Origin of the sequence: Campylobacter volucris (assembly GCF_008011665.1) — a bacterium.
GTDB classification, from domain to species: Bacteria; Campylobacterota; Campylobacteria; order Campylobacterales; family Campylobacteraceae; genus Campylobacter_D; species Campylobacter_D volucris_A.
The window spans coordinates 1-57,671 of the sequence record NZ_VOWJ01000014.1; the positions used below are offsets into that span (position 1 = coordinate 1).

Sequence of the window (57,671 nt, forward strand, 5' to 3'; positions counted from 1 at the left end):
TAGCACCAAATGCTAATAATAATTTTATTTTGATTGATAAGGATAAAGATTGTATAAATGATGTGTTAATACCTGAAGGGAAGGATTATTATGATTTCTTTAAAAAAGAAGATGGCAAAGTCAAGCTAAAACAAAATATATATTACAAACTATTTAAAGATTTATTTCATCTTCCAAGCGATATAAAGCATTATATAAAGGAAAAATATGCAAATAAAAATAGATAATCTAATCATCTCACAAGAAAATCCTTTAATAATACCCGAAATTGGTATAAATCATAATGGAAGTTTAGAATTAGCAAAACTAATGGTAGATGCTGCAAAAAGAGCTGGAGCAAAGTTAATAAAACATCAAACCCATATAGTAGAAGATGAAATGTGCGAAGCTGCCAAAAAAGTCATACCAGGTAATGCAAAAATAAGCATATATGAAATAATGAAAAATTGTGCTTTAAGCTATAAAGATGAACTAGCCTTAAAAGAATACACTCAAAAGCTAGGACTTGTTTATCTTAGTACTCCTTTTAGTAGAGCTGCAGCCAATCGTTTAGAAGATATGGGAGCAAGTGCTTATAAGATAGGCTCAGGTGAATGCAACAATTATCCTTTAATCAAGCATATAGCACAATTTAAAAAACCTATGATAATAAGCACTGGAATGAATAGCATAGAAAGCATAAAACCAACTATTAAAATTTTAAAAGAATATGAAATTCCTTTTGTATTGCTTCATACTACAAATTTATATCCTACCCCTTCTCATTTAGTAAGACTTAATGCTATGTTGGAACTATATAAAGAATTTAATTGTCTTTATGGTTTAAGCGATCATACCACAAATAATCTTGCGTGCTTAGGAGCCATAGCACTTGGAGCAAGTGTAATAGAAAGACATTTTACAGATACTATGGATAGAAATGGTCCTGATATAGTTTGTTCTATGGATGAAGATGCTTTAAAAGAACTTATAATAAATACAAAAGAAATGGTTCTTTTAAGAGGAAATAATAATAAAAACGCATTAAAAGAAGAGCAAATAACGATTGATTTTGCTTTTGCTAGTGTAGTAAGCATAAAAGATATAAAAAAGGGTGAAATTTTATCTATGGATAATATATGGGTTAAAAGACCAAGCAAAGGTGGCATTAGCGCAAAAGAATTTGAAAATATCTTAGGCAAAAAAGCTAAAAAAGATATAAAAAATGATACTCAACTTAGCTGGGAAGACTTTGAATGAAAAAAATTGTTTTTGTAAGTGGAACAAGAGCTGATTTTTCTAAAATTAAATCTTTAATGTTAAAAATTGAAAAATCTTGCGAATTTGAATTATTTATCTTTGCAACAGGTATGCATATGAATAAAAATTTTGGATATACTTACAAAGAAATAGAAAAATGCGGTTTTAAAAATATATATAAATTCATAAATCATGATAAATATTATCAAATGGATAAGGCCTTATCGGCAACTATAGATGGTTTTTCTAAATTTATACATGAAATAGAACCTGATTTAATAGTGGTTCATGGTGATAGGATAGAGCCATTAGCTGCAGCTATAGTTGGGGCTTTAAATAATATTTTGGTAGCTCATATAGAAGGTGGGGAGCTTTCAGGAACTATAGATGATAGTTTAAGACATAGCATAAGCAAACTTGCTCATATACATTTAGTAAATGATGAAATAGCTAAAAAAAGATTAATGCAAATGGGAGAAAATGAAAAATCAATCTTTATTATAGGCTCTCCTGATCTAGAAATTTTAAACAATAATAAAATTTCTCTACAAGAAGCTAAAAGATACTATGATATAGATTATGAAAATTATGCTATGGCTATCTTCCATCCAGTCACTACCGAATTTGATACTATGGCTAAACAAAGCGAAGAGTTTGTAAATGCTCTTATAAAAAGTGATAAAAATTATATTATCATTTATCCAAATAATGACTTAGGATTTGAGTTTATAATGCACTCATATGAAAAATTAAAAACAAATAAGAAATTTAAACTATTTCCATCTTTAAGATTTGAATACTTTATAAGCTTACTCAACAATGCTGATTTTATAATAGGAAATTCAAGCTGTATTTTAAAAGAAGCTTTATATCTTGGTATAAATGGAATTTTAGTAGGCTCAAGGCAAAATCAAAGAGCTGACATAGATAAGGTAGTAAATACTAAAGCAAAAGAAGATGAAATTTTAAAAGCTATAAATAATTTGATAAAAACCAATAAAACAATAGCTAACATAGATATGCTAAACAGCTCTGATGAGTTTTTTAAATTGTTAAAAAATGGAATATTATTTAAGGCAAAAAAACAAAAAAATTTTGTGGATAGAATATGACTTTAGCCATAATACCAGCTCGTGCAGGATCAAAAAGTATTAAAAATAAAAATTTAATTCCTTTAAAGGATAAGCCACTTTTATACTACACTATAAATGCTGCAAAAAATTCAAATTGTATAGATAAAATTGTTTTAAGTAGTGATGGAGATGAGATATTAGAATATGGAAAAAGTCAAAATATTGATATTTTAAAAAGACCTAAAGAATTAGCACTAGATGATACAACTAGTGATAAGGTAATCTTGCATACTTTAAATTTTTATAAAGATTATGAAAATATTATTTTATTGCAGCCTACTTCACCGCTTAGAACAAATATGCATATAAATGAAGCTTTTTTAAAATTCAAAAACGAAAAAGCAAATGCACTAATAAGCGTTATAGAGTATAATAATAAAATTTTAAAAGCTTTTATAGAAGAAAATGGAAATTTAAAAGGAATTTGTAATGACATTTATCCATTTACACCTAGACAAAAATTACCTAAAACTTATATGAGTAATGGTGCTATTTATATAATAAAAACTGATTTATTTTTGAAAAATCCTACTTTTTTGCAAGATAAAACAAGTTATTATATAATGGATGAAAAATCGAGTATAGATATAGATAGTTTGGGTGATTTGGAAAAAGTATATAGATTTATATAAATAATCAATATTTATAAACATGGTTCTTAAGAATATTGATTATTTATTCAATGCTATCATTACACAAAAAATTAAAGAAAAATCATGAAAAAGATATTAATCACAGGTGCAGATGGTTTTATAGGTTCGCATTTGGTTGAAATGCTTTATGAGCAAAGCAAAATGCAAGAGTCGTCATTTTATGGATATGAGATTAGAGCTTTAAGCCAGTATAATTCTTTTAATCATTGGGGATGGCTTGAAGATATCAAGTGTTTAAAAGATATTGAAGTAGTTTGTGGGGATATTCGAGATCCATTTTTTTGTAAAAATATCACTAAAGATGTAGAAATCATTTTTCATTTGGCTGCTTTGATTGCTATACCATTTTCTTACATCGCTCCTTCATCTTATGTGGAAGTTAATGTCAATGGGACTTTAAATATATGTCAAGGTGCGCTTGAAAATAATGTAAAACGCATCATCCATACAAGCACGAGTGAAGTTTATGGCACTGCTTTGTATATGCCTATTGATGAAAAACATCCTTTGCAAGCACAAAGTCCTTATTCAGCTAGTAAAATAGGTGCTGATGCAATGGCGATGAGTTTTTATAATGCTTTTAATCTTCCACTAACTATAGCAAGGCCTTTTAACACTTATGGTCCAAGACAAAGTGCAAGAGCGGTTATACCTACTATCATCACACAAATTGCAAATGGGGCTAAACAGATCAAGCTTGGAGATGTAACGCCTACTAGAGATTTTAACTATGTAAAAGATACTTGTGCAGGATTTTTAGAGTTAGCTCAATGTAAAAATTCCATAGGCGAGGTGGTAAATATAGGTTCAAATTATGAAATTAGTATTAAAGATACTTTAGAGCTTATTAAAAAACTTATGAATTCAAATGTGGAATTTATCATAGAAAATGAGCGTATAAGACCTAAAAATAGTGAAGTTTTTAGACTTAGATGTGATAATAGTAAAATCAAAAATCTTACTAATTTTATACCTCAATATGACATAGAAAAAGGTTTAAGCCAAACTATAGAATGGTTTAGCAATCCTTTAAATTTAAAAAAATATAAAAGCAATATTTATAATGTTTGAATTCTTAAAAAGGTGCAAAAATGAATAAATATATAATTGGTGCTAGCGGTTTTTCTAATGAATTAACTCAATATATACTCCAAGATGGGGGGGGGATATGTGGATATTTTGATATAAATGATAATGGGTATAAAAAATATAATTTTAAAGCACCTTTTTTAGGAAGTGAAGATTTATATGATTTTAAAAACAATGATGCTGTAATCATTTGTATTTCAAATCCTAATATCCGTAAAATTATTTATCATAAACTTCAAATTAAAAATGTTAATATTTTTAGTTTTATTAGCTCTTTAGCTTTTGTATCTTGTGAAGCTAAAATATCACAAGGTGCTATTATTTGTCCTTTTGTAAGTATCACTTCTAATTGCTCTATTGGTGTGAATTTTCAAGCAAATATTTATAGTTATGTTGCTCATGATTGTATTATTGGAGATAATGTGACTTTTTCACCTGCTGTTAAATGCAATGGGAATGTTATCATTGGAAATAATGTTTTTATAGGAACTGGAGCTATTATACATCAAGGAAAACCTTCAAAACCTTTGGTGATAGAAGACAATAGTGTTATAGCGGCTGGCTCTGTGGTAACAAAAAGTATAAAATCTGGCGAGGTTGTTTTTGGAAATCCTGCTATTAAATTAACAAAAGAAAATTTTAAAAAAAGAGTAAATTGATGAAATCTAAAAAAACATTCGGAGTAAATTTAGATAAAATACAAATTGGAATGCAAGAAAGCTATAGTTGTATAATCACTGAAGAACAAGTTGTAAAATTTGCTGAACTTTCAGGAGATAAAAATCCTATTCATTTAGATGAACAATACGCATCTAAAAGTAGATATAAAAAAAGATTAGCACATGGACTTTTTTGCGCATCTTTTTTCTCTGCAATGTTTGGCACAAAATTACCTGGAGAAGGATGTGTATATGCAAATCAAAAACTTTATTTTAAAAGGCCGATATATATAGGAGATATGGTAGAAGCTAGTATAGAGGTTTTAAAAATAGATTATGCAAAAAAGAAAGTGATTTTTAAAACTATATGTAGGGTTAAAAATAAGATTGCTATAGATGGAGAAGCAGAAATTTTTATCCCTTAATTTATATAATAAGGAATAAAATGCAAAAAACCATAATCATAGCTGAAGCTGGAGTTAATCATAATGGTGATATAAATATCGCAAAAAAACTTATAGAAGTAGCTAGTGAAGCTGGAGCTGATTATGTAAAATTTCAAAGTTTTATAGCTAGTGATTGTGTCAGTAAAATAGCAAAAAAAGCTTCTTATCAGCTTGCAAATACAGATGAAAACCAAAGCCAATTAGATATGATTAAAAAGCTAGAGCTTGATGAAAAGGCACATGAAGAATTAATCAAGCATTGCAATAAGTGTGGCATTAAATTTCTTTCAACTCCTTTTGACTTAAAAAGTATAGAGCTTTTGGCTAGATTAAATGTGGAATTATTTAAGATTCCAAGTGGTGAGCTTACAAACTATCCTTATCTTAAAAAAATTGCTTCATATGATAAAAATATCATTCTTTCAACAGGTATGGCTACACTTTTAGAGATTCAAAATGCTTTAAATGTTTTAACAAGTAATGGCACTCAAAGAGAAAAAATTACTATCTTACATTGTAATAGTGAGTATCCAACACCATTTGAAGATGCGAATTTAAAGGCTATGCAAACTTTAAAAGAAACTTTTAATTTACCTGTGGGGTATTCTGATCATACTTTGGGTATAAGCATACCTATAGCAGCTGTGGCTATGGGAGCTTGTGTGATAGAAAAGCATTTTACTTTAGATAAAACTATGCAAGGACCCGATCACAAAGCTTCACTAGATGTAAATGAGTTAAAAGCTATGGTAAAAAGCATTAAAGATATAGAGAAAGCTTTAGGGGATGGGGTTAAAAAGCCAAGCAAAAGTGAAATGAAAAATATCGATATAGTTAGAAAATCTTTAGTGGCTAAAAAAGCTATTAAAAAAGGTGAGCGTTTTGGTGAAGAAAATCTTACTACAAAGCGTCCAGGAAATGGAATTTGTGCGATGAATTATGAAAAATATATAGGAAAAATAGCACAAAAAAATTATCAAGAAGACGAGCTTATTAATGAATAGAAAAATTTGTGTAGTAAGTGGGACTAGAGCTGAGTGGTATTTGTTAAAAAATTTATGTAAAGAAATAAAAAATGATAAAGATTTAACACTTCAGCTTATAGTAAGTGCTTCTCATTTAAGTCATGATTTTGGCTTAACTTATAAAGATATAGAAAAAGAATTTAAAATAGATAAAAAAATCAATATTTTATTAAGTTCAAATGATAGTATAGGTATTTGTAAAAGCATGGGGCTTTTACAAATTTCATTATGCGAGGCTTTTGAAGAATTAAAGCCAGATATTGTAGTAATTTTAGGTGATAGATATGAAATGTTAGCAGTTGCAAGTACTTGTTTGATGATGCAAATTCCATCAGCCCATTTGTGTGGAGGAGAATTAACCTTAGGTGCTATGGATGATAGTATAAGACATGCTATTACTAAAATGTCGCATTTGCATTTTGTAAGCACAGGGCTTTATGCTAAAAGAGTTATTCAACTTGGAGAAAATTCTAAAAGAGTTTTTAATGTGGGCTCAATAGGCGGAGAAATCATACAAAATATGCAATTTTTGAATAAAGAAGAATTACAAAATCAATTAAATTTAAAATTTAATGAAAATATATATTTAATTACCTATCATCCACAAACTTTAAATTTAAAATCAACCCAAAAAGAAATTGAAATTTTATTAAATTTTTTAGACCAATTAGAAAATGCTACTTTGATTTTTACTAAGGCAAATGCTGATGAAAATGGCTTAATGATTAATGAAATTTTAAAAAAATATTGTGATGAAAATAAAAATAAGGCCAGTTTGTTTGATAATTTAGGTTCTTTAAAATATTTAAGTCTTATGAAATTTGCTAAAGCAGTGATTGGAAATAGTTCAAGTGGAATTTGTGAAAGTCCTTTTTTTAAAACTCCTTGTATTAATATAGGAGATAGACAAAAGGGTAGAATTTTTGCTAAAAATATTATTAGTGTTAGCATTAATGACTTAGATAAAGCTTGGAAAATATTTAATTCAAAATCATATAAAGATGAATTAAAAACTATGGTAAATCCTTTTGCAAGTAAAAATTCTAGTTATAAAATTAAAACAATTTTAAAAGAGCAAAATTTAAAATCATTATTATTTAAAGAGTTTGTGGATTTATGAATATAGAAAAATTAAAACTTAAAGAAAAATCTAGCATCAAAGAAGCTTTAGCTACCATAGGGAATTTAAGAGTTAGACTTGGTGTGGTAGTCGATGAAAAGGATAAATTTTTAGGCATTATTAGTGATTCTAATATTAGAAAAGCATTGATTAATGGTTATAAGCTAAATGATAGCATAGAAAAAATTTATACAAAAAATCCTATTGTGGTTGATGAGCAAACTAGTGAAAAATCTTTATTAAATTTAAGTGCGAAATATGATATTTATGATTTCCCGGTTGTTAATAAGCATGGTAAGATCATTCAAATTAAATCCATTGCTTCTTTGCTAAACAAAAACAAAAACAAAAATCAAGTTATTTTAATGGCAGGAGGCTTAGGTACTAGATTAAAAGAGCTAACTAAAAATACTCCAAAGCCTATGCTAAAAATTGGTAATAGACCTATACTTGAAACTATTATCACAAGATTAAATGAACAAAATTTTGAAAATTTTACACTTTGTTTAAACTATAAAAAACACATCATCCAAAAATATTTTCAAGATGGGGCTAAATTTGGTGTAAATATTGATTATATAATTGAAGAAAAGAAATTAGGTACAGCAGGGGCCTTAAGCTTGATAAAAAAAGATATAAATGAAAGTTTTATTGTAATGAATGCTGATATTTTAACCGAACTTGATTTTAATCAATTATTAAAAGCACACAAAAAGAGCAAAGCTTTAATGAGTGTAGCTCTTAGAGAATTTAGCTATCAAGTTCCTTATGGTGTTATAGAGCTTGAAAATAAATTTATTACTAAAATTACTGAAAAACCAACTTATAAATTTTTAGTTAGTGCGGGAATTTATGTATGTGAGCCTTGTGTGCTTTCATTTTTAGAAAAAAATCAATACCTTGATATGCCTGATTTGATTAAAATAATTATGCAAAAGGGTAAGGTAAATTCATTTGTGATTGATGATTATTGGATTGATATAGGAAGAATGGATGAGTTTTTAAAAGCTAGTGAGGACTTTAAGTGAAAGCTTTGATTATAGGTTTTGGAAGTATAGGTAAAAAGCATTTTTTAGCCTTAAAAGAGCTTGGATATGAAGTTCATATAGTTTCTAAAACTTATAAGCAAAGAAATTTTTTTCATATAAGTGAAGTAAATTTAAAAGAATATGATTTATTTATCATAGCAAATATAACAACAGAACATTTTAAAATTTTAAAATTCATAGATGAAAATGTAAAAGATAAAATCATCTTAGTCGAAAAACCTTTATTTGAAAAATATAAAAAATTTATACCTAGTTTAAATAATCAAATTTATATCGCTTATCTTTTAAGGTTTAATCCCTTGGTGAAAGATTTAAAAAATATATTGTGTGAAGATAAGGGTGTTTATTTTGCCAAATTTGTTTGTTCATCATATTTACCAAATTGGCGTGATGTTGATTATACTAAAAATTATAGTGCTAAAAAAGAATTAGGCGGGGGAGTTTTGTTAGATTTATCTCACGAATTAGATTTAGCCTTTTATTTTTTTGATAATTTAAAACTTTTATATAGTCAAAATTTAAAAATTTCAGAGCTTAAAATAAATAGCGATGATTTTGCTTTTTTAGCTTTAAAAGCCAAGAAAAAATTAATTCATATAAGACTTGATTATTTTTCTAAATTTGTTAAACGAGAAATTGTATTTTGCTCTAAAGAAAAATCTTACAAAGTTGATTTGATTTCAAATCAATTATTTGTTTTTGATAAAAATGGTTTAATAGAAGAAAAAAAATACGAAAATGATACAATCAATACTTTAAAAAATATGCACAAAGCAATTTTAAAAAAAGATGAAAATTTATGCACTTTAAATGAAGCTTTTAAAATTTTAAAACTATGTGATAAGGTTAAAAATGGATAATATTTTATGCACTATTTGTGCAAGAGGCGCAAGTAAGGGAGTAAAAAATAAAAATATTAAAAAAATTAATGATTTAGAATTAATTGCTTATAGCATAATCCAAGCTAAAAATTCCAAACTTTTTAAGCATATAGTAATTAGCACAGATAGTGATGAAATAGCACAAGTTGCTTTAAAATATGGCGGAGAAGTTTTTTTCAAAAGAGATGAAAATTTGGCAAAAGATGATAGTGCTAAATTGCCTGTTATAAAAGATGCTTTGTTAAAAAGCGAAGAATATTTTAATACCAAATTTGACACTATAATAGATCTTGATGCTTCTGCACCTTTGCGAAATAGTAAAGATATTTGCAAAGCATATGAGCTTTTTAAACAAGAAAAAAAATCAAATTTAATTACAGCTACTCTAGCAAGACGCAACCCATATTTTAATCTAATAGAAGTAGATAACGATGAGGTAAAAAAATCTAAAGAAGGGAATTTCACTACGCGTCAAAGTGCTCCAAAATGCTATGATATGAATGCTAGTATTTATATTTTTACTAGGGAAAAATTGTTAAAAAATGATACTTTATTTGGAAAAAATACGAGTTTGTATATAATGGATGAAAAAACAGCTTTTGATATAGATAGTGAGTTTGATTTTGAAATAGTTGAATTTTTAATCAAAAAGGCTAATTTAAAACAGGAAGATTTTTAATGATTAAAGATAAAGTAGTATTTATAATAGGAGCATGTGGCCGTATAGGAAGTGCTTTGAGCAAGGCGTGTTTAGAGCATAATGGAAAAATTATCATTGCAGATATTAACGAAGAAAGATTATCTCACTTAGCATTAAAATTAAATAATAAAGAACGCATTTTAAGCAAAAAAATTGATATAAATGATCAAAAAGCAATCGAAGATTGTTTAAAAGAAGCTGTTTTAAAATTTGGAAAAATTGATGCTTTTGTTAATTGTGCTTATCCTGTGAGTAAAGATTGGGGGAAAATTGCTTATTATGAGGCAAATTATGAACAAATTTGTGAGAGTTTAAATTTGCATTTGGCTAGTTTTATTTTTATAGCTAATATAATGGTAAAATTTTTTAAAAAGCAAGGATTTGGAAATATTATTAATTTAAGTTCAATTATGGGTGTTTATGCACCTAAATTTGAAAATTATAAAGGAACTTCCATGCAAAGTTCTTTAGAATATAGTGTGATTAAAGCAGGCATTAATCATCTTGGTATTTGGCTTGCTAAGGAGCTTTTTAATACAAATATAAGAGTAAATAGCGTAGCCTTTGGTGGTATAAAGGATAATCAACCTCAAGTGTTTTTAGATGCTTATAGAAAGTGTTGTGCTTCTAAAGGTATGCTAGATGCTAATGATGTGTGTGGGACTTTGATATTTTTAATGTCAGATTATTCTAAATTTATAACAGGGCAAATTATAATAGTAGATGATGGATGGGGACTTTGATGAATATTTTAGAAAATAATATTAATGCGGTATTTGATCATAATTTAAAAGAGCAATTAAAAAAAAGTGAATCAAACTTATCAAATAGTGCAAGGTGATGATAATTTAGATATAAATATCATAGACGGGGGGGGGTATAGCCTTTATGATAAGCCGCTAGAAGAATTAAATAAAACATTAAATTTATATAACGATAAATATCTTTTATATCCTGTATTATTTTTTTATGGTTTTGGAAGTGGAATTTTATACAAAGCTCTTTTGCAAAATCCAAATCATAAGATTATTTTAATATTTGAACCTGATGTAAATATAATCTATACCATGTTTAAAGCGATAGATTTTTCTCAAGAATTGAAAGAAAATAGATTATTATTACTGGATCCAAAAAATTTAAGCATACATGATTTAAAAGCTATATGTTTAAACAAAAATATATTTAATTTTTTAAGGACTTATTTTTTAGAGATACATTGTGATTATTATGATGGCAAGTACCAAGAAGAAATTTTAAAATTAAATTCTTTAATACAAGATGCCATACGAGAAAGTATTTTTTCACATGGTAATTCTCCAGTTGATTATTTACAGGGTATAAAGCATTTTATACAAAATATTCCTAAAATGATAGCTCATCCAAGCTATAAAGAATTATTAAATAAAAGAAAAAATTTAAGTGATACAGCTATCATAGTCTCAACAGGTCCTAGCTTAACTAAACAACTTCCACTTTTAAAACAATATCAAAACAAAGCCAGTATATTTTGTGCTGATAGTGCTTACCCTATACTTGCAAAAGCAAATATTAAACCTGATTATGTTTTTTCACTTGAAAGAACTGATTTCACTAGTGAATTTTTTAATCATGATTTTGGTGAATTTGATAAAGATATTTTATTTATTGTAAAATCTGTAGTCCATCCAAATACTATTAAATATTTAGAAAAAAAGAAATCCTATGGAGGAAATTACACAATAATTTCTAATCCTTCAAATTTTATAGCTAATGTTAAACTTGATCATTTTGGATATTTTGGTATGGGTCATAGTGTAGCTCATATGGCATATACTTTAGCAAGCTATTTAAATCATAAAAATATAGTTTTAATAGGACAAGATTTAGCCTATAATGATATAGGAGAATCTCATCCAAAAGATTATCAAAATTCATCTACCTTTGAAACTGATACTTATGAGCATATGGATGTGCTTGGGTATGGCGGAAAAGATATGGTTAAGACCCATTGTATATGGCTTTGGTTTAAAAGTACTTTAGAGAATCTTATAGCTACAAATAAATTTTTGATAACTTATAATTGCACCGAAGGTGGAGCAAGAATAAATGGAACCATTGAAGAGCCTTTTAAGCAAGTATGTGAAAAATTATTAAAAAAAGATTTGAATAAGCCTTTTACAAAACTTGAAAATTTAAATTTAAATAAACAAAATGAATTATTGTTAAAAGCATATTATAGAATAAATAAAGATATACAAATTTGTGAAAAATTAAGTAAAAATTTTAATGATGAGTTAGAATTAATATTAAATGATATTGATTTAATAGGTTATCAAAATGATAAAGAGTTATTAGAAAACATTATGCAGAAAATAAACACGATTAAAACAAAAGTAGAAAGTTTGTTAATGCATAGTTTATGTGAAGTGCTTAATCCTTTAATTAGACAATTTGAATTAAATTTAGCAAGAATTTATGTGTTAAATCCAAAAACACAAGAAGATAGCTACAATAAATCAATGCTTTGGATAAAAGAACACCTAGATTGGATAAAATTAATCATAGCTCATATAGACTCTCAAAAGGAAGTTTTACAAAGAAGTATAGTTACAACTAAAGATGAGCTTATAGAAAAAGGTTTTCTAAATTTAGTAGAAAAAATCGAGCAAAGAGCTTTAAAAAATGTTAATTTTTGATATTTTATAATCTATTTTTTAAATTTATTAAATCCATTTTAAAAATTCCAAATAATTTTTCATTAAAATTTTTATAATTAAAATTATATGAGAGCTTTTTTATAAGCTCAAAGCTTCTTTTTTTGTCTTTATAATTTTGATATAAAATTTCCTTATTTTTATTTTCATATCTTCCAAATTCATTAAATTCATAATGATAAAAACATTCTTTAGATATAAAAAAACTCTCACTAATTATAAAATTTATATAGTTAAAAAACACATCTTCACCATAACACAATCTTTCATATATATCAAAATATTCAAAACTTTTAAGTAAATTTACCTTTTTATAAAGTTTAGCCCAAACACTCCAACAAAAATGCTTTTGATTGAGTAAAAAAATTAAAAAATCATCCTTATTAAAATACTCATTATTTTTAAATCTATAAAATTTTTTAAATTTAACTCTATGAACAAAAGCATCAAAAATGATCATATCAATATCATTTTTTATATTTTCCAAAGCTATCTCACAAGCATTAAGCTCTAGATAATCATCAGGATCTAAAAACATTATATAGGGTGAGTTTGAGTTTAATACGCCTATATTTCTACTTGCAAAAGTGCCTAAATTTTTATCATTATGTATGATTTTAACTCTTTTGTCTTTACTAGCATATTCTTTTGCTATATCTATGCTTTTATCACTTCCAAAATCATCTACTACTATGATTTCTATATCTTTAAAAGTTTGATTTATACAACTATCTAATGCTCTAGCTATATATTTTTCTACATTATAAGTTGGAAGTATTATGGAAATTTGACTCATTTAAAACCCTTGATTATGTTAAAATTATATCTTTTTTAAGGATGAAAATGAAAATTTTTATAAATCTACCTACTTGGCTTGGCGATGCTGTTATGGCAAGTGCGGCAATTTATGCAATAAAAGAAAAATATCCAGATGCTAATTTTTTATTTTATGGTTCTTTTGTTAGCACGGAGCTTTTTAAAAATTTACAAAATTCAAAAATATTAGTAGAGAATAAAAAACGAAGATTTTTTTCAATTTTTAAACTTAGAAAAGAACTTGGAGAATTTGATCTTGCTATTAGTTTTAGATCAGCTTTTTCAAGTAAGATAATCTTAAATTTAATAAAAGTAAAAAAAAGATTTTATTTTGATAAAAATTACAATAAAAATGAACATCAAGTTTTAAAATATCTAAAATTCATAGAAAATTCTTTAAATTTTAAGGCTAATTCAAATTCTTTAAAACTACCTATAAAAGCAAAAACTACAAAAAAAATTCTAGGGATAAATGCCGGTGCTCATTATGGAAGTGCTAAAAGATGGAATAGTGAGTATTTTGCACAAGTAGCAAAAGAATTTGCATCTACTCATAAAATAATAATCTTTGGTGTAAAAACCGAACAAAAAATATGTGATGAAATACAAAATTTACTTTTAAAAGATGGGGTGCAAGCTAAAAATTTATGTGGAAAAACTAGTATTTTTACTTTGTGTAAAAATATATCCATGCTAGATATTTTAATCACCAATGATAGCGGACCTATGCACATAGGTGCAGCTTATGGAGTAAAAACCATAGCCATTTTTGGATCAACTAATTTTCATCAAACATCACCTTGGCAAAAAAATTCAAGATTAGCATATTTAAATTTAGCTTGCATGCCTTGTATGAAAAGAATTTGTCCTTTAAAACACCATGCATGTATGAATGATTTAAAGCCGCAAATTGTTATAGATAAGGCAAGAAAATTGCTAGATAATATTTAATCTTGTAAAAATTAAATAATATTTAATTAAAATTGCTCAAAACCCTTGCAAAAGCTATTTAAATGTGTTAAACTTAACAACTATTTTAAAAAAAGGAGCTTTTTATGACTAAAGCAGATTTTATTTCTCAAGTTGCTCAAACTGCGGGGCTAACTAAAAAAGACGCAACTGCTGCTACAGATGCGGTTATTGCTACTATTAGTGATGTGTTAGCAAAAGGTGATAGCATTAGCTTTATAGGTTTTGGTACTTTTTCAGTAGCTGAAAGAGCTGCTAGAACAGCTAGAGTTCCAAGCACAGGAAAAACTATCGAAGTTCCTGCTACTAAAGTTGCTAAATTTAAAGTGGGTAAAAATCTTAAAGATGCAGTTGCTGCTGCTAAGGCTACTAAAAAAGCTAAAAAATAATTTTTAAAGCAAGAGTTTAAACTCTTGCATTTTTCTATTAATATTCTTTTGATATTGTTTTTTAAAATATTAAGAGGAAACAATGCGAATTTATAATAATATCTTAGAATGTATAGGAAATACTCCAATAATTTCTCTAAAAGAATTTTCATCTAATCTTTACGCAAAGTGTGAGTATCTTAATCCAAGTCACTCTATAAAAGATCGAGCTTCTTTTGGAATGATAACTCAAGCTTTCAAAGATGGAAAAATAAATCAAGATTCAACTATTATTGAAGCTAGTAGTGGAAACACAGGTATTGCTCTAGCAATGATTTGTGCAAGTTTAAAACTAAAACTTATTATTGCTATGCCAGAATCTATGAGTATTGAGCGTAGAAAGATGATGAGCTTTTTTGGAGCAAAGCTTGAATTAACTCCTGCTGATAAAGGCATGCAAGGAGCATTAGATAGAGCAAAAGAACTTTCAAGGGAAATACCTAATTCATTTATAATTAGCCAATTTGAAAATATTAATAGTAAAAATGCTCATAAAAATGAAACAGCTTTAGAAATTTTAAATATTATGCCCGATGTCGATATTTTTGTTGCAGGTTTTGGAACAGGTGGGACGATTAGTGGTGTAGGAGAAATTTTAAAAGAGAAAAATCCTAATGTTAAAGTTATTGCTATAGAGCCAAAATCTTCTCCTCTTTTGAGTCAAAATATAGCTTCAAGTCATAAAATTCAAGGCATAGGGGCGAATTTTATCCCTAAAATTTTAAATCAAGATATTATAGATGAAATTTGGTGTGTAAGCAATGAAGATGCGATAAATACTACTTTAAAACTTGGAAAAATTGGCATTATGGCAGGAATATCAAGTGGTGCTAATGTTTTTATAGCTTCGCAAATTGCAAAGCAAAATAAAGATAAAAAGGTTTTAACCGTGTTAAATGATACAGCCGAGAGATATTTATCAACGGATTTGTTTTTAAATTTATAGGAGTGGTTGATGAGTCAAAATAATGAACATTTTGATTTAGATTTAGAAAGAGCTATACTTAGTTCTTGTATTTATAGTGAGGATTCTTTTTTTAGTATTTCTTCAGATATTGAAATCAATGATTTTTCACTCAAAGCTCATCAAGATATTTATAAAGCAATTTTAGCTTGTGTGAATGCTGGCGAACCAATTAGTATTAGTTTTATCAAAAAACATAAAAAGGTTGATGAGGAAATTTTAGCTGAAATTTTAGCTACCACTTCTATAGCTGATGTTAGTAAATATGCTCATGAATTAAAAGAAAAATCAATTAGAAGACAACTTTTAAATTTTGCTTATACTATTCCAACTAGAGTCAATGAAGATAAAAGTATTTCTCAAATTTCAGATGAAATTGGTAAGGAAATTTTTAATCTAACCAATAGAGTAAATTCTAGTAGTATCAAAGATGTAACCATGGTTATGTCTGAATTGATGGAAGAATTTAAAAAATTAAAGGAATCAGAAACTAAAGATATTTTAGGACTTGATACAGGTTTTAGTGAGCTTAATAAAATGACAAAAGGCTTTAAAGCAGGAGATCTCATCATCATTGCTGCACGGCCTGGTATGGGTAAGACTACAATTTGTTTAAATTTTATAGAAAAAACTTTAAGACAAAACAAAGGCGTAGTGATGTTTTCACTAGAAATGCCTGCAACCCAAATCATGCAAAGATTAATTAGTGCTAAAACATCTATTCCATTACAAAAAATTTTAGTTGCTGATTTAAATGACGATGAGTGGAGTAGAGTGGGTGATGCTTGTAATGAGTATTCTCAAAAAAATCTTTATATTTATGATAATGGTTATGCTAGTATAGCCGATATACGCTCGATTTTAAGAAAAATCAAAGCTCAAGATGAAAGCATAGAGCTTTGTGTGGTTGATTATATAGGTCTTATGATGAGTAATTCTGTATTTAATGATAGACATTTGCAAGTGAGTGAAATTTCAAGAGGTTTAAAACTTTTAGCAAGAGAATTAAATATGCCAGTAATTGCATTATCTCAGCTCAATCGTTCATTAGAAAGTAGAGCAAATAAGCGTCCTATGCTTAGTGATTTAAGAGAAAGTGGAGCTATAGAGCAAGATGCTGATACTATTTTGTTTGTATATAGAGATGAAGTGTATAGAGAACAAGAAGAAAAAGAACGAGAGAATAAAGCAAAAATGGAAGGAAAGAATTATGAAAGAAAATTTCTACCAAATCCTGTCCAAGAAAAAGCTGAACTAATCATAGGTAAAAACAGAAATGGTCCAGTAGGTCATGTAGATTTGTTATTTTTAAAAGAAAAATCTTGTTTCATAGAAGCTCCTAAAGAAGAATTTGTTGTGACTAATTTTGAAGAATGAGGTAAGCTATAGCCATAATTTTCATACATAAATATTTCTAAATCTTTAAAGTCAAGTTTTTCCATAATATCTTTACTAAATTGCTTATAAACAATTTTGCCATTTTTTACTACAAAAATAGCTCGAGTTAAAAGCCCAGCAAAGATGCTACTGCCTATTAAAGTGCCATTTTAAACCAAATTCTTTAAATGCAAAATCACTAGCAAACATTATATTAGCAGTGCCTTCTGTGGCGCAAAACCTATCTATTGCAAAAGGAAGATCCATATGTTGATTAAAATTACTTCTATATTTTTCATAGAGGCAAGTTTTTTGTTTGTTTCTTTGGCTTGTTTAGAGCAAACTGGAGTATCTAAACTTGGAACACTTAATAAAATTTGAGTTTTTTTAGCAGGAGCTGTTTCTATAGAAGCTAAATTTTTAGTTTTTAGTGTGAGTTTTGGGGCGTTATCTCTATATTTAATTCATTTCCTAATAATTTAATTTCTTGATTTTTAAATTTTACAATCGCCATATTTACCTACCTATAATAACATCATTTTTGCTAAAAGTAAAAAACTAAAAAATCCTAATGCATCAGTAATTGCTGTTATAACCACACTTGAACCAACTGCTGGATCGATTTTGAATTTTTTTAATGTTAGTGGCACAAAAGAGCCTACAAAACCTGCTAAAGCTAAATTTATAAGCATAGATAAAGCTATAACAAGTCCTAGCATAGCAGTTTTAAACCATATAAAAGTTATAATACCCATAATAACTGCAAAAATAAATCCATTGAGTAAAGACATGCCACTTTCTCTTAATATAACTTTTTTAGCATCTTTAAATTCAACTTCATTTAGTGATAATTTTCTAACGGTGACAGCTAAAGCTTGAGAGCCTGTATTCCCTCCCATAGAAGCTACTATAGGCATCAACACAGCTAAAGCCACTAGTTTTTCTATTTCTCCTGAAAAAAGACTGATAATATTGGCTGAAATTAAAGAAGTAGTAAGATTGATCATAAGCCAAAAAGCCCTTGCTTTAGCTGCTTTTAAAGCGCTTTCTTCTTCCACTTCTTTATCTACACCTGCTAGATTATAAATTTGCTCGGTCGCGTTATCTTGGATTAAATCATGAATATCATCATAAGTAATCCTTCCTAAAAGCACACCCTCTTCATTTACCACAGCCAATACACTCAAATCATAATCTTCAACCATATCAATAGCCATTTGTATATCATCGTAATCTTTTACACTGTAGCTTTTATATTTATTGGTATTATTTTTGATAATATCAGCAAAGCTTAATTTAAAATCCCAAAGCAAAAGATCGCTTAAATTTATAGAATTGCAAAGCTTTCCATCTTTATCGGTAATATAAATTTGAAAAATTTGATCTATTTTTTCACTTTTTTTTAAAATTCTATAGCGTTTTATTGCTTTTTCTATGTTTTCATCTAAAGAAGCTGTGAAAATCTCAGTTTGCATATAAGCACCAGCTGTATTTTCATTATAATTTTTTAAGCGTAAAATTTCTTCCTTGTCTTCTGAACTTAGACGATTTAAAATTGTTAGAGTTTTTTGAGGATTTATGTCTTCAAAACGCTGAATTAAGTCGGTTGCGTCATCACTTTCTAGTTCTTCAACTGCTTTGGCTATTTTTTCAATGCTTAAATGCTCTAATATATCTTCAAGTATATACTCGGGTGTTATGGTAGAAATATTTGCCAATGTAAAAACATCAAGAGAATTTAAGGTTTGTAAAAAAAGATTTTCATCATGCCTTTTGATGGTTTTTAAAGCTTCATTAATTTCATATGTACTTTGATTGTTAGAAATATTTTTTAAAAGTTCTTGTGCTTTTAAAAAATCATTAGACATATTAAAGCTCCATTGAATTTTCTATATTTTGTTCTTTTGGTGGATTTTTAAAATCTTCATCTATGCTATAAAGTTTTTTTTGATAATTTTTAGAGATTTTTAAAAATTCTTCTTTGTCTTTGCCATTTAAGCTTGATTTTGGAATTTTTACTATGGTCTCAGGGTTTATGGCTTTATCATTTAGATATAAGCCAAAATGTAAATGTGGTCCAGTGCTCATACCAGTTGATCCTACATAACCTATTATTTGACCTTGTTTTACTTTTTGACCGCGTTTGATTTTAGCAAAACGATGAAGATGAGCATATAAAGTCATATAACCTGACATATGTTTTATTTGTACCACTTTTCCATATCCACCTTTATTTCCGATAAAACTAACCACTCCCTCTCCTGCGCTTTTAACGGGAGTTCCAGTTGGAGCAGCATAGTCTATACCTAAATGTGCTCGGTATCTTTTTAATATAGGATGATACCTTGCCTTGGTAAAACGATCTGAAATTCTTGTATATTGAACAGGTTTTATTAAAAAGAAATTTTCTAATTCTTTTCCTTGAGCATTATAATAAGAATCTTTATATAAAAAAACTAAATAATCTTTTCCTCTTATATTTGCCAATGCAGCATTGATGTTAATATCTCCAAAAAGCCTTCCTAATCTTCTTTTTTGCTCATAGATTAAAACTACACTATCGCCTTTTTTAACATTTTTAAAATTTACGCTATTTTTAAATGCACGCACCATAGCTCTTGCTAAAGTTACACTTCCGCTTTCATCATACACATCTTGATAAGCTGAATTGTTTATAGCTACTCTTAAGGTTTTTGTTTCCTTTGTGTAAGAAATTGGAGTAAAACTTAATACAAATTTATTTTCTATATTTTTATAAATATGAATTTGTAAATCATCGCTAATTGGAATCAAAACTTGTTCAAGCTCGCCTTGATCATCTTTTAACATTTGATATTTTACTCCGCTTGAAATTTCTGCACTTAGTTCTTTGTCTTCAGCATCTAGATTATAGTATAAACTTAGTGGTATAGAATGATCTTGTAAAAAATCAAGTAAAGTTTTGCCATTTTCCCAAGAAAGCTCTTCTATGCTTGAAATTGCAAATAATTTTATAGATAAAATTAAAGATATAAAAATTTTTTTCATCATTAAAAATTAAGCCTTCAAAATAAAATAAATTTGTATTTTACTTAATTTTTCTTACAATTTTGTAAGGAAAAAACAATATAATTTATTTTCAATAATTCAAATATAAGGAGAATAAATTTTGGTAAGAATTATTCTAATGTATTTTTGTTTTATAATATTTTCATATGCAAAAGGTTTTGATTTGATACAAACAAAGTTAGAAAAAGTAGAAGATATTTATGGCTATATCAAAGATGATCCTAAAATTTTGATGCACTCTAGTGGTATAGTTGTGCATAATATTGAAAATCAAAAAACAATTGTAGCAAGAGCTAGTGTAATAGGTCGTGAAAATGATTTTGTGAAATTACAATTTAAAGTTTTTGATATGCTTGTTCAAGATGCTATGCCTTTGCCAAATGTTTTGCCTGAAGTTGGAGATAAAGTTGTTTTAAATTATTTATACGATAGAGCTTTAATCATCGCTCCTGATAAAAAAGTTTATGATTATATAGCGCAAAAATTTAGTGATTTGTATTTTTTACACCCTGATTTATTTGGCGCTCATATGATACAAGAATATCGTCAAACTCCAAGAAGATCAGATTTTAGATCATTTTGTTCAAAAAATGCTGTAGGACTTTTGGTAGTAGCTTTAGAAAAAAAAGCTGAATTGGTTGATTGTCAAGATTTTGAAAAAATACAAGAAATTGAAATTCCTCAAGCTCAAAGCTTACAAATTCCATTTTACTCAAGAATTACAGGCTATAAAAGTGATATTTTTAGTTTAAATGATGAAAGTATAGGAAATTATTATATTTATTATGAAAAATTGATTAATTTAACTCGAGAATAATCAATGCAAGAAAAACATAAAATTTTTTTTCAAAATTTATTAGGAAATGATAATGCTTTTTTTGATGAAGTTCATAAAAGAGCATATAGTTATGATGCAACTAAAAAGCATTATTTGCCCGATGGGGTTTTATTTCCAAGAAACGAAGAAGATGTTAGTCAAATTTTAAGATACTGCAATGAAGAAAAAATTATCATTATTCCAAGAGGATCAGGATCAGGCTTTACAGGTGGGGCTTTAGCGGTTAATGGTGGTTTGGTTTTAAGCTTTGAAAAGCATATGAATAAAATCTTAGAAATTGATCTTGAAAATTTAGTAGCTGTGGTAGAACCTGGAGTGATTAATGCAAATTTGCAAAAAGCTTTAAGTGAATTTGGTTTGTTTTATCCTCCGGATCCTGCTAGTATGGAGTATTCTTCAATAGGGGGTAATGTCAGCGAAAATGCAGGTGGTATGAGAGCGGCAAAATATGGTATCACAAAAGATTATGTCATGGCTTTAAGAGCAGTTTTACCAAATGGTGAGGTAATAAAAGCTGGGAAAAAAACCATTAAAGATGTAGCAGGTTATAATCTAGCTGGTATTTTGATAGCAAGTGAGGGTTCTTTGGCTGTGCTTACTCAAATCACTCTTAAGCTTGTAGCCTTGCCTAAATTTAAAAAAACCGCAATGGGAATTTTTGATAGCATTGATGATGCTATGAATGCAGTTTATAAGACTTTATCAAAGGGTGTTACTCCTGTTTCTATGGAATTTTTGGATCAATTAAGCATACAAGCTTTAGAATATAAGTTTAATAAAGGATTACCAACTGATGCAGGGGCTATTTTAATAGCTGATGTTGATGGTAATGTAGAAGAAGCTATAAAAGCAGATTTGCAAATTTTAGAGCAAAGTTTTTTGGAATTTAGAGCAAGAGAATTTAAAGTAGCTAAAAATGAACAAGAAGCAGCAGATATTTGGTTTGCAAGAAGAAATTGCTCTCAAAGTATCACGATGTATGGAAATTTAAAATTAAACGAAGATATTACTGTGCCAAGATCAAAACTTCCTGAGCTTTTAAAAGGTATAGATCAAATTTCTAAAAAATATGGTTTTAAAATCCCTTGTTTTGGTCACACGGGAGATGGAAATGTGCATACTAATGTCATGGTAAGTGATAAAAATAATCCTGATTTAGTTAAAAAAGGATATAAAGCAGTGGAAGAGGTGTTTAAACTAACTATATCTTTAGGTGGAACCTTAAGTGGTGAACATGGAATAGGGCTTTCTAAAGCCCCTTTTATGAAACTTGCTTTTAGTGAAGCTGAAATGGAATTAATGAGAAATATCAAAAAAGCGTTTGATCCAAATAATATCTTAAATCCATTTAAAATGGGACTTTAATGGTTTTTAAAAATATAGTAAAAATTTTTTTAGGATTAAGGGATAAAGAAATTTTAAATTATGCTGCAGCTTTAAGTTTTTATACTATATTATCTTTAATTCCTTTGCTTTTTTTGTGTTTTTGGGTTTTTACTCAAATTCCGAGTTTTGAAATGTATCAAGAAAAGATAAAAAATTTAATTTTTACTTTTTTAATCCCAACTCAGCAAGATCTAATCATAGGTTATATTAATACTTTTTTAAAAAATAGTGTAAATATAGGCTTGATAGGGCTTTTGGCTATGGCTATTACTTCTTTGGCTTTTTTTTCAGGATATGATTATGTAATCAATAAACTTTTACAAGAAGAAAGCAAAAGTCTTTGGTATAGCATTAGTTCTTATTGGACTTTGGTGACTTTAACACCATTAGGACTAGGTTTGAGTTTTTATATTTCAGGACTTATACAAAAAACTTTAGATGAATTTAACATAGGAATAAATTTTTTTGAAATTTTACCTTATGTGATTATTTGGATTTTATTTTTTATTTCATATTCTAGCTCTTTAAGTAAAAAAGGTAATTTAAAATTACTTCTTATAACTTCATTTGGAGCATCTGTTATATGGTATATTTCTAAAACTATTTTTGTGTATTATGCTGTGTATAATAAAACATATTTAAATGTATATGGTTCTTTCTCTGTGATTTTATTTTTCTTTTTGTGGATTTATATTTCATGGATTATTTATCTTTTGGGTTTAAAAGCATATCTTTTATTTGAGCAAGAAAATAAAGGGCACAAACCCAAGAGAAATTACAAAAAGAGCTAAATATCTATTAAAAATACTAAGTAGTGATAAAAATAAATATCCTATATAGACCCAAAAAGATATTTTAAAATTTATGCTGTGAAATTTAATATTAAAAAAATCTAACAAATAAAAATCCAATAAATTTCCATAATTAAAAATATGAAGCAATAGCACCATAGGATAAAAAATTATAAATAAAATACTAAGAGGTATAGCTAAAAATTGTTGCAAACTTAGTAAAGGGAAAAAATATAAAACAGGTATAATCATAGCTAAAAATGTCCAAAAATTTAAAAGAATAATATGGGTTAAATTAGAAAATTTATTTTTAAAATGATGTAAATATAAATAAATATAAAATACCCCAAGCACAGAAAATAAAAATCCTACGCTAAATAATAATTTTGGAAAAAGACTAATGCATAAAACTATACTTAAAACTAAAAATTTAAAACTTAGAATTTTTACATTTTTACTATAAAGATAAAATCCAAACAATGCCATACACAAAGCCCTTGTATAAGAAGGAGTAAAATCTATAAGATACATATAAGCAATTAAAAGCACAAAAGTAAATACGCTAAGATCTAACTTTAAACTTCTATATGGAAAATATCTTTTTTGAAAAAATGCATACAATGGTGCAAATACTACAAAACAAAAGCTAAACAATAACCCTAAATGATACCCACTAATTGCAATTAAATGTGCAATGCCATAAAAATTTACATCTTGTCTTAGATCCTTAGAAATAGCTTTTGCAAAAAATAAAGCCCCATAAAATTCTTTGATTTTTTCATTTGTATGTTGGTTTAGGAAATAATTGATGATTGTGTTTTGATTTTGAACATAGCTAGTTTGATGAAAATCATAACTCGGTGCAAAAAAACTTTTACTAAGATAGTTTTTAAAACTAATATCTTTAGTGATGATTCTAAGTGATAGTATTTTGTTCTTATCAAAAGTTAAATTTTTATAGCTTATAGTGTAAAAGTTAAAATTGGAATTTTTAAGTTTTAATACTTGATATTTTTTACCATATTTATTTTCTTTTGTATAACTTGATAAAATAATATTATTTTGAAGATAAAGATGTTTTGTAAGTTTAAAATTTTGATAGTTTTTATATTCATAAAAAATATTGAGTAAAAATATAACTAAAAAGCACAAAAATAAAATAAAAAATTCTCTATAATGATAAGAGAATTTTAAATTCATTTTTTCTTAGAAAAACGCGATAAATATAGCCATATAACTAAAGCTAGTATGATTATAAAAACAGGTGCTATATAAGGATAGTTTGAAAGAACTTCAAACATTTCTTTTAAAGTATTTCCAAAAATAAATCCTGCATATCCTAAAACAACTGCCCAAATCAAGCTTGCTAGTGTATTAATGATTGCAAATCTTAAAAAGCTAAATTTGCAAAGACCTGCTGCTATAGGTACTATGGTTTTTACTCCATATATAAATTTTTGAATGATTAAGAGTAAATCACCATATTTTTTGATTTTAATCATTGCAAGAGCGATTTTTCTTCTGTGGTTTTTAAAATAAGGCATGATGTCTTTTTTGTAATACTTGCCAAGTATAAAAAGCAAAGTAGAACCTAGTGTATTTGCTAAAAATGCTAAAAAAATACACCAATGCAAATCTAGTTTGGTTGAACTAGCACAAAGCACTCCAGCTGCAAGTATAGCAACCATGCCACCGCCAAAAGAATAAAAAAATAAAATCAAATAACCATAAGTGCTAAGATTATCAATCATTTCTTGCATAATTAGACCTTATTTTGCATAATCAATAGCTCTTATCTCTCTGATAACATTAACTTTAATTTCACCAGGATATTGAACTTTTTCTTGAATTTCTTCAGCAATTTCTTTAGCTAAAAGTATAGATTCATCATCATTTATTAATTTTGCATTGACTATGACTCTAATTTCTCTTCCAGCATTAATTGCATATGCTTTTTTAACCCCTTCTTTGCTTTTTGCAATATCTTCAAGTTCGCTAACTCTTTTTAAGAAAGCTTCTAAAACTTCGCGTCTTGCGCCAGGTCTAGCTGCACTTAGTGTATCTGCTGTGCAAACTGCTGCTGATTCTATGCTTGTGGCATCTTCGTGGCCATGATGAGCATAAATTGCATTAATTACCACAGGATGTTCTTTATATCGTTTGCAAAGTTCAGCTCCTAAATCCACATGAGAGCCTTCAAATTCATGCGTTAAGGCTTTACCTATATCGTGTAAAATTCCAGCTCTACGCGCTAATTTTTCATCACCGCCACATTCTGCTGCTATTATACCTGCTAGATGAGCTACTTCTAAAGAATGGGCTAGAGCATTTTGCCCATAACTTGCCCTATATCGTAATTTTCCTATGAGTTTTATAATTTCCGGATGAATATGATTAAGCCCCAAATCCATCACTATAGTTTGACCTTCTTCTAAAATGCTATCATCAAATTCTTTACAAACTTTTTCATATATTTCTTCTATTCTTGCAGGTTGAATTCTACCATCTTCAACTAAAAGCTCAATGACTTTTGTAGCAATGGCTCTTCTATAAAGATTAAAACAACTTACTATAATAGCTCCAGGTGTATCATCTATGATGATATCTACCCCTAAAACCATTTCTAAAGTTTTTACATTTCTTCCTTCTTTGCCTATAATGCGTCCTTTTAACTCATCATTTTTGATATTGACAACATTAATAAGTCTTTCAGCAGCAAATTCACCAGCAAATCTTGAAGTAGCTTGAGCTAAGATATAATTAGCTTTGCGTTTAGCCTCATTTTTAGCTTCTTCTTCGTATTTTCTAACTATATGTGCGATTTCATTTCTTGATTTTTCTTCTGTTTTTTGCAAGATTATACTTTTAGCTTCTTCTTGAGTGAGCCCAGCTGAGTGTTCAAGAATTTTTAAAACATCATTGAGCTTTTGAGTGTATTTTTGTTTTAAATTCTCATTTTCTTCTATCAAGGCTTTTATGTCTTGTTTTTCTTTGATGAGTTGATTTTTATTTTCTTCATGAAGTTTTACTTGATGATTTAAAGATTGCTCTTTTTTATTTAAATCTTCTATTTTACTAGAATGTTCTTTTTGAAGTTTTTGCAATTTTTCATCAAATTTTTTCTTTGCACTAAATTCTGCTTCAGCTATTGAATTTTTAGCATCTTTTAATATTAATTCAGCTTCGTATTCTATAGCTTTTGCCTTTGCTTTTGCTTGTTCTAAAAAGATGTTGAAATTGGCATCATTAATCTTTTTAGCGACTACATATCCAATCCCTCCGCCTATAAAAACGGCTATTAACGCGACTATAATTTCTATCATTTTTACTTACTTTCCTAAAATATTTTTTATAAAAATTGATATAAAAATCACCTTTTATATCATGCTTTTGACATAATTTTTCTTCACTTTTACCATTAATTATTTGCGTAAAAATAATTTTTGGTTTATCATGAGTTAAATTTGCAAAAAATCTATCATAAAATCCTTTTCCATGTCCTATTCTTTTAAAGTCTTTATCAACTCCTAATACAGGAACAATGGCTACATCTATACGAGATTGTAAAAAAGAATTTTTAGGTTCATACACTCCAAAACTTTTTTTTTCAAGAGTTAATCTTAATTTTACTACCTTTAAACTTTTATCTTGCATAAATGGAACAAAAATTTGATATTTTTTCGCAAAAAAGCGTCTAAATTTATAAATATCAACTTCATGTTTTAAAGGTATGTATATGAGAATATTTTTGCATGTTTTTAAAGACTTTAAAATTTTAAATATTTCTTTAAAAGCTAAAAAATCTTTTTTGTATTGATGTGTTATAAATTGGTTTATTTTATTTTTTTGTATTTGTCTAAAAGTGTTTTTTGTCAAGCTTTTCCTTAAGTTTTTAACTTTTTATGTTATACTTTTAAGCTTAACAAAACATAAGGAAAATGCTTGAATATAAAAAATTTATTATTTGTTTTTGTATTGGTTTTTTTTAGCGCTTGTTCTAGTGAAAAAGAAAATTTACAAGAAGAAAGTGCGAGTATCTCACAAAGTGAAAATATCCATTTTACTTTAAATTTTTTAGATGGCAAAAAATTATTAGTTAAATACAATGATCAAAAATTTGATTTTAATGATAATTCTAAAGCAAAATTATTTGTATTCTTTACTACTTGGTGTGTTCCATGTAAAGCACAAATTCCTCATTTGAATAATTTATATAAAAAATATCAAGATCAACTAGAAATTATTGCAGTTTTTTTAGAGGAAAATAAAGATCAAGAAATACTTGATTTTATCCAAGAAAATAAAATGGCCTTTTTAGCAACTTTGAGTGAGAATAATTTAGTATTTTCTAAAGTATTAAATATCAATTCTGTTCCAACTATGGTTTTGTTTAACACAAAAGGTGAAAAAGTAAGAGAGTATTTAGGGATGATTCCTGAAGAAATGTTAGATATAGATATACAAAAAGTGATAATGTAATGTTTGGATTTTTAAAAAATGGTTTAAAAAAAACCTTAGAAAGTATTAATTTAGTCAAAGCAGATAATAAAGTCATCACAAAAGATCTTTTAGAAGAGATGCTTTTAGAAGCTGATGTGGCTTATGAAATAGTAGAAGAAATTATTTATTATTTGCCACCAAATGATGAGGTTAAAAAAGCTGATTTAGAGCGCGTAATGGGAACTTATTTTATATATGATAAACCACAAACTATTAACGCTAAACCTTTTGTTGATTTGATTTTGGGAGTAAATGGAGTTGGTAAAACTACAAGTATAGCTAAAATGGCTAATTTGCATAAAAAAAATAATGAAAAAGTCATACTTGGAGCATGTGATACTTTTAGAGCAGGAGCTATAGAACAACTCAAACTTTGGGCTCAAAAACTTGATATGGACATCATTGCTACTTCTCAAGGACACGATCCTTCAGCTGTTGCTTATGATGCTATATCAAAAGCTTTAGCAAAAGGATATGATAGAGTTTTGCTTGATACCGCAGGACGCTTACAAAATCAAAAAAATTTAGCAAATGAGTTAGAAAAAATTGTGCGTATTAGTGCTAAAGCGATGCAAGGAGCTCCACATAGAAAAATTTTAGTATTAGATGGGACTCAAGGAGTAGCTGGAATTTTACAAGCTAAAGCTTTTAATGAGCTTGTAAAGCTAGATGGCGTGGTAATTACAAAGCTTGATGGAACCGCAAAAGGCGGTGCTTTATTTAGTATAGCAAGAGAACTTGAGCTGCCTATTATTTATGTAGGAGTGGGTGAAAAAATGGATGATATTTGCGAATTTAATGTTAAAGAATACTTAGAAGCTATTTTGGAGCCTATTTTTAAATGAGTGTTTTATCAAAAAATTTAGCCGCATTAAATAATCCTTATTTGTATAATAAATTAAAAGATATAAAGATAAATCAATTTCAAAAAATAGAAAATGTGGGGGGGGGTATTATAGAGTTAAATTTTTTAAATATACAAACTAATACTCCAATTTATAAAAATCCAAATTTGCATTTGCAAGAAAAAATTTCTTTTTATAATGATAAATATCTTTTATATCCTATTTTGTATTTTTATGGTTTTGGCAATGGAATTTTATATAAAAGTTTATTGCAAAATCATCATTTAAAGCATATAGTTATTTTTGAAGATGAACTTGAAATTTTATATTTAGCCTTTAATGTTATAGATTTTTCTCAAGAATTAAAAGAACAAAGACTTATAATTTTAAATAGTGATATTTCTGAGTTGGATTTAATGAATTTTTTTCAAACTCCTCCATTTTTTAATTTTTTAAGACTTTATGATTTGCATTTGCATAATGAATATTATGAAATATACCATGAAAAGATATTGAATTTAAATGAAAAAATTATCAATATTATAAGAAATGTAATTTTTTATCAGGGTAATGATATAAAAGATGCTTTACAAGGTTTAACACAATTTATTTATAACTTACCTAAAATGATACAAAATCCACCTTTAAGAAATTTATGGCTAAAGCAAAATAAAAAAGCAAAATCAGCTATTATTGTTGCTGCAGGTCCATCTTTAAGCAAGCAGCTTTCCCTGCTTAAACAATATCAAGATAAATTTAGTATATTTTGCGTTGATAGTGCTTATCCTATTTTAGCAAAAAATGATATTAAGCCCGATTTTGTATTAGCAAGTGAAAGAACTAAGTTAGCTTCAAATTTAATACAACAAAACTATAAAAATATAGATGATAACATAATATTTATTTTATTGACTTTAGCCCATCCTTTGGCAATTAAATATTTAGAAAACACTGATAGAAAATTTTTGTTAATCCCATATCCTACTATATTTTTTGATAAATTAAATTTGTTTGATTTTGGAAAATCTCCATCTGGAGGAACTGTTGCTTATAATGCTTTGCAATTAGCGTGTGATTTTAATCATGAAAATATTATTTTTATAGGTCAAGATTTAGCATATGGAAAAGATGGCAAAACTCATGCTAGTGGGTATTATTATGAAGATGAGGAGTTAAATGAGATTCAAGAAAAAACTATAGCTTATGGTGGAAATGAAGAAATTTTAACTAGTGCTACATGGAATGTATTCAGACTCACTATACAAAATTATATAGCCAAGAAAAAAGGTTTTAAATTTTATAATGCCACAGAAGGTGGAGCTAGGATAGAAGGAACTATAGAAAAACCATTCAAAGAGTGTTGCGAAGAATTTTTAGATGAAAATTTAACAAAGCCTTTTGAAAAACCATCGCCATTAGATAAGAATGTTCAAGATGATTTGTTATTGCAAAGTTATAAAGTAATTAATGATAATTTAGAGTTTTGTAACGGATTTGTTAAAGAATTTGAACTTTATTTTGAAAATTTGATTCAAATAGAAAGTAAAATTCAAATTTTGACAGCATTTAAAGACAAGCAAGAATTAATAATTAAAAGTATAAATGATTTAGATATTTATAAAACAAAACTTGATGAATATTGCAAAACTTTTTTATATGAGTTTATTAGACCTTTTTTGCAGCAATTTGAATTTAATTTAGCAAGAATTTATGTTTTAAATCCTAAAAATGAAGAAGAATGGCTTAGCAAAAATATAACATGGATTAAAGATCATGTATTTTTATTTGAGGTTTTAATAGTAAATATTAAATTATTAAAAGAAGAGATTAAAAATAATATAAATCCTTTAAAAGACGAGCTTGTAAAAAGAAATTTAAAAGCTAATTAATATATAATTTTTAAAAATTAGGTGATTAAATGGCTAAAAAACAAATTTTATTTGAATGTCAAGCTTGTGGAAATCAGCAAAGCAAATGGCTTGGAAAATGTCCAGATTGTGGCTCTTGGGATAGTTTTGTAGAATTAAAACAAGAGCAAATTAAAATTTTAAAACAAATTTCAAATAAACCAAGTACGGCTTTATGTATAGAAGATGTTACTATACAAGAATTTCAAAGACTTAGCACTGATGATAGTGAGCTTGATTTGGTTTTGGGTGGAGGTTTAGTAGTAGGATCTTTGGTTTTAATAGGTGGCTCACCAGGTGTTGGTAAATCTACACTTTTATTAAAAATAGCTTCAAATTTAGCAAGAAGTGGTAAAAAAGTCTTGTATGTAAGTGGAGAAGAAAGTAAAACACAGATAAAATTAAGAGCAAATCGCTTAGAAGCTAATGAGAAGAATTTATTTTTATTAACCGAGCTTTGTTTGGAAGATATTTTAGATGAATTATCTAATAATAATTATGAAATTTTAATCATAGATTCTATACAAACTATATATTCTAATAAAATAACTTCAGCAGCTGGAAGTATAACTCAAGTTAGAGAAATAACTTTTGAGCTTATGCGTTTTTCTAAAGCAAACAATATAAGTACTTTTGTGATAGGTCATATAACAAAAGATGGGGCTATAGCAGGTCCTAGAATTTTAGAACATATGGTAGATGTTGTGCTTTATTTTGAAGGTGATGCAAATAAGGAAATAAGAATACTAAGAAGTTTTAAAAATCGTTTTGGAAATATAAGTGAAGTTGGTATTTTTGAAATGACTTATAAAGGTTTAATTAGCGCTAAGAATATTTCCAATAGGTTTTTTACAAGAACTAAGGCTATAAGTGGAAGTGCATTAGGAGTTATTATGGAAGGAAGCAGGGCTTTAGTGCTTGAAATTCAAGCTTTAGTTTGTGAGAGTTCTTATCCTAAAAGAAGTGCCACAGGATATGAAAAAAATCGTCTTGATATGCTTATTGCTTTGCTTGAGAGAAAACTTGAAATTCCGCTTGGTAGATATGATGTTTTTATAAATGTAAGCGGTGGAGTTAAGATAAGTGAAACTGGAGCTGATTTAGCTGTGGTCGCAGCCATTATTTCTAGCTTTAAAAATCGTCCTTTGAGTAAGGATAGTATTTTTATAGGTGAGTTAAGTTTAAATGGTGAAATAAAAGAAGTTTTTTCTTTAGATGCAAGATTAAAAGAAGCAAAAGCTCAAAAATTTAAAAACGCTATAATACCTAACAAATCTATTGAAAATATAGATATAAAATGTTTTATAACTAAGGAATTAAAAGAAGTTTTAGAATGGATGTAGGTTAAGAACTAGAATATTTCATTAAAGTATAAGCAAAATCACTATATAATGATAGTTTTTAAATTGTATTAAGGACTTTTTGATGAAAGATTTATTTTTATTTAGTTCTTTTATAGATTCTAGTCATACTTTTGCTTATTTTTTTCACTTAGGTATAGTAGTTTTTATTTCCATGTTGTTAGCTAAATTTGCTACAAAATCCATGCGAATAGTTCCAAGAGGGAGTCAAAATTTGGCTGAAGCTTATATGGAAGGAATTTTAAGCATGGGAAAAGATACCATGGGTAGTGAAGAAGCAGCAAGAAGATACCTTCCTTTGGTTGCTACTATAGGTTTTATAGTATTTTTTAGTAATTTAATTGGTATTATTCCTGGTTTTGAATCGCCAAGTGCAAGTTTAAATTTTAGTGCTACTTTGGCGATTATCGTATTTTTTTATTATCATTATGAAGGTATAAAAACCCAAGGATTTTTTAAATATTTTGCCCATTTTATGGGGCCTGTAAAAATTTTGGCTCCTTTAATGTTTCCAATCGAAATAGTATCTCACATTTCAAGAGTTATATCTTTATCTTTTCGTTTATTTGGAAATATCAAGGGTGATGATTTGTTTTTAGCTGTTATTTTAGCACTTGTTCCTTGGGTAGCACCTTTACCAGCTTATATGCTATTAACCTTTATGGCATTTTTACAATCATTTATATTTATGATTTTGACTTATGTTTATTTAGCTGGAGCTACTACTATAGACGAGCACCATTAATTTATAAAAAGTAGATCTTTTTATAAATTCTTCTTTTTCTTTTAAACTCTTTTTGAAATAAAAAACGATAAAATAAATAAAAACTCTAAGGAACTATTAATGTTTGAAGTGGTTATAGGACTTGAAGTCCATGCACAATTAAATACTAAAACTAAAATTTTTTGCTCATGTGCGACTTCTTTTGGAGAAAAATCAAATACTAATGTTTGCCCTACATGCTTAGCTTTACCAGGTGCTTTACCTGTTTTAAATGAAGAAGCGACTAAAAAAGCTATTGCTTTTGGTAAAGCTATAAATGCCACTATAAATAAAAAAAGTATTTTTAATAGAAAAAATTATTTTTATCCTGATTTACCAAAGGCTTATCAAATTTCTCAATTTGACATACCTATAGTGGAAAATGGAGAGCTTTTTATAAATATTAATGGAGAAAACAAACGCATAGGTATAACAAGAGCTCATCTAGAAGAAGATGCGGGAAAAAACATACATGAGAGTAATTTTTCAAAAGTAGATTTAAATCGTGCAGGCACTCCTTTGCTTGAAATAGTTAGCGAACCTGAACTTAGAAGTTCTGATGAAGCAGTTGCTTATCTTAAAAAATTGCATTCTATTATAAGATTTTTAGATATTTCTGATGCGAACATGCAAGAGGGAAGCTTTAGATGTGATGCTAATATTAGCATACGCCCAAAAGGAGATACCTCGCTCTACACAAGGGTGGAGATTAAAAATTTAAATTCATTTCGTTTTATACAAAAGGCTATAGAATATGAAGTAAATCGTCAAACTCAAGCTTGGGAAGATGGAGTGTATGAACAAGAAGTAGTGCAAGAAACAAGACTATTTGATACGACTAATTTAATCACTAAAAGTATGAGAGGAAAAGAAGATTCTGCTGAATATAGATATTTTCCCGATCCTGATCTTTTACCTGTTATTTTAAGTGATGAAATGTTAAATATAAAAATTCCAGAATTACCAGATGAAAAAAAGACTCGATTTGTTAGTGAATTTGGTATCAAAGAAAGTGATGCTGAAGTTTTAGTTTCTTCATTAGAGCTTTGTAGATATTTTGAATATTTAATTGATCAAAAATTAAATCCTAAACTTTGTGTTTCTTGGCTTACAACCGAGCTAATGGGACTTTTAAAAGGTGAGCTTACTATAGAAAATTCTCCTATAAAAGCTGAAAAATTAGCTTTACTTATCAAACGCATAGAAGAAAGCGTGATAAGCGCTAAAGCGGCTAAGGAAATTTTAGCTTATATTTTTGAAAATACCCAAATTAGTGTAGATGAAGCCATAGAAAAGCTTGGTTTAAAACAAGTAAGTGATGATGGTGCTATTGAAAAAATAATTGATGAAATTTTAAGTGCTAATGAAGATAAAGTCGCTGAATATAAAAGTGGTAAGGATAAATTATTTGGATTTTTTGTAGGTCAAACAATGAAAGCTGGTAAAGGAGCTTTTAATCCTGCTAAAGTTAATGAAATTTTAAAAGCAAAGCTTGGATAATGAAAATATCGGTTATTGGCGCTGGTAAGTGGGGAAGTGCTTTATATGATGCTTTAAGTGTCAATAATCAATGTTGTATCACCTCATATCACTTTAAGGATATTGCAAATTTTGTTGATACCAAGAAAGCTTTAGAATGTGAGTATTTGGTTTTTGCTTTGTATGCTCAAGGAGCACATGAGTGGCTTAAAAATAATTTTAAAGATAATAATCATAAAATTTTAGTAGCTTCTAAAGGTATAGATTTTAAAAGTTTAAAATTTATGGATGAAATTTTTTTAGATTTTATCGATGAAAATAGAATTTGTTTTTTAAGCGGTCCTTCATTTGCTTTGGAAGTGTTAGAAAAAAAGCCTTGTGCTTTAGTTATTAGCGGTAAAAATCAGCAACTTTGCGAAAATTTTTCTTCATTTTTCCCAAATTATATCAAAACATATATAAGTAGTGATGTCAAGGGTGCTGAAATTTGTGGAGCTTATAAAAATGTTTTAGCTATTGCAAGCGGAATTTGCGATGGATTAAATTTAGGAAACAATGCCAGAGCATCTTTAGTTTCAAGGGGTTTGGTAGAGATGCATCGTTTTGGGCAGTTTTTTCAAGCTCAAGAAGATACTTTTTTAGGTTTAAGTGGTGCTGGAGATTTATTTTTAACTGCTTCAAGCTCACTTTCTAGAAATTATAGAGTAGGATATAATCTTGCACAAAATAAATCATTAGAGCAAATTTTACAAGATTTAAAAGAAGTTGCAGAGGGCGTGCAAACTGCGTTTGCTATACATTCTTTAGCTCAAAAATATCAAATATATACACCAATTGTTAATGAGATTGTTTCTATACTTAATGGAAAAAGAGTTCAAGATTGTGTAGTTGATTTGATGTCATCAAAGGAGAAAATGCAATGATCTTAAAAAATGCAAAAATTTATGGCGAAAAAAAAGCAGATGTGAAAATTCAAAATGGAAAAATTGCTCAAATTAACGATTGTATTGATGATAGTACAGAAAAAAGTATAGATTTAAAAGGACAAATTCTTTTACCTTCTTTTATTGATTTAAATGTAAATTTGTTAGATGCCGCATTTGATATTGATAAACTTGAAAATTTAGAACAAGAGTGCTTAAAAGGCGGAGTTGGTTCTATTATCTTAAGAGACAATTTAGGATTAAATACTCAAGGGTATAAATTATATTTTGAAAAATTAAAAACTTTAAAAATTAATGTATTGCCTAGTATTAAGGCTTTAGATAATGAAAATAAGTTAAAAGATATTTCCATTTTACTTGATAGTGGTGCAAAGGCAATACAAATTCAAAGTAATATGGGAGCTAACCTTATAAGACAAAGTATGCAATATGCCAAAATGAAAGATAGTATAGTTTTTGTGCAGTGTTTTGATGAAAATTTTGACGATCATGGTGTGATGAATGATGGAAAAGTTAGTTTTGAGTTAGGACTTATAGGAATTAGTGATATAGCCGAAAGTAGTGAAGTAGCTAAAATGAAGGAAATTTCGCAATTTTATCAAAGTAAGATTGGTTTTGATGCTTTGAGTTTAACTAGATCTTTTGATCTTTTAGAAAATTTAAATAATGAAATTTCAATACATCATTTATTAAAAAATGACAATGCATGTGAGAATTTTAACACTAAGGCTAAAATTTTACCTCCTTTAAAAGATCCATTAGAGCAAGAAAGGCTACAAAAATATTTTGTAGAAGGAAAAATTAAATTTTTAACCTCGCTACATTCTCCAATATCTGATTCTAAAAAAAATATAGCCTTTGATGATGCTTTATTTGGTATAGATAGTGTGAGTATGTATGCGAGTTTATGTTTTACTTATTTTGTAAAAAATAAATTGTTAAGTTGGAAGCAACTTTGTGATTTTACTAGTTATAATCAAGCTCAGTTTTTAGGACTTAATAAAGGAAAAATTGATATTGGCTATGATGCTGATTTGTTTGTTTTTGATGATGATATTGTATTTGAAGGTAAGGGTTTATATAACAAAGATTTATTGCAAGGGCAGGTAAAAATGCATATAATTAATAGAGAAGTTTTTAGCATTTAAGCTAAAAACTTTTTTAATCATTTTGCATAGCTTGTGCAACTTGAGCAGAGCTATTTCTAATTTTTTCCATACATTCTCTAGCATCTTTTGCTAAATCCACACTTTGATTTACTCCATGTAAGCCATCTTTAATACTTTGAACTACTTCAGCGGTTACATTTCTAATTGAATTAATAGTTGTGGTTATTTCATTTACAGATTGACCTGTTCTTTCAGCTAAATTTCTAACTTCATCAGCAACTACAGCAAAGCCTCTACCATGATCTCCAGCACGAGCTGCTTCGATTGCAGCATTCAATGCTAAAAGATTAGTTTGATCAGCTATATCGCTAATAGTTTGGATGATATTTTTAATTTCTTCAGATTGTTCATTAAGTGATGATACTAGATTACTACTATTACTCATCATTTCTGCGATATTTTGGATATTTTGCACAGTATTTTCTATGACGCTATCGCCTTCTTGGGTTAAATTATCATTTTGTTCTGCTAATTCACTAATAAGTTTTAATTTTTCTTCATCTCTTACAACTTGATCTGTGATGTCTGTTGCAAATTTAATCACTTTATAAACTTGACCATTATCATTTTTTATAGGATTATAACTTGCTTCTAAATGGATTAGTTTATGATTTTTACCAAAACGAACAAATTTTCCAGACTGATATTTTCCATTTCTTAATTCTTCCCAAAATAAAGTATATTCTTTTGAAGTCCTAAATTTTTCATCACAGAACATACTATGATGCTTTCCTTTAATTTCATTTAATGAATACCCCATTGTCTTTAAGAAATTTTCATTAGCTGTTACAATTTCACCTTGAGGATTAAATTCAATAATAGCCATCGAACGATTTACTGCTTCAATGGTATTTTTTAAATCTAACATTTCATAATGTCTTTGTGTAATATCGTTTGCAAATTTTATGACTTTATAAACTTGATTATTTGGATTGATGATTGGAATGTAATTAGCTTCTAAAAAGATTTCCTTACCATTTTTTGCAATACGCTTAAAAAGACCATTTCTGGATTTTCCATTTCTTAAATCTCTCCAAAATTCAGCATAATTTGGCGATTTTACAACTTCTGGTAGACAAAACATACTATGATGTTTGTTATGAATTTCATCTATAGTATAGTTCATAGTTTTTAAAAAGTTTTCATTAGCACTTATAATATTACCGTTTATATCAAATTCTATCATGGCCATAGTGCGACTTATGGCATTTAAGATATCTTGGAAACCTTGGTTTGATTGTTCTAATTGGAGAATTTTATTCTCATTTTTTTGCCACCAAACATTATAAATCCTTTGTTTGTTGTAAATTTATGTGTTTGGATTTTAACTAAAAGGCAACAATAAAAATCATATGTAAATTAAATTTTTGATAAATTAGTAAATTTTTCTTGCAAGGAAGTTCTTATAGTGTCATTAATCTCTTGAGCATTTAAGAGATATTGCTTATTAAGTTCTTCAAGTTCGCTTAAAAAATTAAATAACATTTCTTGCCATAAAGCATCATCTTTTTTACTTAAATTCATGGTTTGTAGGTGATTTAATTTTCTACTCATATCACTTAATGCTTCTAAAAATTGTTCTTTTTGATCTTTTTCTTTTAATGCAATCTTATCTTGCAAGAGTTCGTTTTTGATGTTTCTTATTTCTTCGTTGATTAGATCGCAAAATTCAGGATATAAATTTGTTTTTATGGGTTCTAGTAAAGCTTTTTCATCTAAATTTAAAGTATATTTTTTAATTACAAAAAAGAGTATTAAAAAAGCTATAGCACTAATAAGAAGATAAAAGGCCATTTGCAAAAATCCTTAAAAATGGTGCGGTTAGCGAGATTTGAACTCGCACACGCTGAGCGCACCACCCCCTCAAGATGGCGTGTCTACCAATTCCACCATAACCGCAAAAACCCTTTTAAAAAGGGTCTGTTTTAAGCTGCTACTAATGCTTGAAATGGATTAGCATAAAGAGCAATAAGTGCAATAACAAGTGCATAAATAACTTGAGCTTCTATCATAGCTAAAGCAATGAACATAGTAGTCATTAATTTACCACCAAGACTAGGATTTCTAGCTGTTCCTGCGATAGTTGCTGCTGCAGTATTTCCCATACCAATAGCACCACCTAAAGCTGCAACACCAAGTCCTAAACCTGCTGCTAAAATAGAAAATGATGCTAACCATTGATTCATAGTTGCATCAGCTGCAAATACAAAAGTACTCATAGCTAGCATTAAAAATGCGATTTTTTTCATATTTAATCCTTTGATTTAGATTTTAAATCCTTTCGGCTCGCGTATCCCTACTCGAGATTTAATAAAGCATCAATTATATAAAAATATAACTTTAAAATTATTGAAATTTAGTCAAAATTATTATATTTTAAAACAAATTAAAGTTTTTTTTAGCTAAATTAAATCCTTTACATTGCTAAATTAAGGTATTTTTATGAATGATAAATTTTCTAAAATAGGATTTATATTAGCTGTGGCTGGTTCAGCTGTAGGACTTGGGAATGCTTGGAAATTCCCAACCTTGGTAGGACAAAATGGAGGATCAGCTTTTGTTTTATTATATTTACTTTTGACTCTTGGGGTTGGTTTTGTAATTTTTTTAGCTGAACTTAGCATAGGAAAATTAAGCGAAAAAGATCCTGTAAATGCTTATCATTCTTTAGCGCCAAAATATAAAAAAGCATGGTCGATCGTGGGTTTTTCTATGATAGGAGCAATTTTAATTGTTTCTTTTTATAGTGTTATTATAGGATGGATTGTTAATTATACTTATTTGGGATTATTTCCTTTACCAAAAAGCATAGATGAGAGCGGAGCTATCTTTGGAAATTTACTTTCTAAAGATGTTTTGTCCCAATTTATATGTTTTACTTTCGTGTTTATAGTGATTTTTTATGTAGTATCCAAAGGTGTTAAAAGTGGTATAGAAAAACTTAATGTTTGGATGATGCCAAGTTTATTTATATTACTCATTTTAATGCTTGGATATTCTTTTAGCATGGATGGATTTTCTAAAGCAAGTGAATTTTTATTTTCACCAGATTTTTCAAAACTTGGAGTAGGTGCTTTTTTAAGTGCTTTAGGACTTGCGTGTTTTAGTTTATCTATAGGTGTTGGTTCGATTATTACTTATTCTGCGAGTTTGCCTGATAAGACAAATTTTATTAGTAGCACAATTAACATTATTATTATAAATATTATTATTGGTATTATGATGGGGCTTATTGTATTTACTTTTATTTTTGAATTTGGTGCTGATCCTACCCAACAAGGCCCAGGATTGATTTTTGTATCTTTATTAAGTTTATTTGCAAATATTGACCCTGTAGGATTTTTACCATTGGGTAATATCCTAGCAGTAGCGTTTTTTATAGCTTTATTTTTTGCAGGTATTACTTCAGCAGTTTCTATGATAGAGCCTTTAACTTTTTATTTGATTAATTCTTATAATTTTACTCGTAAAAAAGCTTTGGTGTTTATAGGTTTTATTGTTTATATTTTAGGAAGCTTGTGTATATTTTCAAGTGTTGAATGGAGTAAAGATTCTTTAGAATTTTTTGGAAAAAGTTTTTTTGATATACTTGATTTTATAGCTTCGAATTTGATGATGCCTTTGGGAGGATTATTTGGAGCTATTTTTGTAGGTTTTGTACTTAAAAAAGAAACTTTACAAAATTTATTTAATCCTTATATGAAAGGAAGATGGTTTGAAATTTGGTATTTTTTTGTGAGATTTATCTCGCCTTTAGCAGTAATTTTAATCATGATAAAACAACTTTCTCTTTGAGGATTAAAAATGAATGATAAATTTTCTAAAATAGGATTTATATTAGCTGTGGCTGGTTCTGCTGTAGGACTTGGAAATGCTTGGAAATTCCCAACCTTGGTGGGAAATAATGGTGGTTCAGCTTTTGTAATAGTATATTTGTTTTTGACTATTGGGGTAGCTTTTGTGATTTTTTTAGCTGAACTTAGCATAGGAAAATTAAGCGAAAAAGATCCTGTAAATGCTTATCATTCTTTAGCACCAAAATATAAAAAAGTATGGTCTTGGGCTGGTTTTTTTATGTTAGGGGCTATTATTTTGGTTTCTTTTTATAGTGTTGTTATAGGGTGGATTGTAAATTATGCTTATTTAGGATTTTTCACACTTCCAAGCAGTACCGATGAAGCAGGAATTGCTTTTGGAAATTTACTTTCTAAAGATGTTTTGTCCCAATTTATATGTTTTACTTTCGTGTTTATAGTGATTTTTTATGTAGTATCCAAAGGTGTTAAAAGTGGTATAGAAAAACTTAATGTTTGGATGATGCCAAGTTTATTTATATTACTCATTTTAATGCTTGGATATTCTTTTAGCATGGATGGATTTTCTAAAGCAAGTGAATTTTTATTTTCACCAGATTTTTCAAAATTAAGCGTTTCTTCTATACTAGATGCTTTAGGACTTGCTTTTTTTAGTATGTCTTTAGGAGTATGTGTGATTTTAACCTATGCTGCAAGTTTGCCCGATAAAACAAATTTTATAAATAGTGCTTTTAATATTATTATCATTAACACTATCATCGGCGTTATGATGGGACTTATTGTATTTACTTTTATTTTTGAATTTGGTGCTGATCCTACCCAACAAGGTCCAGGATTGATTTTTATATCTTTAACAACTTTATTTGCAAAATTAGGACTTTTAGGAAATATCCTAGCAGTAGCATTTTTTATAGCTTTATTTTTTGCAGGCATTACCTCAGCAATTTCTATGATAGAGCCTTTTACTTTTTATCTCATCAATCGTTATCAAATTTCAAGAAAAAAAGCTTTAATGTATGTTGGCTTTATAGTGTATTTTCTAGGAAGTTTATCTATACTTTCTTTTTATGCTCCAAGTTCTGAAAGTTTAACCTTTTTTGGAAAAAGTTTTTTTGATATCTTAGACTTTTTTATACAAAATCTTTTGATGCCAATTTCTGCTTTAATCACGGCATTCTTTGTAGGTTTTGTGCTTAAAAAAGAAACTTTACAAAATTTATTTAATCCTTATATGAAAGGAATATTTTTTGAAATTTGGTATGTCTTTTTGAGATTTATTTCACCTTTGGCAGTAATTGTGATTATGGCAAGACAAATTTTTTTCTAAGGATTAAAAGTGAATGATAAATTTTCTAAAATAGGATTTGTACTAGCAGTAGCAGGTGGTGCTATAGGGCTTGGAAATGCTTGGAAATTCCCAACCTTGGTAGGACAAAATGGAGGCTTTGCTTTTGTGTTGTTATATTTACTTTTAACCATAAGTATAGGATTTTGCATATTTTTAGCTGAAATTGCTATGGGAAAACTTAGTCAAAAAGATCCTGTGAATGCTTATAAAAGTCTAGCTTTAAAATACCCTCAAAAATGGAAATTTGCTGGATTTTTTATGCTAGGTGGTGTTTTTGTTTTGTCATTTTATTTGGTGATTATGGGTTGGGTTTTAAAATACATGGTCACTTCAATCTATCATTTACCAAGCAATACCGATGAGGCAGGAGTTTTATTTGGAGCTTTGATACAAAATAGTATTTTAGAAAGTAGTATGTATTTTTTGATTGCTTTTTTTCTTACTTTATTTGTGGTATCAAAAGGTGTTAAAAGCGGTATAGAAAAATTAAATATTTGGATTATGCCAAGTTTATTTATCATGCTTGTTTTATTGCTTGGATATTGCTTTTTTCAAAATGGTTTTAAAGAAGCTTTTGTTTATCTTTTTTATCCTGATTTTTCTAAAATCAGCTTAAATTCTATACTTACAGCTTTAGGACTTGCATTTTTTACTTTATGTTTAGGCATAGGTTGTATCACGACTTATGCAGCTTCTTTAAAAGATGATGCTAATTTGATTACAAGTTCTATTGTTATAGTGATTTTAAATATTTGTATAGGTCTTATGATGGGGCTTATAGTATTTACTTTTATATTTAAATTTAATGCAAATCCAGCTGAAGGAGCCGGGCTTGTATTTATTTCACTTACCACTTTATTTTCAAATTTGGGTGGTTATTTTGGCAACTTCTTAGCTTTTTATTTTTTCTTAGCTTTATTTTTTGCAGGTATTACTTCAGCAGTTTCTATGATAGAACCTTTTACTTTTTATCTTGTTAATGAATATCAAATTTCTAGATTTAAAGCTTTGGTGTTTATTGGTATCGTTGTGTTTATTTTGGGATTGGGTTGTATTTTATCTTTTAGTAGTGCTTATGGAGAATATTTTAACTTTTTTGGGTTGAGTTTATTTGATGTTTTGGATAAATTAACTTCTAATTTTATGTTGCCACTAGGTGCATTAGCTAGTGCAATATTTGTTGGATTTTTTGTAGATAAAGAAAGTATTTATAAAGTATTTTCTAAATTTATGAACAAGATGGTATTTGAAATTTGGTATTTTTTGTTGAAATTTATTGCTCCATTGGCAATCGTTATCATTATGTTAAATCAAATTTTATAAAGTTTATATTTAAGAAAATTGGAGTTATAATTATTAATATTTAAGGAAAAATGATGGCTAAAAAATTGATTGATGTAATGGATACTACTTTTAGAGATGGATTTCAGTCTGTTTATGGCGCTAGGGTTTTAATGGAAGATTTTTTTCCTGCTTTAGAGGTGGCTAAAGAAGCTGGAATTACTCATTTTGAATTTGGTGGTGGGGCAAGATTTCAAAGTTTGTTTTTTTATCTTAATGAAAATGCATTTGATATGATGGATAAATTTAGAGCCATTGTAGGCAAAGATGCAAACTTACAAACCTTAGCTAGAGGTGTAAATACAGTTACTTTAGATACTGGTAGCAGAGAAATTATAGATTTGCATGCAAAAATGTTTGCAAAACACGGCACGACTACGATAAGAAATTTTGATGCATTAAATGATGTAAATAATTTGAAATTTAGTGGAGAATGTATAGTAAAACATGGTTTAAAACATGAAATTACCATTACTTTGATGGATTTACCACCAAAATGTAAAGGCGCTCATGATGTGCCTTTTTATGAAAAAATTTTAAAAGAAATTTTAAAAGCACAAATTCCATTTGATAGTATTTGTTTTAAAGATGCTAGTGGAACTTCTAATCCAAATAAAATTTATGAAATCATTAAAATGGCAAGAAAAAATTTACCTCAAAATATGCATATAAGATTGCATACTCATGAAACAGCAGGGGTTAGTATAGCTTGTTATTTAGCTGCTTTAGAAGCAGGTGTTGATGGTATAGATTTAGCTGCAGCTCCTGTTAGTGGTGGCACAAGTCAGCCTGATATTTTAACTATGATACATGCTTTAAAAGGTAAAGATTTTGACTTAGGATTAGATGGTGAAAAAATTTTAAAATATGAAGAGGTGTTGAAAGATTGCTTAAAAGATTATTTTTTACCACCTGAAGCAACTGCTGTAAATCCTGTAATTCCTTTTTCTCCTATGCCAGGTGGAGCATTAACTGCTAATACTCAAATGATGAGAGATAATAATATCTTAGATAAATTTCCAGCTGTGATTAAAGCTATGCAAGAAGTAGTTGAAAAAGGTGGTTATGGTACTTCTGTAACTCCTGTTTCACAATTTTATTTTCAACAAGCTTTTAATAATGTTATGTTTGGACCATGGAAAAAAATTGCAGAAGGCTATGGTAAGATGGTTTTGGGATATTTTGGTAAAACCCCAATTACCCCTGATGAAGGGGTGATTAAACTTGCTAGTGAGCAACTTAAATTACAACCTACAACTAAAAATGCAGTAGATATTGCTGATGAGGATAAAACAAAAAGTTTAGCATATGTAAAATCTTTATTAGAAAAAGAAAATATAACAACAAGTGAAGAAAATATTTTTATAGTTGCAGCTTGCAAAGAAAAAGGTTTAGCATTTTTAAAAGGTGAAGCTAAGGTCAATGTAAGAAAAAATGAAAAAACTAAACCTTTAAATTTAAGCAATGAAAATCAATTTACTGTGTCAGTTAATGGTAATAAATATCATGTAGAAGTTAGTGCTGGTTTTGATAAAGATGTTAATGTAAAAAGTGCTGTTAATGTTAAAAATGATAAAGTAGAAGTTAAACCTAAAAATATTGCTTCTAATGAAGCCAATGCCATTGTGGCTAGTATGAATGCTAATGTATTTAAAATTTTAGTTAAAGCAGGTGATGTGGTAAAAGAAGGACAAGTAGTTGTAATACTTGAAGCAATGAAAATGGAAATTGAAATTAATGCCACAAAAGATGGGGAATTGTCTGAAATTTTTGTAAATGCAGGTGATAGTGTAAGTGAAGGTCAAATTTTAATAAGCTATAAATAAGGAGGAATAATGAAAGGTTTAGAAAATTTAGATTTAGAAAATATCGGACAAGTTTTTTATAATCTTAATTATGATGAGCTTTTAAAACATGAAATACAAAATAAAGAAGGAATTTGTACAAAAAATGGAACTTTTAGTATAGATACTGGAATTTTTACAGGAAGAAGTCCTAAAGATAAGTATTTTGTAAAACAAGATCCCTCGCAAAAATATATAGCATGGGGCAATATTAATCAAGCTATTAGTGAAGAGTTGTTTGAAAAGCTTTTGACTAAAGCTAAAAAACAGCTTAGTAATAGTGATATTTATATACAAGATGTATATTGTGGTGCTTCTTTAAAAAGCCGTAAAGCTGTGCGTTTTGTGACACAACTTGCTTGGCAAGCACATTTTGTAAAAAATATGTTTATCCGTCCAAATGAAAAAGAATTAAATGATTTTATCCCAGATTTTATAGTATATAATGCTTGTAAATGTGTGAATGAAGACTATAAAACAGATGGGTTAAATTCAGAAGTTTTTGTCATTTTTAATATAGAAAAAAATATAGCAGTTATTGGTGGCACTTGGTATGGCGGGGAGATGAAAAAAGGTATTTTTTCTATGATGAATTATTGGTTGCCTTTAGAAAACAAACTTCCTATGCATTGTAGTGCTAATGTTGGAGAAAAAGGTGATGTAGCTTTATTTTTTGGGCTTAGTGGCACAGGAAAAACAACTCTTTCAACTGATCCAAAAAGAAAATTAATCGGAGATGACGAACATGGATGGGATGATGAGGGAGTGTTTAATTTTGAAGGAGGTTGTTATGCAAAATGCATCAATCTTAATTCAAACAATGAGCCAGAAATTTATGGTGCTATAAAACAAAATGCACTTTTAGAAAATGTAGTTTTAAAAGAAGACTTAAGCGTAGATTTTAATGATGGTTCAAAAACAGAAAATACTAGAGTATCTTATCCAATAGAACATATTATAAACCATGAAAAAAGTTTAAGTGCAACCCATCCTAGTAATATTATATTTTTATCAGCTGATGCTTTTGGAGTTTTACCTCCTGTTAGTAAACTTAGTAAAGAACAGGCAATGTATTATTTTTTAAGTGGTTATACAGCAAAAGTTGCAGGAACCGAAAGAGGAGTTACCGAGCCTATTGCAACTTTTTCAGCTTGTTTTGGAGAAGTATTTTTACCACTTCATCCAACTGTGTATGCAAAACTTTTAGGTGAAAAAATTACAAAACATAATGTTAATGTTTATTTAGTCAATACTGGCTGGAGCGGTGGTGCTTACGGTGTTGGAAAAAGAATGAGTATTAAAGCTACTAGAGCTTGTATCAATGCGATTTTAGATGGTAGTATTTTAAATTGCGAATTTGAAAATTATGATTTATTTAATCTTGCTGTACCAAAAACCTTAGAGGGTGTTGAAGATAAATTGTTAAATCCCATTAATACTTGGGAAGATAAACAAGCTTATGCTCAAACAAAACTTAAACTTGCAAAAATGTTTATAGAAAATTTCAAACGCTATGAAGATGTTCCTGAAGGAAGTGAATTTAAATTAGCAGGACCTGCTATCTAAAAGAGTCTTTAGCTCTTTTAGAATAAAGATTGAGGGTTGATTTGTTTTTCTTTGTCTTTAGGAAGTTCAAATCCACCCAACATATGAAAATGCAAATGAAATACTTCTTGGCCGCTGTTTTTACCACAATTTGTTATTAGTTTATATCCGCTTTTATCAAGCCCTAATAACACTGCTAATTCTTGGATAAATTTAGTCATTTCGCTCATAAGTTCAGGATTTAGTTCTTGAAAATTTTCAAAATGTTCTTTAGGAATGATTAAAATATGTATAGGGGCTTTTGGATTGATATCATGAAAAGCTAAAAATTTTTCACTTTCTAAGACTTTATTTGCGGGAATTTTTCCTTCTACTATTAACTCAAATACCGTTTTTTCTCTCATAGCTAATCCTTTTTTGGTTTGTTTTTGCTAATTTTAAATAATTTTACATTAGAATGTTTTTAAAAAAATATTTGGAGTAAAAATTGCAAAATATGATATCGCAAGTTGATTCTGCAAATACTTTAGCAGAGCTTGAAAATATAAAAGTAAATTTTTTAGGAAAAAAAGGTGTTTTGACTTTAGAATTTGCTAAATTAAAAGATTTGCAAGGTGAAGAAAAAAAAGAATTTGCTAATACTTTAAACAAAACAAGAGATGAGTTTAATCAAGTTTATCAGGTAAAATTAAAAGAATTAGAAGAAAAAGCTTTAAATGAAAAAATGAAACAAAATGTGCAAGATTTTAGCTTTTTTGATGAAACTTCTAATGCAGGGGCATTACACCCTATAGCTGCTACGATGGATAAAATTATAGAATATTTTAATTCTTTAAATTTTAGTATTGAAAAAGGTCCGCTTATAGAAGATGATTTTCATAATTTTGAAGCTTTGAATTTACCACAAAATCATCCTGCAAGAGATATGCAAGATACTTTTTATTTTGAAAATAAAACCTTGCTTAGATCTCAAACTTCTCCAGTGCAAATTAGAACTATGCTTTCTCAAAAACCTCCTATTAGGATGATAGCTCCTGGAGCAGTTTTTAGAAGAGATTTTGATATTACCCATACTCCTATGTTCCATCAAGTTGAAGGTCTTGTGGTTGAAGAAGGAGGTAAAGTTAATTTTGCAAATTTAAAAGATATGCTTGAAAATTTTTTAAAATATATGTTTGGAGATGTAAAAGTGCGTTTTAGACCAAGCTTTTTTCCTTTTACAGAGCCTTCAGCTGAAGTTGATATTTCATGTGTTTTTTGTAAAGGTTGTGGTTGTAGGGTTTGTAAGCAAACAGGATGGCTTGAAGTTTTAGGATGTGGAGTGGTTGATCCTAATGTTTATAATTTTGTAGGCTATAAAAATGTTAGCGGTTATGCTTTTGGATTGGGCGTGGAAAGATTTGCAATGCTTTTACATAAAATTCCTGATTTGCGTTCTATGTTTGAAGGTGATTTAAGATTATTGGAGCAGTTTAGATGATTATTAGTAAAAATTGGTTAAATGAGTGGATTGATTTAAGTGATATTTCTACAAATACTATTGTTCAAACTTTAAATTCCATAGGCTTAGAAGTTGATAATTTTAAAAGTGTCAAAGCTCCTGATAAGGTTGTAATTGGAAAAGTATTAGATAAAATTAAACATGAAAATTCAGATAAATTAAATATTTGCAAAGTTGATATAGGCAGCGAAATTTTACAAATTGTGTGCGGTGCTAAAAATGTTGATAAAGATCAAATTGTAGCTGTTGCATTAGTAGGTGCAATTTTACCTAATGATTTAAAAATAAAACCAGCAAAACTTAGAGGTGTGGATTCTATGGGTATGATTTGCTCTTCTAGTGAGCTTGGTTTTGGTAAAAGTAACGAAGGTATCATGGTTTTAGATGAAAGTATGGGAGAGTTGATTCTTGGAAAAGCTCTTAATGAATATGATTTATTTAATGACGAGCTTATTGAAATAGATTTAACACCAAATCGTGGAGATTGTTTAAGTTTATACGGAGTTGCAAGAGATTTAAGTGCAGCTTTGGATTTAAATTTAAAAGAACTTCCTAGTGTAAAAGAAAGTGAAAATAGTGTTGGCATAGGAAGAATTTTAAGTGTTAAAAATCATACAGAATTAAACGGATTTTTCGCATATAAAGCCTTAGAAGTTAAAGATAATTTTAAATTAAATATAGTCGCACAAATTCGTTTAGTGCTAATCCAAGAATATAAAAATAATAACATAGAAAATCTTTTATCTTATACCATGCATGCAACAGGTGTGGTATTTTTTGCTTATGATTTTCATAAACTTTGTCAAGAATGTCAAATTGATGAAAAAATTATTTTAGAGATAAATTCTTTAGAGCATGGTGAATATGGAGTGTATTATAAAAATAATTTAATTGCTCTAGCAGGAATTGAGCAAAAAGATAATTTTAAAATAAATGAAAATAGTAAAATTGTTGTAATTGAAGCAAGTTATACTCATCCACAAATTATAGCTAATGCTATGGCAGTGCATAAAAAGAAAAATGATATTAGTTATCGTAGTTTAAGAGGGAGTGAGCCTAAGCTTTCTTTGGGAATGGATTATTTGCTAAAAGAATGTTTAAAAATAGATAATTTAGCAGTATTTTCAGGAACTCAGCAAGTATTTGGTCAAATAGAAGATAAAATCATAGGAATTTTTACTGCAGATATAGATAAAATCATTGGTATGTCTATAGATAAAAATGTTTTAGTAAAGATTTTAAAAAAATTAGGATTTGACATTATTGTAGTAAATGATGAGCAAATTAATGTAAAAATTCCTTTGCATCGCAGTGATATTAATAATATTGCTGATATAAGCGAGGAAATTTTAAGGATTATAGGTATTGATAATATACCTTCAAAAGCTTTAGAATTTAAAGAAAAAAATCGTTTAAATCAAGTATATTTTGACTATCAAGAGCTTAAAAATTTAAGATTTAAAGCTAGTTGTAATGGATATTTTGAAAGTATTCATTATGTTTTAGACAATGAAGAAGAATTAATTTCTTTAGGCTTTAAATGTATCAAAAATAAACTAATCAATCCGATTACTAAAGAACTTGACACCTTAAGAAGCACTTTGATCAACCATCTTTTAAATGCAGTAAAATTAAATTTAAGAAATTCTAAGAAAAAAGTGAAACTTTTTGAGTGTGGTAGTGTTTTTGATGAATTTTCAAATGAACATACTAAATTTGCAATGATTTTTAGTGGTTTTAAAGAAGAGCCAAAAATTTCTAATAAAGCAAAACCAACTTTGGTTGATTTTTATACTTTTTTGGCTGAACTTAAAAGCATTATAGGCGAATTTAGCATGCAAAAATCAAATCATACTTTTTTAAGTCCATATGAACAAGCAAATGTTTATAAAAATGGTAAATATATAGGTTTTGTAGGTAGAGTTCATTTATCCATTGAAAATCAAAGAGATTTAATAAAAACTTATATTTGTGAGCTTGATATAAGTGGTTTAAAACAAGAATTTAAAACCGCAAAGCATTATTCTAAATTTCCTTCTATAAGTAGAGATTTGAGTATTATGATTCCTAAGGGATTTGAATATGAAAAAATTAAAAATTCAATTATTAAGCTAGATATTGATATCTTAGAGAGCTTTAGAGTTGTAGATTTATATACTGATGAGTCTTTAGGAGAATTTTATAGTTTGACTATTAATTTTATTTTTAGAGATTTTGAAAAGACTTTAGAAGATAGCGTTGTTATAGAGCAAACAGATAAAATTTTAAAAACTTTAAATGAAGAATTTGGATTAAAGCTTCGATGAAAATTTATGCTTTAAATTCTTTTAATGCAACTCTTGAGAATATAGCTTCTGATAAGTCTATTTCTCATCGTCTTGTTATTTTTTCTTTATTAACTAAAGATACTTGCAAGATAAAAAATTACTTAAAAGCTCAAGATACATTACATACTCTAAAAGCCATTGTTTTATTAGGAGCTGAGGTTAAGGAAGAATCAGGATGTATTTATATTACAGCGCCAAATAAAATCCACTCTCCAAATCAAATACTTGATTGTGGTAATTCAGGAACTTTGATGAGATTGTTAATTGGCTTTTTAAGTTCTATTGAAGATGGATTTTTTGTTTTGAGTGGAGATTGTTATTTAAACGCTAGGCCTATGAAAAGAATTAGCCAACCTTTGCAAAACATAAATGCTAAAATTTATGGTAGAAATGATGCAAATTTAGCCCCTATTTGTATAGAAGGTGCTAAATTAGAAGGGTTTAATTATAAAAGCAATATCGCTTCAGCTCAAGTAAAAACAGCTATGATTTTAGCAGCTTTAAATGCTAAAAGTGAAAGTTTTTTTGAAGAAATAGAGCTTTCAAGAAATCATAGTGAAATAATACTTACCAAAATGGGTGCAAAAATAGAAAAACTCAATAATCTTGCCACTAAATTTAAAATTTCACCTTTAAAGGAAAAACTTAAAGCTTTTGATATTTGCGTCCCAAATGATCCGTCTTCGGCATTTTATTTTGCAGTTGCAGCTTGTATTTTACCAAATTCTAAAGTGGTTTTAAAAAATGTTTTATTAAATAAAACACGCATAGAAGCTTTTAAAATTTTAGAAAAAATGGGAGCTAAAATTTCTTATATTCAAACTAATAATGATTATGAAAGTATAGGAGAAATTTGTGTAGAAAGCTCTACTTTGCAAGCAATTAGCGTGAGTGAAAATATTGCTTGGTTGATTGATGAAGTGCCAGCTTTAGCTATAGCCTTTGCGTGTGCAAAAGGAACAAGCGCGATTAAAAATGCTAAAGAATTGCGAGTAAAGGAAAGCGATAGAATTAAAGCTGTGGTAGAAAATTTGCAAAAATGTAATATAGCAGCAAGAGAATTTGAAGATGGTTTTGAAGTTGATGGAGGGATAGCAAATAGTGCTAAAATTGAAAGTTTTGGAGATCATCGTATAGCGATGAGCTTTTTAATTTTAGGTTTAAGATGTGGAATGGAAATAGATGATAGTGAGTGTATAAAAACTTCTTTTCCAAATTTTATTGATATTTTAAAGCAAATAGGAGCTAAGATTGGAGATTGAATTAGCTAAAAGTTATGGTTTTTGTTTTGGTGTGAAAAGAGCTATTAAAAAGGCAGAGCAAATTAAAGATGCAGCTACTATTGGCCCATTGATTCATAATAATGAAGAAATTACTCGTCTTTGGAAAAATTATAATGTTAAAACTTTAGAAAGTATCGATGAGCTAAAAGATGAAAAAAAAGCTATCATTAGAACCCATGGTATTACTAAACAAGATTTGGAAGATTTAAAAAGAAAAAATATAGAAATTTTTGATGCGACTTGTCCTTTTGTAACTAAACCTCAAAAAATTTGCGAACAAATGAGCAATGAAGGCTATGAAGTGGTAATTTTTGGAGATGAAAATCATCCTGAGGTTAAAGGTGTGAGAAGTTATGTCAGTACAAAAGCTTATGTGGTGCTAGATGAAAAAGAATTGCTTGACATTAAGTTGCCCTCCAAGATAGCTGTGGTATCACAAACTACAAAAAAAGTTGAAAAATTTATGGAAATTGTGAATTTTTTAATGCTTAAAGTTAAAGAAGTTAGAGTTTTTAACACAATTTGTGATGCTACTTTTAAAAATCAAGAAGCTATCAATGAACTTGCTAAAAAAAGTGATGTAATGGTGATAGTTGGAGGAAAAAATTCAGCCAATACTAAGCAATTATTTTTAATTGCTAAAAATTATTGCCAAGATAGTTATCTTATAGAAAATGAAAAAGAGATTCAAAAAGAATGGTTTAAAGGTAAAGAAAAATGCGGAATTAGTGCAGGTGCTTCAACCCCTGATTGGGTTATTAATTTAGTGCTTGAAAAAATCAAGGAATATGCTTAAAATTAACCAAGTTTAAAGAAAACAATATTATAATCTAAAATTAAAATTTAAAATAAAGGACCACGATGAGCGAGGCGAACAAAAAAGTTCAAAATAGACTAGAGGATATAGTCATAGAAGAAGATTTTGAGCAAATGCTTGAGGAATCTTTTAGAGTCGATGAAGAAGCAATCACACAGGGTGTTATCGTTGAGATTAAAGATGGCGAAGTATTTGTTAATATAGGTCAAAAATCTGAAGGAATTTTAATATTAGAAGAAATTCAAGATGACAAAGGTGGATTAATCTTCAATGAAGGAGATACTCTAGAAGTCGCTATAATAGGTTCTCGCAGTGGCAGATCTTTACTTTCTCATAAAAAAGCTTTAAGAAAACAGAAAGTTAAAGAATTTATAGAAAATTATAAAGAAGATGATAGTATTTTTGATGTAAAAATTATCGGTAAAAATAAGGGTGGTTTTGTAGCTATTGATGAAAATGGGGTTGAATTTTTTCTTCCGCGATCACAAAGTAATTTCAAAGATACTAATAATATCATCAATAAAACTTTTAAAGTTAAAATTATCAAAATAGATAAAGACGCTCAAAGTATTGTTGTTTCAAGAAAAAAAATTGTTGATGAAGAAAGAAGAAAACGCAAAGAAATTATATCTAATGTGATTAATCAAGAAGAGATTATTGAAGGTGTGGTTAAAAAAATCACGACTTATGGAATGTTTGTAGATGTGGGTGGTGTTGATGGTTTGGTTCATTATAGTGAAATTTCATACAAAGGTCCAGTAAATCCTAGCTCTTTATATAACGAAGGAGATAAAGTTCCTGTAAAAGTCATCAAATATGATAAAGAAAAAAAACATCTTTCTTTATCTATAAAATTAGCTATGCCAGATCCTTGGGAAGAAATCAAAGATGGACTAGAGCTTGGTGATACTATTAAAGTAACCGTTTCTAATATAGAGCCATATGGAGCTTTTGTAGATTTAGGTAATGATATAGAAGGATTTTTACATATTAGTGAGATTTCTTGGGATAAAAATGCTAAAAATCCAAAAGATTATATTAGTGAGGGTCAAGAGCTTGATGTGGAAGTTATTGAGATTAATGCCAAAGAAAGAAGACTTAGAGTATCTTTAAAAAATTTGCTCGTTAAACCTTTTGATGAATTTTTGAAAAAACATAAAGTAGGTGATATTGTAAAAGGAGTGGTAACTTCAGTAACAAATTTTGGTGCTTTTGTTAAAATTTCAAATATGGAAGGTTTGTTACATAATGAAGATGCATCTTGGGATAGAAATGATAAATGTAAAGATTTGTATAAAGTTGGTGATGAAATAGAAGTAAAGATCATCAAACTTGATAAAGATACTCAAAAAATATCTTTAAGTATGAAAGAATTGCAAAAAAGTCCTGTTCAAATTTATGCTCAAAATCATCATGTAAATGAGATTGTTAATGGTAGGATTAAGGATATTAAAGATTTTGGTTTATTTGTAGAATTACAAGAAAGCGTAGATGCATTGATTCACAAAGAAGATTTAGGAAAGATAGATCTTTCTAGTTTAAATATTGGTGATAGTATAGAAGCTTTGATAGTCTTTATTGATGAAAAGAGAAATAGAATTCGTTTAAGTGTAAAAAGTCTTGCTAGAATGAAAGAACGAGAAGCATTAAATGAAATCAATGATAATGATAAAGTTACTTTAGGTGATATCATCAAAGATCAACTTTCATAATAAAAAAATGAAAACATATACCCTATATGGTATTTTAGGCTTTTTAAGTTTAATTTTATTAATAACTTTTATTTTTATGGTGAGATATGTAGATATAGGAGATTTGCGTATCTCACAAAATGCAAAATATTCTTTTGATCAGTTAAAAAAAGAACTTCCGCAAACTTGGCAAAATAAATTATCAGAGCTTAAAATGAATGATTATTACCCAGCGGCAAATGAATTTTATATGAATTTTAATATGGATGATTCTGTGGTAAAACCTAAGCAGAAATTTTATTTACTTGATGTAAATAAAAATGATATGTATTCTATGTTTTGTTTAAAACAAATCTTGCAAGCTTTTTTTGTAAAATATACTTTAACTCAAAGCAAGAATGAAGTAAAAATTTATCTTGATACAGACAATGAAAAAGTATTAAAAACTTTAATAGAACAATTAAAAATTTATGATATCAATGCAAAATTAAAGGAGGTTTGGTTATGAAGAAAAAAATTATAATTTGTGATGCAATTTTAGATAGAGGAATTGAACTTTTAAAAAATACTGATGATATAGATTTAATCCAAGCTGCGCATTTATCAAAAGATGAACTTTTAAAAGAGCTTAGTGATGTTGATGTTGCAATTACTAGAAGCTCTACTGATGTAGATTTAAATTTTTTAAACTCTTGTAAAAATCTAAAAGCCTTGATTAGAGCTGGTGTTGGGGTTGATAATGTAGATATTAATGAGTGCTCTAAAAGAGGTATTATAGTGATGAATGTTCCAACCGCAAATACCATAGCAGCTGTAGAACTTACTATGAATCATTTGCTTTGTTCAGCTAGATCTTTTGTAAATGCTCATAATTTTTTGAAAATTGAAAAAAAATGGGAAAGAGAAAAATGGTATGGCATTGAACTTATGTATAAAACTTTAGGGATTATAGGATTTGGCAATATAGGTTCAAGAGTAGCTTCAAGAGCAAAAGCTTTTGGTATGAAAGTAATTGCTTATGATCCTTATATATCATCATCAAAAATGACAGATTTAGGAGTAACATGTGTTGAAACTTTAGATGAAATTTTAATCCAGAGTGATTTTATAAGCATACATACTCCAAAAACAAAAGAAACAGATAATATGATTTCTTTTGATGAAATTTCTAAAATGAAAGATGGTGTAAGATTAATTAATTGTGCAAGAGGTGGTCTTTATAATGAACAAGCTTTATGTGAAGGGTTAAAAAATGGTAAAATAGCTTGGCTTGGTATCGATGTTTTTGAAAAAGAACCAGCTACCAATCATCCATTTTTAGAATTTGAAAATGTTTCAGTCACTTCGCATTTGGGCGCAAACACTTTAGAAAGTCAGGAAAATATTTCTATACAAGCATGTGAGCAAGCATTAAGTGCTGCTAGAGAAATTGCTTATCCTAATGCTTTAAATTTACCTATTAAAACAGAAGATTTGCCAAAATTTGTAGCTCCTTATATAGAATTAATTTCAAAAATGGGATTTTTAGCAGCTCAGCTTGATAAAACTCCTATTAAAGCCATTAAGTTAGAAAGCGAAGGAGAAATTAGCAAATACAATGAATCCTTACTTACTTTTGCTGTAGTTAGTGTTTTAAAAAAAGTTTTTGGAGAAAAAATCAATTATATTAATGCTAAATTTGTTGCTAAAGATAAAGATATAGAACTTTCTTGTAATATTTTACCAAGTAGTGGTTATAATAATAAAATTACTATAAAAATTATTAGTGAAAAAACTAGTCTTTCTATATCAGGGACTATTTTTAGCGAGAATGAACAAAGAATTGTTGAACTTAATGGTTTTGATATTGATTTTAAACCCAAAGGAAAAATGATTATTTTAAATAATAAAGACATACCAGGGGTTATTGCAAATGTTAGTGGTATTTTAGCAAGAAATAATGTCAATATCGCAGATTTTAGACTTGGAAGAGATGGATTTGGCAAAGCTTTAGCTGTGATTTTATTAGATGAGAAAATATCAAAAACATTACTTGAAGAATTAAGAATGATAGATGCTTGTATTTTTGCAGAATATGCAGAAATTTAAGGCTTTTTATAAGTCTTGATTGTTACAATTAAAAACTAATTTTAAGACTAAGGAAAATATATGGCTTCTTATGGAATGGGAGATTTGAAAAAAGGTTTAAAGATTGAAATTGATGGAATTCCTTTTAAGATTGTAGAATATCAACATGTAAAGCCAGGTAAAGGACCTGCTTTTGTTCGTATTAAAATTAAATCTTTTATTGATGGTAAGGTTTTAGAAAAAACTTTCCATGCAGGAGATAAATGCGAATCTCCAAATTTAGAAGAAAAACAAATGCAATATTTATACGATGATGGTGAAAATTGTCAGTTTATGGACACTCAAACTTATGAGCAAGTAGCTATTAGCGAAGAAGATGTGGGTGAAGCTAAAAAATGGATGCTTGATGGAACTATGGTGGATGTTTTATTTCATAATGGAAAAGCAATTGGTGTTGAGGTTCCACAAGTGATGGAATTAAAAATCATCGAAACAGCTCCAAATTTTAAAGGTGACACTCAAGGATCAAATAAAAAACCAGCTACTTTAGAAACAGGAGCAGTGGTTCAAATTCCTTTTCATGTTTTAGAAGGAGAGCTTATACGTGTAGATACTGTGCGTGGAGAATATATAGAAAGAGTAAATAAATAATAATTTTCCTTAAATTTTTTGTTTAAGGAAAATTATAAAGTTTTTAATTTATTGATTTCATCTCTAATCATTGCTGCTTTTTCAAATTCTAAATTTTTAGCAGCTTCTAGCATTTGTTTTCTTAGTTCTTTAATTATTTTTGCGCGTTCTTTAGCAGGCATTTTTTCTAATTCTTTACCTTTGCGATAAATTTCACTTTGATCAAAATCTTGTTTTAAACTTTCTTCTATATCTCTTTTTACTGAAGTTGGTGTGATTTTATGCTTTTTATTATAAGCTTCTTGTAAAGCCCTTCTTTCATTGGTTATATCTATGGCTTCTTGCATGGATTTTGTGATTTTTTGAGCAAAAAGTAGTACTTTTCCATTTATATTTCTAGCAGCCCTTCCCATAGTTTGAATGAGTGCTGTGGTGCTTCTTAAAAAGCCTTCTTTGTCTGCATCCATAATGGCTATTAAAGAAACTTCAGGTAAATCAAGTCCTTCTCTTAAAAGATTAATTCCTATTAAAATATCAAAAGCACCATTTCTTAATCCTATGATAATTTCATTACGCTCTATAGCATCAATTTCTGAGTGCATGTATTTTACTTTTAAGCCAAGTTCTAGATAATATTTACTAAGCTCTTCAGCCATTTTTTTTGTTAAAACTGTGATTAAAACTCTTTCACCACGCTCTATAACTTTTTTAGCCTCATCGTATAAAATTTCTACTTGATTAGAGTTATCTTTGATTTCTATTTTTGGGTCTAAAAGTCCTGTTGGACGCATGATTTGATAAAAAACATTTTCTTTGCTAAGTTCAAGTTCAAGGGGAGCTGGAGTTGCTGAAACAAATAAAAATTTACAATTTTTATTAATAAATTCATCAAACATCAAAGGACGATTATCTAAAGCGCTAGGCAAACGAAAACCATAATCAACCAAAACTTGCTTTCTACTTCTATCCCCTGCAAACATACCACGAAATTGTGGCAAAGATACGTGGCTTTCATCTACAATCACCAAAAAATCTTGATTTTTAATAGCAAAATAATCAAAAAGCGTATAAGGAGTATCACCGCTTTTAAGCCCTGTTAAATGTAGTGCGTAATTTTCTATACCTTTGCACATTCCAGTGCTTTCTAGCATTTCAATATCAAATTCAACTCTTTGTTTTAATCTTTGATA

General features: G+C 28.1%; 54 protein-coding genes, 1 tRNA gene and 2 pseudogenes (1 of these 57 running past the window's edge). 42 read left to right on the top strand and 15 right to left on the bottom strand.

All coding sequences use genetic code 11. The features are described 5' to 3' along the window. From FPD38_RS01920 to FPD38_RS01985, 14 genes are all read left to right on the top strand, one after another. On the top strand, window positions 1-227 hold a 227-nt coding region (locus tag FPD38_RS01920), incomplete at its 5' end, for an alpha-2,3-sialyltransferase (protein ID WP_261798270.1). After that, window positions 208-1,239: an N-acetylneuraminate synthase family protein gene (locus tag FPD38_RS01925; RefSeq protein WP_147555114.1), complete on the top strand. Its 1,032-nt coding sequence runs from the start codon at window positions 208-210 to the stop codon at window positions 1,237-1,239. The genes FPD38_RS01920 and FPD38_RS01925, both read left to right, overlap by 20 nt. After that, on the top strand, window positions 1,236-2,351 hold the full coding sequence (neuC, locus tag FPD38_RS01930; RefSeq protein ID WP_147555115.1) for a UDP-N-acetylglucosamine 2-epimerase: 1,116 nt from the start codon (window positions 1,236-1,238) through the stop codon (window positions 2,349-2,351). The genes FPD38_RS01925 and neuC (FPD38_RS01930) overlap by 4 nt, the downstream gene beginning before the upstream one ends. Then, complete coding sequence (locus FPD38_RS01935) at window positions 2,348-3,004, top strand: acylneuraminate cytidylyltransferase family protein (protein ID WP_147555116.1); 657 nt, start codon at window positions 2,348-2,350, stop codon at window positions 3,002-3,004. The genes neuC (FPD38_RS01930) and FPD38_RS01935 overlap by 4 nt, the downstream gene beginning before the upstream one ends. A gap of 84 nt (window positions 3,005-3,088) precedes the next feature. Further along, window positions 3,089-4,096 (top strand): NAD-dependent 4,6-dehydratase LegB, encoded by a 1,008-nt coding sequence (locus FPD38_RS01940; protein WP_147555117.1) that lies wholly within the window; start codon window positions 3,089-3,091, stop codon window positions 4,094-4,096. Between the two features lie 20 nt (window positions 4,097-4,116). After that, complete coding sequence (locus FPD38_RS01945; protein ID WP_147555118.1) at window positions 4,117-4,773, top strand: acetyltransferase; 657 nt, start codon at window positions 4,117-4,119, stop codon at window positions 4,771-4,773. Then, a complete protein-coding gene (locus FPD38_RS01950; RefSeq protein ID WP_147555119.1) occupies window positions 4,773-5,198 on the top strand; it encodes a MaoC family dehydratase in 426 nt (141 codons plus the stop codon). Before FPD38_RS01945 ends, FPD38_RS01950 begins: the two co-directional genes overlap by 1 nt. A 20-nt stretch (window positions 5,199-5,218) precedes the next feature. Beyond that, entirely contained in the window at window positions 5,219-6,223 is a 1,005-nt protein-coding gene (gene neuB, locus FPD38_RS01955; protein WP_147555120.1) for an N-acetylneuraminate synthase, read from the top strand. Further along, window positions 6,216-7,364, top strand: coding sequence for a UDP-N-acetylglucosamine 2-epimerase (neuC, locus tag FPD38_RS01960; protein WP_147555121.1), 1,149 nt, complete (start codon window positions 6,216-6,218; stop codon window positions 7,362-7,364). Before neuB ends, neuC (FPD38_RS01960) begins: the two co-directional genes overlap by 8 nt. Then, window positions 7,361-8,392, top strand: a complete 1,032-nt coding sequence (locus tag FPD38_RS01965; protein WP_147555122.1) for a nucleotidyltransferase family protein — start codon at window positions 7,361-7,363, stop codon at window positions 8,390-8,392. Before neuC (FPD38_RS01960) ends, FPD38_RS01965 begins: the two co-directional genes overlap by 4 nt. Continuing rightward, window positions 8,389-9,273, top strand: coding sequence for a Gfo/Idh/MocA family oxidoreductase (locus tag FPD38_RS01970; RefSeq protein ID WP_147555123.1), 885 nt, complete (start codon window positions 8,389-8,391; stop codon window positions 9,271-9,273). Before FPD38_RS01965 ends, FPD38_RS01970 begins: the two co-directional genes overlap by 4 nt. Continuing rightward, a complete protein-coding gene (locus FPD38_RS01975; protein WP_147555124.1) occupies window positions 9,266-9,973 on the top strand; it encodes an acylneuraminate cytidylyltransferase family protein in 708 nt (235 codons plus the stop codon). Before FPD38_RS01970 ends, FPD38_RS01975 begins: the two co-directional genes overlap by 8 nt. Further along, window positions 9,973-10,737 carry a flagellin modification protein PtmA gene (gene ptmA, locus FPD38_RS01980; RefSeq protein WP_147555125.1) on the top strand — a complete coding sequence of 255 codons (765 nt, stop codon included), beginning with the start codon at window positions 9,973-9,975 and terminating at the stop codon, window positions 10,735-10,737. The genes FPD38_RS01975 and ptmA overlap by 1 nt, the downstream gene beginning before the upstream one ends. 66 nt (window positions 10,738-10,803) lie before the next feature. After that, window positions 10,804-12,669, top strand: a complete 1,866-nt coding sequence (locus tag FPD38_RS01985) for a motility associated factor glycosyltransferase family protein (protein ID WP_315969945.1) — start codon at window positions 10,804-10,806, stop codon at window positions 12,667-12,669. 4 nt (window positions 12,670-12,673) lie between these two features. On the opposite strand, the gene FPD38_RS01990 is transcribed toward FPD38_RS01985, so the two are convergent. After that, entirely contained in the window at window positions 12,674-13,483 is an 810-nt protein-coding gene (locus tag FPD38_RS01990; protein WP_147555126.1) for a glycosyltransferase family 2 protein, read from the bottom strand. A gap of 47 nt (window positions 13,484-13,530) precedes the next feature. Here FPD38_RS01990 and waaF point away from each other — a divergent pair, with 47 nt between their 5' ends. The 4 genes from waaF (at window position 13,531) to FPD38_RS02010 (ending at window position 17,241) form a co-directional block, all read left to right on the top strand. After that, entirely contained in the window at window positions 13,531-14,454 is a 924-nt protein-coding gene (gene waaF, locus FPD38_RS01995) for a lipopolysaccharide heptosyltransferase II (RefSeq protein WP_147555127.1), read from the top strand. Window positions 14,455-14,558: 104 nt separating this feature from the next. After that, a complete protein-coding gene (locus tag FPD38_RS02000) occupies window positions 14,559-14,861 on the top strand; it encodes an HU family DNA-binding protein (RefSeq protein ID WP_147555128.1) in 303 nt (100 codons plus the stop codon). A gap of 82 nt (window positions 14,862-14,943) precedes the next feature. Next, on the top strand, window positions 14,944-15,846 hold the full coding sequence (gene cysK / locus FPD38_RS02005) for a cysteine synthase A (RefSeq protein WP_147555129.1): 903 nt from the start codon (window positions 14,944-14,946) through the stop codon (window positions 15,844-15,846). Between the two features lie 9 nt (window positions 15,847-15,855). Then, window positions 15,856-17,241, top strand: a complete 1,386-nt coding sequence (locus tag FPD38_RS02010; protein WP_147555130.1) for a replicative DNA helicase — start codon at window positions 15,856-15,858, stop codon at window positions 17,239-17,241. A gap of 29 nt (window positions 17,242-17,270) precedes the next feature. On the opposite strand, the pseudogene tpx reads toward FPD38_RS02010, so the two are convergent. The 3 genes and pseudogenes from tpx to FPD38_RS02025 all read right to left on the bottom strand — a co-directional run. Further along, window positions 17,271-17,755 (bottom strand): annotated as a pseudogene (gene tpx / locus FPD38_RS08420) (thiol peroxidase); the annotation flags it as partial. A 10-nt stretch (window positions 17,756-17,765) separates the two neighbouring features. Next, a complete protein-coding gene (gene mgtE / locus FPD38_RS02020; RefSeq protein WP_147555131.1) occupies window positions 17,766-19,109 on the bottom strand; it encodes a magnesium transporter in 1,344 nt (447 codons plus the stop codon). Window position 19,110: 1 nt separating this feature from the next. Beyond that, a complete protein-coding gene (locus FPD38_RS02025; RefSeq protein ID WP_508609924.1) occupies window positions 19,111-20,271 on the bottom strand; it encodes a M23 family metallopeptidase in 1,161 nt (386 codons plus the stop codon). Window positions 20,272-20,389: 118 nt separating this feature from the next. On the opposite strand from FPD38_RS02025, the gene FPD38_RS02030 reads away from it, so the two are divergent. The 3 genes from FPD38_RS02030 to FPD38_RS02040 are packed head-to-tail and all read left to right on the top strand — an operon-like array spanning window position 20,390 to window position 23,304. Continuing rightward, window positions 20,390-21,106, top strand: coding sequence for a plasminogen-binding N-terminal domain-containing protein (locus FPD38_RS02030; RefSeq protein ID WP_147555133.1), 717 nt, complete (start codon window positions 20,390-20,392; stop codon window positions 21,104-21,106). Window positions 21,107-21,109: 3 nt separating this feature from the next. Next, window positions 21,110-22,492 carry an FAD-linked oxidase C-terminal domain-containing protein gene (locus tag FPD38_RS02035; RefSeq protein ID WP_147555134.1) on the top strand — a complete coding sequence of 461 codons (1,383 nt, stop codon included), beginning with the start codon at window positions 21,110-21,112 and terminating at the stop codon, window positions 22,490-22,492. Then, on the top strand, window positions 22,492-23,304 hold the full coding sequence (locus FPD38_RS02040) for a YihY/virulence factor BrkB family protein (protein WP_147555135.1): 813 nt from the start codon (window positions 22,492-22,494) through the stop codon (window positions 23,302-23,304). Before FPD38_RS02035 ends, FPD38_RS02040 begins: the two co-directional genes overlap by 1 nt. Here the strand turns inward: FPD38_RS02040 and FPD38_RS02045 are convergent. Genes FPD38_RS02045 through FPD38_RS02060 form a run of 4 tightly spaced genes read right to left on the bottom strand, consistent with a single transcriptional unit; the run spans window position 23,248 to window position 27,180 of the window. Then, complete coding sequence (locus FPD38_RS02045) at window positions 23,248-24,504, bottom strand: ComEC/Rec2 family competence protein (RefSeq protein ID WP_147555136.1); 1,257 nt, start codon at window positions 24,502-24,504, stop codon at window positions 23,248-23,250. The genes FPD38_RS02040 and FPD38_RS02045 overlap by 57 nt on opposite strands. Continuing rightward, the gene (locus FPD38_RS02050) at window positions 24,501-25,064 is read right to left on the bottom strand and encodes a DedA family protein (RefSeq protein ID WP_147555137.1); all 564 of its coding nucleotides are present in this window, start codon (window positions 25,062-25,064) and stop codon (window positions 24,501-24,503) included. Before FPD38_RS02050 ends, FPD38_RS02045 begins: the two co-directional genes overlap by 4 nt. A 9-nt stretch (window positions 25,065-25,073) precedes the next feature. Then, window positions 25,074-26,627 (bottom strand): ribonuclease Y, encoded by a 1,554-nt coding sequence (rny, locus tag FPD38_RS02055; RefSeq protein ID WP_147555138.1) that lies wholly within the window; start codon window positions 26,625-26,627, stop codon window positions 25,074-25,076. Then, window positions 26,560-27,180 (bottom strand): 5-formyltetrahydrofolate cyclo-ligase, encoded by a 621-nt coding sequence (locus tag FPD38_RS02060; RefSeq protein WP_147555139.1) that lies wholly within the window; start codon window positions 27,178-27,180, stop codon window positions 26,560-26,562. The genes rny and FPD38_RS02060 overlap by 68 nt, the downstream gene beginning before the upstream one ends. A gap of 66 nt (window positions 27,181-27,246) precedes the next feature. Between FPD38_RS02060 and FPD38_RS02065 the strand changes: the two genes are divergently transcribed. The 8 genes from FPD38_RS02065 to FPD38_RS02100 all read left to right on the top strand — a co-directional run bounded on the left by FPD38_RS02065 (window position 27,247) and on the right by FPD38_RS02100 (window position 36,251). Continuing rightward, window positions 27,247-27,783, top strand: a complete 537-nt coding sequence (locus FPD38_RS02065) for a TlpA family protein disulfide reductase (RefSeq protein ID WP_147555140.1) — start codon at window positions 27,247-27,249, stop codon at window positions 27,781-27,783. Then, the gene (ftsY, locus tag FPD38_RS02070) at window positions 27,783-28,649 is read left to right on the top strand and encodes a signal recognition particle-docking protein FtsY (protein WP_039665909.1); all 867 of its coding nucleotides are present in this window, start codon (window positions 27,783-27,785) and stop codon (window positions 28,647-28,649) included. Before FPD38_RS02065 ends, ftsY begins: the two co-directional genes overlap by 1 nt. Further along, window positions 28,646-30,538 (top strand): motility associated factor glycosyltransferase family protein, encoded by a 1,893-nt coding sequence (locus FPD38_RS02075; protein WP_147555141.1) that lies wholly within the window; start codon window positions 28,646-28,648, stop codon window positions 30,536-30,538. Before ftsY ends, FPD38_RS02075 begins: the two co-directional genes overlap by 4 nt. A gap of 29 nt (window positions 30,539-30,567) precedes the next feature. Continuing rightward, the gene (gene radA, locus FPD38_RS02080) at window positions 30,568-31,899 is read left to right on the top strand and encodes a DNA repair protein RadA (RefSeq protein WP_147555142.1); all 1,332 of its coding nucleotides are present in this window, start codon (window positions 30,568-30,570) and stop codon (window positions 31,897-31,899) included. Window positions 31,900-31,981: 82 nt separating this feature from the next. Further along, window positions 31,982-32,662, top strand: coding sequence for a F0F1 ATP synthase subunit A (locus FPD38_RS02085; RefSeq protein WP_147555143.1), 681 nt, complete (start codon window positions 31,982-31,984; stop codon window positions 32,660-32,662). Window positions 32,663-32,761: 99 nt separating this feature from the next. After that, window positions 32,762-34,180 (top strand): Asp-tRNA(Asn)/Glu-tRNA(Gln) amidotransferase subunit GatB, encoded by a 1,419-nt coding sequence (gene gatB, locus FPD38_RS02090; protein WP_147555144.1) that lies wholly within the window; start codon window positions 32,762-32,764, stop codon window positions 34,178-34,180. Continuing rightward, complete coding sequence (locus tag FPD38_RS02095) at window positions 34,180-35,082, top strand: NAD(P)H-dependent glycerol-3-phosphate dehydrogenase (protein WP_147555145.1); 903 nt, start codon at window positions 34,180-34,182, stop codon at window positions 35,080-35,082. The genes gatB and FPD38_RS02095 overlap by 1 nt, the downstream gene beginning before the upstream one ends. Next, window positions 35,079-36,251, top strand: a complete 1,173-nt coding sequence (locus FPD38_RS02100) for an amidohydrolase family protein (RefSeq protein WP_147555146.1) — start codon at window positions 35,079-35,081, stop codon at window positions 36,249-36,251. Before FPD38_RS02095 ends, FPD38_RS02100 begins: the two co-directional genes overlap by 4 nt. 13 nt (window positions 36,252-36,264) lie before the next feature. Here FPD38_RS02100 and FPD38_RS08425 read toward each other — a convergent pair whose 3' ends face one another. From FPD38_RS08425 to FPD38_RS02120, 5 genes and pseudogenes are all read right to left on the bottom strand, one after another. Continuing rightward, entirely contained in the window at window positions 36,265-36,816 is a 552-nt protein-coding gene (locus FPD38_RS08425; protein ID WP_410002924.1) for a methyl-accepting chemotaxis protein, read from the bottom strand. Then, window positions 36,793-37,464, bottom strand: a pseudogene (locus FPD38_RS08430) (PAS domain-containing protein); the annotation flags it as partial. The gene FPD38_RS08425 and the pseudogene FPD38_RS08430, both read right to left, overlap by 24 nt. Window positions 37,465-37,631: 167 nt before the next feature. Next, window positions 37,632-38,066, bottom strand: coding sequence for a hypothetical protein (locus FPD38_RS02110; protein ID WP_147555148.1), 435 nt, complete (start codon window positions 38,064-38,066; stop codon window positions 37,632-37,634). Between the two features lie 19 nt (window positions 38,067-38,085). After that, window positions 38,086-38,171: transfer RNA gene (locus FPD38_RS02115), tRNA-Leu, on the bottom strand. A 26-nt stretch (window positions 38,172-38,197) separates the two neighbouring features. Beyond that, window positions 38,198-38,521, bottom strand: a complete 324-nt coding sequence (locus FPD38_RS02120; protein ID WP_039665900.1) for a F0F1 ATP synthase subunit C — start codon at window positions 38,519-38,521, stop codon at window positions 38,198-38,200. A 193-nt stretch (window positions 38,522-38,714) separates the two neighbouring features. Here FPD38_RS02120 and FPD38_RS02125 point away from each other — a divergent pair, with 193 nt between their 5' ends. Genes FPD38_RS02125 through pckA form a run of 5 tightly spaced genes read left to right on the top strand, consistent with a single transcriptional unit; the run spans window position 38,715 to window position 46,186 of the window. After that, a complete protein-coding gene (locus FPD38_RS02125) occupies window positions 38,715-40,067 on the top strand; it encodes a sodium-dependent transporter (protein WP_147555149.1) in 1,353 nt (450 codons plus the stop codon). A 9-nt stretch (window positions 40,068-40,076) separates the two neighbouring features. Further along, window positions 40,077-41,414, top strand: coding sequence for a sodium-dependent transporter (locus FPD38_RS02130; protein ID WP_147555150.1), 1,338 nt, complete (start codon window positions 40,077-40,079; stop codon window positions 41,412-41,414). A 9-nt stretch (window positions 41,415-41,423) separates the two neighbouring features. Further along, complete coding sequence (locus FPD38_RS02135; RefSeq protein WP_147555151.1) at window positions 41,424-42,758, top strand: sodium-dependent transporter; 1,335 nt, start codon at window positions 41,424-41,426, stop codon at window positions 42,756-42,758. 53 nt (window positions 42,759-42,811) lie between these two features. Then, window positions 42,812-44,602: a biotin/lipoyl-containing protein gene (locus FPD38_RS02140; RefSeq protein ID WP_147555152.1), complete on the top strand. Its 1,791-nt coding sequence runs from the start codon at window positions 42,812-42,814 to the stop codon at window positions 44,600-44,602. Window positions 44,603-44,611: 9 nt separating this feature from the next. Next, entirely contained in the window at window positions 44,612-46,186 is a 1,575-nt protein-coding gene (pckA, locus tag FPD38_RS02145) for a phosphoenolpyruvate carboxykinase (ATP) (protein WP_147555153.1), read from the top strand. Window positions 46,187-46,203: 17 nt separating this feature from the next. Here the strand turns inward: pckA and FPD38_RS02150 are convergent, their stop codons facing one another. Beyond that, window positions 46,204-46,569, bottom strand: coding sequence for a histidine triad nucleotide-binding protein (locus FPD38_RS02150; RefSeq protein ID WP_147555154.1), 366 nt, complete (start codon window positions 46,567-46,569; stop codon window positions 46,204-46,206). Window positions 46,570-46,652: 83 nt separating this feature from the next. Between FPD38_RS02150 and pheS the strand changes: the two genes are divergently transcribed. The 8 genes from pheS to efp all read left to right on the top strand — a co-directional run bounded on the left by pheS (window position 46,653) and on the right by efp (window position 56,502). Next, the gene (gene pheS / locus FPD38_RS02155) at window positions 46,653-47,645 is read left to right on the top strand and encodes a phenylalanine--tRNA ligase subunit alpha (protein WP_410002923.1); all 993 of its coding nucleotides are present in this window, start codon (window positions 46,653-46,655) and stop codon (window positions 47,643-47,645) included. Beyond that, on the top strand, window positions 47,642-49,972 hold the full coding sequence (gene pheT, locus FPD38_RS02160) for a phenylalanine--tRNA ligase subunit beta (protein WP_147555155.1): 2,331 nt from the start codon (window positions 47,642-47,644) through the stop codon (window positions 49,970-49,972). The genes pheS and pheT overlap by 4 nt, the downstream gene beginning before the upstream one ends. After that, window positions 49,969-51,255 (top strand): 3-phosphoshikimate 1-carboxyvinyltransferase, encoded by a 1,287-nt coding sequence (gene aroA, locus FPD38_RS02165; protein ID WP_147555156.1) that lies wholly within the window; start codon window positions 49,969-49,971, stop codon window positions 51,253-51,255. Before pheT ends, aroA begins: the two co-directional genes overlap by 4 nt. Next, the gene (locus FPD38_RS02170; RefSeq protein ID WP_147555157.1) at window positions 51,245-52,072 is read left to right on the top strand and encodes a 4-hydroxy-3-methylbut-2-enyl diphosphate reductase; all 828 of its coding nucleotides are present in this window, start codon (window positions 51,245-51,247) and stop codon (window positions 52,070-52,072) included. The genes aroA and FPD38_RS02170 overlap by 11 nt, the downstream gene beginning before the upstream one ends. 65 nt (window positions 52,073-52,137) lie before the next feature. Continuing rightward, complete coding sequence (locus FPD38_RS02175; protein ID WP_147555158.1) at window positions 52,138-53,805, top strand: 30S ribosomal protein S1; 1,668 nt, start codon at window positions 52,138-52,140, stop codon at window positions 53,803-53,805. A 7-nt stretch (window positions 53,806-53,812) separates the two neighbouring features. Beyond that, window positions 53,813-54,292: a hypothetical protein gene (locus FPD38_RS02180; protein WP_147555159.1), complete on the top strand. Its 480-nt coding sequence runs from the start codon at window positions 53,813-53,815 to the stop codon at window positions 54,290-54,292. Next, entirely contained in the window at window positions 54,289-55,872 is a 1,584-nt protein-coding gene (gene serA / locus FPD38_RS02185; protein ID WP_147555160.1) for a phosphoglycerate dehydrogenase, read from the top strand. The genes FPD38_RS02180 and serA overlap by 4 nt, the downstream gene beginning before the upstream one ends. Window positions 55,873-55,932: 60 nt before the next feature. Further along, window positions 55,933-56,502, top strand: coding sequence for an elongation factor P (efp, locus tag FPD38_RS02190; RefSeq protein WP_147555161.1), 570 nt, complete (start codon window positions 55,933-55,935; stop codon window positions 56,500-56,502). 32 nt (window positions 56,503-56,534) lie between these two features. Here the strand turns inward: efp and uvrB are convergent, their stop codons facing one another. Further along, window positions 56,535-57,671: the 3' portion of an excinuclease ABC subunit UvrB gene (uvrB, locus tag FPD38_RS02195; RefSeq protein WP_147555162.1), read on the bottom strand. The gene runs 837 nt beyond the window's last position; 1,137 of the gene's 1,974 nt are visible here — the last part of the coding sequence; its start codon lies beyond the right edge, outside the window; it ends in the stop codon at window positions 56,535-56,537.

What these genes read in the sequence shown, in the direction of transcription:
- FPD38_RS01925 (WP_147555114.1), top strand. Translation starts at nt 208, where the DNA reads ATGCAAATAAAAATAGATAATCTAATCATCTCACAAGAAAATCCTTTA.
- neuC (WP_147555115.1), top strand. Translation starts at nt 1,236, where the DNA reads ATGAAAAAAATTGTTTTTGTAAGTGGAACAAGAGCTGATTTTTCTAAA.
- FPD38_RS01935 (WP_147555116.1), top strand. Translation starts at nt 2,348, where the DNA reads ATGACTTTAGCCATAATACCAGCTCGTGCAGGATCAAAAAGTATTAAA.
- FPD38_RS01940 (WP_147555117.1), top strand. Translation starts at nt 3,089, where the DNA reads ATGAAAAAGATATTAATCACAGGTGCAGATGGTTTTATAGGTTCGCAT.
- FPD38_RS01945 (WP_147555118.1), top strand. Translation starts at nt 4,117, where the DNA reads ATGAATAAATATATAATTGGTGCTAGCGGTTTTTCTAATGAATTAACT.
- FPD38_RS01950 (WP_147555119.1), top strand. Translation starts at nt 4,773, where the DNA reads ATGAAATCTAAAAAAACATTCGGAGTAAATTTAGATAAAATACAAATT.
- neuB (WP_147555120.1), top strand. Translation starts at nt 5,219, where the DNA reads ATGCAAAAAACCATAATCATAGCTGAAGCTGGAGTTAATCATAATGGT.
- neuC (WP_147555121.1), top strand. Translation starts at nt 6,216, where the DNA reads ATGAATAGAAAAATTTGTGTAGTAAGTGGGACTAGAGCTGAGTGGTAT.
- FPD38_RS01965 (WP_147555122.1), top strand. Translation starts at nt 7,361, where the DNA reads ATGAATATAGAAAAATTAAAACTTAAAGAAAAATCTAGCATCAAAGAA.
- FPD38_RS01975 (WP_147555124.1), top strand. Translation starts at nt 9,266, where the DNA reads ATGGATAATATTTTATGCACTATTTGTGCAAGAGGCGCAAGTAAGGGA.
- ptmA (WP_147555125.1), top strand. Translation starts at nt 9,973, where the DNA reads ATGATTAAAGATAAAGTAGTATTTATAATAGGAGCATGTGGCCGTATA.
- FPD38_RS01990 (WP_147555126.1), bottom strand. Translation starts at nt 13,483, where the DNA reads ATGAGTCAAATTTCCATAATACTTCCAACTTATAATGTAGAAAAATAT.
- waaF (WP_147555127.1), top strand. Translation starts at nt 13,531, where the DNA reads ATGAAAATTTTTATAAATCTACCTACTTGGCTTGGCGATGCTGTTATG.
- FPD38_RS02000 (WP_147555128.1), top strand. Translation starts at nt 14,559, where the DNA reads ATGACTAAAGCAGATTTTATTTCTCAAGTTGCTCAAACTGCGGGGCTA.
- cysK (WP_147555129.1), top strand. Translation starts at nt 14,944, where the DNA reads ATGCGAATTTATAATAATATCTTAGAATGTATAGGAAATACTCCAATA.
- FPD38_RS02010 (WP_147555130.1), top strand. Translation starts at nt 15,856, where the DNA reads ATGAGTCAAAATAATGAACATTTTGATTTAGATTTAGAAAGAGCTATA.
- mgtE (WP_147555131.1), bottom strand. Translation starts at nt 19,109, where the DNA reads ATGTCTAATGATTTTTTAAAAGCACAAGAACTTTTAAAAAATATTTCT.
- FPD38_RS02025 (WP_508609924.1), bottom strand. Translation starts at nt 20,271, where the DNA reads ATGATGAAAAAAATTTTTATATCTTTAATTTTATCTATAAAATTATTT.
- FPD38_RS02035 (WP_147555134.1), top strand. Translation starts at nt 21,110, where the DNA reads ATGCAAGAAAAACATAAAATTTTTTTTCAAAATTTATTAGGAAATGAT.
- FPD38_RS02040 (WP_147555135.1), top strand. Translation starts at nt 22,492, where the DNA reads ATGGTTTTTAAAAATATAGTAAAAATTTTTTTAGGATTAAGGGATAAA.
- FPD38_RS02045 (WP_147555136.1), bottom strand. Translation starts at nt 24,504, where the DNA reads ATGAATTTAAAATTCTCTTATCATTATAGAGAATTTTTTATTTTATTT.
- FPD38_RS02050 (WP_147555137.1), bottom strand. Translation starts at nt 25,064, where the DNA reads ATGCAAGAAATGATTGATAATCTTAGCACTTATGGTTATTTGATTTTA.
- rny (WP_147555138.1), bottom strand. Translation starts at nt 26,627, where the DNA reads ATGATAGAAATTATAGTCGCGTTAATAGCCGTTTTTATAGGCGGAGGG.
- ftsY (WP_039665909.1), top strand. Translation starts at nt 27,783, where the DNA reads ATGTTTGGATTTTTAAAAAATGGTTTAAAAAAAACCTTAGAAAGTATT.
- FPD38_RS02075 (WP_147555141.1), top strand. Translation starts at nt 28,646, where the DNA reads ATGAGTGTTTTATCAAAAAATTTAGCCGCATTAAATAATCCTTATTTG.
- radA (WP_147555142.1), top strand. Translation starts at nt 30,568, where the DNA reads ATGGCTAAAAAACAAATTTTATTTGAATGTCAAGCTTGTGGAAATCAG.
- FPD38_RS02085 (WP_147555143.1), top strand. Translation starts at nt 31,982, where the DNA reads ATGAAAGATTTATTTTTATTTAGTTCTTTTATAGATTCTAGTCATACT.
- gatB (WP_147555144.1), top strand. Translation starts at nt 32,762, where the DNA reads ATGTTTGAAGTGGTTATAGGACTTGAAGTCCATGCACAATTAAATACT.
- FPD38_RS02095 (WP_147555145.1), top strand. Translation starts at nt 34,180, where the DNA reads ATGAAAATATCGGTTATTGGCGCTGGTAAGTGGGGAAGTGCTTTATAT.
- FPD38_RS02100 (WP_147555146.1), top strand. Translation starts at nt 35,079, where the DNA reads ATGATCTTAAAAAATGCAAAAATTTATGGCGAAAAAAAAGCAGATGTG.
- FPD38_RS02110 (WP_147555148.1), bottom strand. Translation starts at nt 38,066, where the DNA reads ATGGCCTTTTATCTTCTTATTAGTGCTATAGCTTTTTTAATACTCTTT.
- FPD38_RS02120 (WP_039665900.1), bottom strand. Translation starts at nt 38,521, where the DNA reads ATGAAAAAAATCGCATTTTTAATGCTAGCTATGAGTACTTTTGTATTT.
- FPD38_RS02125 (WP_147555149.1), top strand. Translation starts at nt 38,715, where the DNA reads ATGAATGATAAATTTTCTAAAATAGGATTTATATTAGCTGTGGCTGGT.
- FPD38_RS02130 (WP_147555150.1), top strand. Translation starts at nt 40,077, where the DNA reads ATGAATGATAAATTTTCTAAAATAGGATTTATATTAGCTGTGGCTGGT.
- FPD38_RS02140 (WP_147555152.1), top strand. Translation starts at nt 42,812, where the DNA reads ATGGCTAAAAAATTGATTGATGTAATGGATACTACTTTTAGAGATGGA.
- pckA (WP_147555153.1), top strand. Translation starts at nt 44,612, where the DNA reads ATGAAAGGTTTAGAAAATTTAGATTTAGAAAATATCGGACAAGTTTTT.
- FPD38_RS02150 (WP_147555154.1), bottom strand. Translation starts at nt 46,569, where the DNA reads ATGAGAGAAAAAACGGTATTTGAGTTAATAGTAGAAGGAAAAATTCCC.
- pheT (WP_147555155.1), top strand. Translation starts at nt 47,642, where the DNA reads ATGATTATTAGTAAAAATTGGTTAAATGAGTGGATTGATTTAAGTGAT.
- aroA (WP_147555156.1), top strand. Translation starts at nt 49,969, where the DNA reads ATGAAAATTTATGCTTTAAATTCTTTTAATGCAACTCTTGAGAATATA.
- FPD38_RS02175 (WP_147555158.1), top strand. Translation starts at nt 52,138, where the DNA reads ATGAGCGAGGCGAACAAAAAAGTTCAAAATAGACTAGAGGATATAGTC.
- FPD38_RS02180 (WP_147555159.1), top strand. Translation starts at nt 53,813, where the DNA reads ATGAAAACATATACCCTATATGGTATTTTAGGCTTTTTAAGTTTAATT.
- serA (WP_147555160.1), top strand. Translation starts at nt 54,289, where the DNA reads ATGAAGAAAAAAATTATAATTTGTGATGCAATTTTAGATAGAGGAATT.
- efp (WP_147555161.1), top strand. Translation starts at nt 55,933, where the DNA reads ATGGCTTCTTATGGAATGGGAGATTTGAAAAAAGGTTTAAAGATTGAA.